This is a genomic window from Micromonospora fluostatini (assembly GCF_050410825.1).
Taxonomy (GTDB): domain Bacteria; phylum Actinomycetota; class Actinomycetes; order Mycobacteriales; family Micromonosporaceae; genus Micromonospora; species Micromonospora rosaria.
Genome location: NZ_CP191251.1, coordinates 6,459,606 through 6,515,857 on the forward strand (window position 1 = coordinate 6,459,606; position 56,252 = coordinate 6,515,857).

The following is a 56,252-nucleotide window of genomic DNA, read 5'->3' on the forward strand; positions in this document are numbered from 1 at the left end:
TCGACGCAGAGCGCGACGATCGCCTGGAGTTCCGGGGTGAGCCGCGCGACCGGGTCGACGCCCCAGGTCGTGCCCGGCGCGCGGGCGGTCACCTGGGTCTCCAGCCCGATCGCCGGGTCGGCCCCGGTGACCCGCCCGGCGGTGAGCACGAAGGGGCGCAGCTCGGCCGGCCGGGCCGGCTCGCTCTCCGGCGCGGGCGCCGGTGTCTGGTCGGGGAGCGGGGACGGGGCCCGCAGGTACGGCCGGATCCGGAACGTCGGTTCGGCGTCCGTCTCCTCGCCGGCGGGATCCACGGTCACTGCTGGACGGCGTTCTTCAACTCGGCGATCAGGCGCGGGCTGAGCGCGCTGCCGGCCCGGCCGGCGAAGAGCGTCATCTCGTACGCCACGGTGCCGAGGTTCGCCGACCGGTCGGCGACCACGCCGAGCACCGAGCCGCTGCTGATCGCGCTGATCAGCAGGTACCCCTCGGCCATGTCCACGATGACCCGGTTCAGCCCGCCCAGCGCGTACCAGCTCGCCGCGCCGCCGGCGAGGCTGGTCATGCCGGAGACCACGGCGGCGAGGCGTTCGGCGTTGGAGCGGTCCTTGATGGCCGACATGGCCATCAGCAACCCGTCGGAGGAGACCGCGATCGCCTCCAGCACCCCGGCCGTGCTGGAGGTGAAGGAGTCCAGCAGCCAGTTGAAGGTGCGCGCCTCAGGGCTCAGGTCGCCGGCGGGATGACTCTGGTGGTCGACGTTCTCGTGTACGTGCGGGCTGGTCACCGTGTCGTTCCTTCTTCAGTGCGGCGGTCGGGACGGACTTCGCGCAGAGCCCGGGCGACGCCGGTCTCGAACGCGTTGATGAGATCGCGGACCTCGGCCGGGTCGCCGGGGTGCTGGGCGGGGGGTTGCCGGGGCGGCGGGACGGTCAGGTTGGCCCCCGGCACCCGCCGGGTCAGCTTCGTCCGCCCGGCCGCCGGCACCACCGTGACGGGACGCGGGGCGGCCTCCGGCTGGCCGGCCGCCGGCACCATCGTGACGGGACGGGGGGCGGCCTCCGGCCGGACGGCGGGGGTCGCCGCCGGCAGGGGCGGGGCGTCCTCCGGCCGGACCTGCTCCGCCCGGCGTACCCCGGACTCGAACTGCTCGACGAGCGCGCGGGCGGCGGCCGGGTCCGCGCCGGTGGCGTCCACCGGGGCGACCACCGGGGCGGTCCGGGGCAGGCTGGCCCCGGGGACCCGCTGCCGGATCCCGGGCATCCGGCCGGGCCGGCTCCCCGGCGCCGGGGCGATCTGGAGCACCTTCGCCCGCACCGGCTCGGCGACGGCCGGGGCGGTACCGGGCGTCGGGGGCGTGCCCGGCGGGGCGGCGGGGTCGGTGGCCGGCGCGGCGCCGAAGGCGTCCCAGGAGTCGCCGGTCTCCATGCTCTCGGTCGCCCGGGTGAGCAGCGTCGGGTCGAAGTCGGGCAGCGCCGCCGGGTCCAGCACCGGCCGGGCCGGGCCCGCGCCGACCACGGCCAACGCCCGACCGGTCCGGGGCGGGGTGTCGGGCCGCCGGCGGGAGGGGCCACTCGGCCCGGGGCGGTCCCGGCTGGGCAGGGCGGCCCGCGCGACCACGGCGTCGGTCCGCTCCGCCGGGCCGACCACCAGGCAGGACCGGGGGATCCGGATGGTGGCGGTGACCCCGCCCGCGGCGGTCCCGGCCAGCGAGACCAGCCAGCCGTGCCGGCGGGCCAGCCGACCCACCACGAAGAGGCCGAGCACCTCGGTCGGGGCGAGGTCGAGCCGCTCCCGGCGGGTGAGTCGGGCGTTCTCCTCGGCCAGCCGATCCTCGCTCATGCCGATGCCGTGGTCCACCACGGACAGCGTGGCGCCGTCCTCGGTGAGCACCCCGGTGACCACCACCCGGGTGTGCGGCGGGGAGAAGACGGTGGCGTTCTCCATCAGCTCGGCGAGGGTCAGCACCAGGTCGCCGATGACCGCCGGCGCGGCCGAGACGCCGGCCGGCACCTGCACGTCGACCCGGGTGTAGTCCTCGATCTCACCGAGCGCGAGGCGGACCGCGTCGGCCAGTGGCACCGGTGCCACGTGCGCGTCGTCGCCCTTGGCCCCGGAGAGCACCACCAGGCTGCCCGCGTTACGGCGCAACCGGCTGGAGATGTGGTCGAGCCGGTACATCTGCTCCAGCCGGCCCGGGTCGGTCTCCTGCCGTTCCAGCCGGTCGATCAGGGCGAGTTGCCGGCCCACCAGGTTCTGCGTACGCCGGCCGACGTGGCCGAACATCTGGGCCACGTTGCGTCGGCTGGCCACCTGCCGTTCCACCAGCCCGGCGGCGGTGTTCTGGACCCGTTCGAAGGCGCGGGCCAGGTCACCGATCTCGTCGCGGGCCCGGATGTCGACCGGGTCGAGGCGTACCGGCTGGGCGGTGTCGGACTCGTCGTCGGCGACCCGGACCAGCTCGGACTCGGCGACCCGGGCGACCCGGTCGGCGGAGCGGGTGAGCCGGGTCAGCGGCCGGGCCACCGCCCGGCCCACCGCGAGGGCGAGCAGCACGACGACGACCAGGATGGTGACCACCAGGGCGCTCACCCAGTACGCGGCGGACAGGGCCGCGGTGCGGTCGGCGCGCACCTCGGCGGTGACGTCGGCGACCAGCTTCTTCTCGACGAACTGGCCCAGGGTGATCATCGAGGAGACGGCCGGGTAGAGCGACTCCACCTCCAGCCCGGCGGTCGCCGCCACCGGGTCGAGGCCCGACTGCACGAGGAAGTCCGGGTTGGTCCGGGCGGTCACCGCGGCGGCCTCCAGGTCCACCAGGGCGAGCTGCTCGGGCGTGATCAGACTGCTGAACCGCACGCTCTCCGTGTTCAGGGTGGCCATGTTCGCCACGTAGGCGGTGGCGAGCTGGTCGGTGGGCTGGGCGGCGACCAGCACGATCAGGGTGGCCCCGGCGCTCATCCCCTCACCGGTCCGCAGCATGCCGTCCAGCGCCAGCACCTGCCGTCCGGCGGAGGTACGGGTGTCCACGTCGAAGCGCAGCCGCAGCGAGTCGATCAGGGCGGTGTGCACCGGCCCGTACCCGCCCAGGATCTGCTCCGGGGCGGCCTGCCCGGCCAGGACCGCCGTGCGCAGCTCGGCCAGCGTCCGGGTGCCGTCGAGGGCGGTGCCGACCTGGGCCGGCAGGTCGGTGCCGAGGTCGGCGCGCAGGTCGGCGATCCGGTCGTCCACCTCGGCGATCTGCTGCACCAGGTCGGTGCGCTCGACCTGACCGAGCAGCAGGCCGACGGCGAGCAGCCGCTCCCGCTGGAGGTGTTGCAGCAGCGTGCCGACCCGGCCGGCGACGTGGACGGTACGGGCGATCTCGTCGGCCCGCTGCGCCACCGAGGCCCGTTCCCAGACCACCGGCACGGTGAGCCCGGCCATGCAGAGCAGCGGGATGGTCACCAGCAGGGCGAGCTTGCCCCGGATCCGGAGCCTACCGAGCAGCATCGAAGGGCCTCCACCGGTCGGGTTCCCGCCCCGGGCCCACCGGCTGGAGCACCGGTGCCGGCGCGGCGGGCGCGCGGCCGGGCTGCGGCACGGTCGGCGGCTCCCACCGGCCGGCCCCGGCCGCCCCGTCCGGCCCGACGAGTTCGGCGTCCCCGCCGGTCGGGGTGTCTCGCCGACGGGACACCCAGCCGCTCCCGGCGAGGACCAGCAGGAGCAGCCCGGCGACCCCGCCGGCCGCGACGTTCAGGGCGACGTCCCGGTCGAACTGCTCGACCCGGTCCCGCAGCAGCCGGTCGAGTTCGTCGAGGATGACCGGCTGGAGCAGGTTGGCGGCGTTCTGCGCCTGGGACCGGACGGCGGCGAGCCGGACCGCGTCCACGGTCTGCGCCCGCCCGGCCGGCTGGGAGACCGCCGCCATCGCCTCGACGGCCCGCTGGTACGTGTCGAGCGGGGTGAGCACGCTCGCGCCGAGGTCGGTGCTCTCCGAGCTGTCCACCGCCGACTGGAGGTTGCTGACCAGGTCGTTCGCGGGCTGGAGGGCGGCGAAGCGGAGGGTGGCCAGCTCACCCAGGGAACGGACCCGCTCGGCGGCCGGCCGCTGCTCCATCAGTACCGCCAGGTCGGTGAGGCGGCCGGCGGCCACCATCGCCTCCGGCATCTCCTCACCGACGCCGTCCTGGAGGAAGTACGAGTCGGAGCCGGGGTCCCGGATCAGGCCGGAGGTCTCCCGGATCTTGCCGTGCAGCGCCAGCAGCAGGTCGGTGGCCTCGCCGTACGCGGTGAAGGCGGCCTCCGGTTCGGTCAGCGACCGGTCGGGCAGCCCCTCCAGCTTGGCGCGCAGCCCGGCCCACCGCTCGGTGCTGCGCAGTTCGGCGCCGATCCGGGCGTCGACGGCCGCGGCCTCCTCCACCGCCCGGTCCAGGGCGTCCCGGGACGTCGGCCGTCCGGCGACCGCGGCCGTCTGCGCCTCCACCAGTGCGTCGGTGACCGGGCCGAGGGCGCGCAGGTACTCGACGCCGAGGCGCTCCCGTTCGGCCATCGAACGGTCGGCGTCGACCAGCCGGTGGGCCCGTACGACGAGGAACGCCACCGGCAGGAGCAGCGCGGTGGCGAGTAGCAGCGGCAACAGGCGGCCCGGTGTCCGGGGCCGGGGACGGACCCGCGGAGCGGGAACGGTCATGGTGGTCTCCATCCGGCGTCGGCGCTCGGGTACGGGGGACGGTGTGACAGCTTCGGTCCCGTGCGCCGGACCGGAAACCTAATCGACGGGAGATGCCCTGGTAGGGGTCTGCCACGGTCAGTTTTGCGTCACTTCGAGTGATGTCACGCGAAGAGGGTGCACCGGACACGGTGCGTACTGTTGTCGGGGTGACATGACATGATCAGGTCGGTTATTAACCCCAAGGCGTGAATTCACGTGATCCGAATTCACGCGAGGCAACGCCGGCCGACGTTGTGCGGACGACCTCTTGCGGCTGACGATCGGCCGATCAGGACGGACGTACGGCGGATCTCAGCCAATGCTCAGGATCCGGGCCGTACCGTGTGCCGAATGAGATCGCCGCTTCCGGCTGCGCGGATCCGCCGTGCCCTGCCCACCGGCCGCCGGGCCGTCGCCGCGTCGGTGGCCGTCGTCCTGCTGGCGGGGCTGGTGGTCTGGGCGGTCTGGCCCGACCGGCCGGGCTTCCGCACCGAGTCCGCGATGCTCACCGTGCGCTCCGGGCCGAACGGCGACGAGCCGGTCGACCTGGACACCACGTTCTACCTGCCGGACGGCGCCTCGGCCGACCGGAAGGTCCCCGCCGTGCTGCTCGCGCACGGCTTCGGCGGCACCAAGGAGTCGGTCCGGGCCGACGCCGAGGACCTGGCCGGGCGCGGGTACGCCGTGCTGGCCTGGACCGCCCGGGGCTTCGGCCGCAGCGGCGGCCAGATCCACCTGGACGACCCCGACTACGAGGTCCGCGACGGCCAGCGGCTGCTGGACTGGCTGGCCGCCCGGCCGGAGATCCGGACCGACGCCGAGGGCGATCCCCGGGTCGGCGTGGTCGGCGGCTCGTACGGCGGCGGCCTGGCTCTCCTGCTCGCCGCCCAGGACCAGCGGGTCGACGCGATCGTCCCCATGATCACCTGGAACGACCTGGCCCGCTCCTTCCTGCCCGAGAGCACCGGCGGGGAGGCCACCCGGGGCGTCTTCAAGTCCGGCTGGGCCGGCATCTTCTTCGGCGGCGGCGGGAACACCGGCTCCGGCCCGGCCGGGCTCTCCGGCAACACCGCCGCCGAGCAGCCCGAGGGGGCGCCGGCCTCGGCCGGCCCGCCCAGCCCCGCGCCCGGCCAGGGGCCGGGCACCGCACCGGGCGCGCCGACCACCGGGGCCATCGGTGACCCGTCCTGCGGCCGGTTCGCCGCCGACGTCTGCGCCGCGTACCTGCGGATCGCCGCCACCGGCCGGGCCGACCAGGCCGCCGTCGACCTGCTGCGCCGGTCCAGCCCGGCCGGGGTGCTGGACCGGATCGCGGCGCCCACCCTGCTGGTGCAGGGCGCGGCGGACACCCTCTTCCCGCTCGCCGAGGCGGACGCCAACGCCCGGGGGATCGCCGCGAACGGCACCCCGGTCCGGGTCGCCTGGTTCACCGGCGGGCACGACGGCGGATCGGGGCCGCGCTCCGACTCCGACCGGGTGAAGTTCCTGACCGCGCAGTGGCTCGACCACTACGTCGCGGGCGAGGGGGCCGCGCCGGGCGACGACTTCACCTTCTCCCGGATCGCCGGCTTCGACGCGATGGACCGGGGCCTGGTGGCGACCGGGTACCGCCGCACCGACTACCCCGGCCTGGCCGGGGACGCCCGGCGCGAGGTCGCGCTGGCCGGGCCGCCCCAGCCGGTCGCCAACCCGCCCGGCGGCAACCCGGCCGCGATCTCCGCACTGCCCTTCGCCGGCTCGCTGAGTTCCCTGCTCGGCGGGGTGGCCGGGGACATCCCCGGGCAGCACGCCCGGTTCGAGTCCGAGCCGCTGACCGAGGCCGTCGACGTGGTCGGGTCGCCGACGGTGCGGATCCGGGCCGCGTCGGCCACCGGCGAGGCGGTCGTCTTCGTCAAGCTCTACGACGTCGACCCGGAGGGCGGGGCCACCCTGCCCAGCGGGCTGGTCGCCCCGGTCCGGCTGACCGGCCTGCCGGCGACGGTCGACGCGGCCCAGCCGGTCACCGTCACCCTGCCGGCGATCGTGCACCGGGTGGAGGCCGGGCACCGGCTCCGGCTGGTGGTCGCCACCTCCGACCAGGCGTACACCACGCCGATCGCGCCGACCGTGTACACCGTGGCGGCCGGCGACGCGCCGGTGAGCCTGCCCACGGTCACCGCGGACCCGATCCCGACCGAGGCCGCCCTGTGGCGCTGGGTCCTGGTCGGGCTGCTCGCCGCGATCGTGGTCGGGCTCGTCGTGGTCGTCGCCGTGGTCCGCCGCCGGCACCGTCGCCAGGACAGCTCGATCCATCCCGGGTACGCCGGCACCCCGCTGGCCGTACGCAACCTGCGCAAGGAGTACGCCGACGGCTTCGTCGCCGTGTCGAACGTCGACTTCGAGGTGCACCCCGGGCAGGTGGTCGGCCTGCTCGGGCCGAACGGGGCGGGCAAGACCACCACGTTGCGGGTGCTGATGGGGCTGACCCAACCCACCGCCGGGGAGATCTACGTCTTCGGGCACCGGCTGGTGCCCGGTTCCCCGGTGCTGTCCCGGATCGGTTCCCTCGTGGAGGGACCCGGCTTCCTGCCGCACCTGTCCGGGCTGGACAACCTCAGGGCGTACTGGCGGGCGACCGGGCGGCCGTGGGAGGACGCGCACTTCGACCAGGCGCTGGAGATCGCCGGACTGGGCGACTCGGTGCACCGCAGGACCCGCAAGTACAGCCACGGGATGCGGCAGCGGCTCGCCATCGCCCAGGCCATGCTGGGGCTGCCGGAGCTGCTGGTGCTCGACGAACCGACCGACGGGCTGGACCCGCCGCAGATCGCCGAGATGCGCCGGGTGCTCCAGCGGTACGCCACCGACGGGCGGGCGGTGCTGGTCTCCAGCCACCTGCTCGCCGAGGTGGAGCAGACCTGCACCCACGCGGTGGTGGTCAACAAGGGACGGATCGTCGCCTCCGGGCCGGTCGAGGAGATCGTCGGCGAGTCGCCGAGCGTGCTGTTCGAGGTGAGCGACCCGGACGCCGCCCGGGAGGTGCTGGACCGCCTGGAGGGGGTCCGGGTGCTGCCCGACGGTGAGGGCGGCCTGGTGGTGGACACCAACGGCACCGCCCGCAGCGAGGTGGTGGCCGAACTGGTCCGGGCCGGGGTCGGGGTGGACCGGGTGGTGCCGAGGCGCCGCCTGGAGGACGCGTTCCTCGCCCTGGTCGGCGAGAACTCTCGGGGAAGCGGAGACCGGTGATGGGTGAGTCGTCGTCGAGCGCCGGTACGCGCCCCGCCGCAGCGGGTACGGCCGGGTCGCCGGTCGGGGCGGCGGCGGGCTACCGGCCGTCGGCCACCCTGCCGTTCTGGGCGGAGTTCCGCCGGCAGGCGTCGCGGCGGCGGACCCAGCTCGCGCTGGGGTTCATGGTCCTGCTGCCGTTGATCATCCTGATCGCGTTCCAGTTCGAGACGAACAACGAGGAGGAGAACGGCGGGGGTGAGTTCGGCAGCCTGATCGACCTGGCCACCACCGGCGGGCTGAACTTCACCCTCTTCTCGATCTTCGTGTCGGCGTCGTTCCTGCTGGTCGTGGTGGTGGCGCTGTTCTGCGGGGACACCGTGGCCAGCGAGGCGAGCTGGGGGAGCCTGCGCTACCTGCTGGCGGTCCCGGTGCCCCGGGCCCGGCTGCTGGCGGTCAAGCTGCTGGTGGCGCTCAGCTACTCGGCGCTGGCCCTGCTGTTGCTCGCCGGCACCGCGCTGCTCGCCGGCACCCTGCGCTACGGCTGGTCGCCGCTGCGCAGCACGGTCGCCGCCCAGATCGAGCCGGGCGAGGGGGTGCTGCGGCTGCTCGGCGTGCTCGGGTACCTGGCGATCGTCCTGCTGGCGGTGGCCGGGCTGGCGTTCCTGCTCTCCGTGGTCACCGACGCCGCGCTCGGCGCGGTCGGCGGCGCGGTGCTGCTCTGGATCCTGTCCAGCATCCTGGACCAGATCACCGCGCTCGGCGTGGTACGCGACTTCCTGCCGACCCACTACAGCACCGCCTGGCTGGGGCTGCTCTCCACTCCGGTGCAGACCGACGACCTGGTCCGGGGCGCCATCTCGGCGATCAGCTACGCCACCCTCTTCTGGGGTCTCGCCTTCTGGCGCTTCACCCGCAAGGACATCACCAGCTAGGTGCAAGGAAGGGCCCCCTGTTAACCCATCCGGTAGAGCAGGGGCCCCTTCTTAACCACGCAGGCCCGTCCCAGCCTGCCGTGGGAGCGTTCCCACGAAGAGGGATTGAATCGACGGTGTTAAATCAGTGAGGCATTCTGTCAACTCCAGGTCAAATCCCTGTCATGGAGGTGTCAGATGAACCTCGACCGGTTCGGCCAACCGGCGCTGTCCCTGTTCCGCATGGTCGTCGGCCTGCTCTTCCTCTTCCACGGCACCGCGTCGCTGTTCGGCGTCTTCGGCGGCAACCGGGGCGCCGGCACCTCGGTGCCGATCGGCGAGTGGCCAGGCTGGTGGGCGGCGTTGATCCAGTTCGCCTGCGGGGTGCTGGTGCTCGTCGGTCTCTTCACCCGCCCCGCCGCGCTGCTCGCGTCCGGCTCGATGGCGTACGCGTACTTCGTGGTGCACCAGCCCGAGGCGCTGCTGCCGCTGCGCAACGGCGGCGAGCTGGCCGCCCTCTTCTGCTGGTCGTTCGTCCTGATCGCCGTCCTCGGGCCGGGCCGGTGGGCGCTGGACACCCTGTTGTGGCCGCGCCGCGCCGGGGCCCGGGTCGACGGCGTGGAGGAACGGCGACCGGTGGCTGCCTGAGTTCCGGCTGCCGCCGGCCGGCTCCGACGCCGCGGAGCCGGCCCGGTCCCCTACCCGCCCGGCAGCGCGGTCGTGATGTCGGTACACGCCTCTGCTGCCGCCTCAGCTCACTGGCTGCACACCTTCCAGGCGCCGTTCTCCTTCACCACCTGGAAGACCCGGTTGTCGCCTCCGGTGCTGACCGTCACCTCACCGGTGGAGGTGCCGTTCACGGTGCGTACCGAGGTGTTGGTGATCCGGTACTCGCCCAGCGGCTCGGCCGACCGCTGCCGGGTGAACTGCTCCTCGGTCATCTCGCCGCGCAGCCGCTCGCAGAGCCGCTCGTAGGCGGCGGGGTAGTCACCCGACCGGGTGTCCTCCAGGTACCCCGAGACCACGTCCCGGGCCGGCGCGGTGCTGGTCTGGACGGTACGGAAGATCCAGAAGCCGCCGCCGGCCACCCCGCCGCAGCAGAGCAGCGTCACCACGGCGGCCACGATGATCAGGGTTCGGGTCGTCTTGTTGAGTCCACGGGGCTTCGGCGGCGGGCCGGGCATCCCGTAATTCGGGGGGTAGGTCACGCCGGCAGCATAGAAACCCCAGGCCAGCCCGATGCCGGGTTCATCGGTCCGGACATCGGCCGGGGTGGTTCGTCCGGAGCGCACATCGTCGGTCGCCGCCGAGCGGAGCGTCACACCAGACCCGCCGCCGGGTCGACTGGTCGTCCTCCGTGGAGATCGTCAGCTCGCCGAAGTCGAGCGCCGAGACGTGTCGCAGCGAGTCGCGCAACGCCTGGGCCAGCCGGTGGACACCCTCGGCCGAGGTGGCCGTCGTGGGCAGGTGCAGCACCCACCGCGCCGTGCTCACCGGTACCGCCGTCGGTTGTCCCCGCGCCGTCGCGGCTCCGGTCCGCGCCAGCACCCGAGGCCGTGCGCGGTGGCCGACGCGCGCAGCGCCCGGGTGATCCGGTTGGTCTCGGTGCGGGCGGTGACGACCTCGCGGGTCAGTCGTTCGATCTCGTCGGCGAGCAGATCGAGGTACGCGTACACCTCGTCGGGGTCGAGGCCGCGCCACCGCCGGCCGAAGCGCGCCGCGCGGACCCGGCCGGCGTGCAGGTCGCCGCGCGCAATCCGCTCAGGCGGTCGCGGTGCCGGCACCGGACACACCCCTGGTGTACGTGGCCAGCGTGCCCGCCGCCGCCGACAGGCTGGCGGTCATCAGGCTCAGCTCGCCCGCCGCCTGCTCCCACTTCTCGACCACCCCGGCGGTGACCTCCTCGGGATGCCCGGCCTCGGCGAGCTGCTGACCGGCGGCGACGATCCGGGCCGGGAACGTCCGGACCCGACCGGCCGCCGCGTCGAACTGCTTGCTGGTGCTGTCGAGCACGTCGACCAGCGCGCCGATCCCGGCCGGCGGCTCGTAGCCGGCGTGGGCGCGCAGTCGGTGCACCCCGTCGGAGAGCATCCGTTCGGCCTCGCCGGCCAGGTCGAGGGCGTCCTCGGCGCAGCGCGTGGCCTGCCGGATCGCCGGGTGGGCGCACCCGTGGCCGGTCCGCTCCAGCAGCGCCCCGGTCGCCGCCACCGTCAGGACCGCCTCCCGCAGTTCCCCGGCCACCTGCTCGACCGCTGTCAACGCCGTACCCGCTGTCGGTGTGTTCTCCGTCGATGTCTCTGGGGTCATGTTCCCCTCCTTGTGGCTCGTCGCGACGCTGCTGTGGCCGGTGTCGGGGCGGTGTCAGCCGGTGCTCAGGCTGGTCGACTGAACACCGGCACACCGCCCCGACACGTTCCGGGTGGGGGCACCCGGGGCGAGGTCACCCTGTTTTGCCGACGAGGGCCGCCTCTCGCTCAACATATGATGCCTAGTGTCACTAGTGCAACCCTTGGTATCCCAAGAACTTGATGTCTCAAGGTGGGGGTGGTCAGATGGTGGTGCCGACGAGGGAGCACCACCATGTCAGTCACGCCGTTCTACGAGCGCATCGCCAACGACGTCCGCGACCAGATCAGGTCCGGTGAGCTGAAGCCCGGCGACAAGCTGCCGTCCATCTCCGAGCTGTGCAAGCAGTACGGGGTGTCGACCCAGGTCATCCGGTCGGCCATGCTGGTCCTGCGAGCCGAGGGGCTGGTGGAGGGTCACCAGGGCCGGGGCGTCTACGTCCGGGGCGACAGTGGCGGCGGACAGTCCTGACCCGTTCCTCAGATGGTGCGGAGGTAGCCGCGTAGCTGGTCCCGGGAGCCCCGGAGCAGGGTGCAGGCCTCCTCGATCGCCCGACGGGCTCCGGTCACCCGGCCGTCCACCACGCGCAGCAACGTCGGATTGCCGCCGGCCAGCGTCGTCATGAGGGTCGCGTGGTCGCGGGCCAGCCGGTCGATGATCCCCACGAGGTGGTGGTGGTTGCGCTCGATCAGCTCGATGACCGACTCCAGGTCCGCCGTCAGGCCGGCGATGGTGACGCCCCCGTCGGCGCGGTGACGGCCGGCGTACGTCCGCCGGCTCGACCGCCGTCGCCCGGCGGAGCGTGGTCGGGGTACGTCCGTCGCGAGCCGGACCGGTGGCTGGCCCAGGGTCTCCGCCCGGCCCACGGTCCGGGGCCCGGTCACGCCCGGTGAACGGGGAGCGGGGACCTCCGCCGCCGCCGCCGATGACGAATCGCCCGGGGTTGTGGTCCGGGCCCGAATGGTGTCGAACGCGGTCGCGAGAGCCGACTTGGCCACCGCGCCCAGAGTGAAGCCGAATGCGACGCCCGCGAACGTCACCTTGGCCGGGTCGAGCGGTACGCCGTGCTTGTTCACCGCCGCTGCGGCATAGACGCCGGCCGTTGTCCCGGCCAATTCGACGAGCTTGCCCAGGAACTCCTTGGGGCCCTCGAACCGCCACGTGTGGAGAAAGGAGTTCTCTTGGGCCTGCCGTCGATTTCGCCGGTGGCGATGGTTCACAACTCGACGACGGGATCGAGGAAGGCGCACTGGGTGGCGATCATCATCGGCAGGTTCGCCGCCACCTCCTGCGCGATCTCCTGCGCGCTGCCCCGGTCGGCGTCGGCCTGGTCCTCCTCCTCGTCCTCGGCCGCCAGGTACTCGCAGGCCGCCCAGAGGTTCGGGTGCAGGAAGGAGAAGGCCCACATGACGTACGCCGTGTTGTGCACCGCCACCCGGGGCTGCCCGTGGTGCCCCATCCGGTGGTACTCCGGCTCCTCCGGCGTGGTGCCCAGCCCCTCGGCGGTGGGGAAGAGGCGGTACCGCCGGAACACCTGCTCCAACGGCCCGTCCGGGTCGAACTCCAGCAGCAGGCCCCGCCGGATCAGGGCGGTGACCAGCGCCTCGGCGTCCGGTGGCGAGTTCGGGGCGGCGGTCAGGCTCCGGACCAGCTCCCGCCGGTTCACCTGGAGCTTGGCGTGGCCCCGCACGTCCACGTAGGCGAAGCCGTACGCGCCGAGCTCGGCCTCGGTGAGGTCCACCACGTCGCCGCCGAGGTGGACCTCCCAGGTCTCCGGCACCGGGTCGGGCGGGTGGACGTACCGGTGCTGTGGCCCGAGGCTGAAACCCACGGGGACGATCACGCGGGGCACGCTGCCTCCCTCCCTGCCGTGGTGGTCGACCGTCCGGCTCGGTGGGTCAACGAGTGACCAGGGGTGGGCGCTGCGGTCACCCGAGCACGCTCATGTAGTTGCGGGTGGCCTCGGAGCTGCCCTGGATGAGGGTCATCGCCTCGACGAGGCGCTGCTTGCTCTGCTCGGCGCGGGCGATCGCCTCGGTGATCGCCGGGTGCCCGCTGCCGGCGGCGACGGCGCGGAGGCGCACCAGGGCCTGCTCGGTCTGGTCGAGGCTGGCCCGGATCTGGCTGACCACCACGTCACCCTGCTCGGTGGCCTGGATCAGCGCGGCCTTGACCTGTTCGATGCTCGCCATGCCAGCCCTTCCCGGTCGGCGGCTGTTTCAGGTGGGGGAGGCGGTGATCGTCGCTGTGCCGAGCCGAACACTATCGAAAGGAGTGGATCGTTGTCTCACTTTGAGTCGCCAGATTGACACTGCCGGTGTTGTTGTGGTCAGGTCGCTCCACGCGGCGTGGCTCACACCCTGGGAAGTCCGGGTGCCGGTCGCGGCGACGCGCCGTAGACTCGGCGGCACAACTGCATACCTCATCCAGAGGGGCTGAGGGATACGGCCCGACGACGCCCCGGCAACCACCCGCACGCTCGACGACGAGCGATCTGCGGGCAGGTGCCAATTCCGTCCCCGCCGCAGGGTGCGATGTGGGGAAAGATGAGAGGAACTCCTCGACATGACGTCGACCCTCCCCGCCGGTATCGACACCGCCACCAGCCCCGCCCGTGCCCTGGTCTGTCGGGCCTGTCAGGCCCGCTACCCGCTCGCCGGCCAGCACGCCTGTTACGAGTGTTTCGGCCCGCTGGAGGTCGACTACGACCTCGCCGCGCTGGCCACCGTCACCCGGGAGCAGATCGAGGCCGGGCCGCGCAACATCTGGCGGTACGCCGCCCTGCTGCCCGCCGGGCAGGACCCGGCCACCCGGGTCACCCTGGACCCGGGCTTCACCCCGCTGGTCGCCGCCGGGAACCTCGCCGCCGAGCTGGGCATCACCGCGCCGCTCTGGATCAAGGACGACAGCGCGAACCCCACCCACTCGTTCAAGGACCGGGTGGTCTCGGTGGCGCTGACCGCCGCCCGCTCGCTCGGCTACACCCGGTTCGCCTGCGCCTCCACCGGCAACCTGGCGAACTCGGTGGCCGCCCACGCCGCCCGCGCCGGGGCGCCGTCGGTCGTCTTCATCCCCAGCGACCTGGAGCCGGGCAAGGTCGTGACCACCGCCGTGTACGGCGGCGAGCTGGTCGCCATCGACGGCTCGTACGACGACGTGAACCGGCTCTGCGGCGAGCTGGTGGAGACCGACGAGTTCGAGGACACCGCGTTCGTCAACGTGAACGTGCGGCCGTACTACGCCGAGGGCTCCAAGACCCTCGGGTACGAGGTGGCCGAGCAGCTCGGCTGGCGGATCCCGGCCCAGGTGGTCATCCCGATGGCCAGCGGCGAGCTGCTCACCAAGGTCGACAAGGCGTTCACCGAGCTGGTCGAGATCGGCCTGGTCGAGGCGCCGGCAGGCGGCTGGAAGGTCTTCGGCGCCCAGTCGGCCGGCTGCAACCCGATCGCCACCGCCCTGCACGCCGACACCGACACCATCACCCCGGTCAAGCCGACCGGCATCGCCAAGTCGCTCAACATCGGCGACCCGGCTGCCGGCCTGTACGCGCTGGAGGCGGTCCGCCGCACCGGCGGCTGGATGGAGTACGTCGACGACGACGAGATCCGTGCCGGCATCCAGCTCCTGGCCCGCACCACCGGGGTCTTCGCCGAGACCGCGGGTGGGGTGACCGTCGCCGTGCTGCGCAAGCTCGTCGAGTCCGGCCGGCTGGACCCGGCCGCCGAGACGGTCGTGTTCAACACCGGTGAGGGGCTGAAGACCATCGACGCGGTCGCCGGGCAGGTCGGCCCGACCCACCGGATCAAGCCCTCGCTGCGCGCCGCCCGGGAGGCCGGCCTGCTGGGCTGAGCCCTCAGCCGGAACCGCGCCGGGCGGCCCCGACCTCACCAGGGCGCCCGGCGGGCGATCGGCCCACCGGCCGCGACACGGAGGGTGACCGGCCGGTCGGTGCCGGTTCGGATGTCCGGGTCGGTGGCGCGGGCCGGCGGACGTGGGATGGCGAATCACCCGATCGGAGGATATGGCCGATCCGGCGGGTAACCAGCGTTTTGCCCTCTGTATGAGAAACCTGCCGTCGAGGACTTGACGTCCCGAATCAGACGGCGCAAGATGCTCCGTGCGGGAGGGCGTTTCGCCGAAGACTTTCTAAGTTCTTACGACCCAACGCCGGAGGCGTTGTGCGATCGTCCCTCCCGACCAACCTCCCTTCGGGCCAGCGGTGAAAATCGCTGGCCCGAAGTTCGTTCCGGGCGCACGCTCGCGGGCATGGCCATCACCATCACCCCGATCCGGGCCGACGACCCGGCGACGATCGACGAGGCGTACCGGATCGCCGTGGCCGCCGTCGCGGCGGACATCCCGGACTTCCCGCCGCTGTGCCGGATGCGGTTCACCGGGAACCTCTGCCATCCGATGCCGGGTCGACTGCCGGTCTGGGCGCTGGCCCGGCTCGACGGCGTGCCCGCCGGGTACCTCGCCCTCAACCTGTACCAGCTCGACAACACCGACAACGCCGGCCTGGACCTGATGGTCCATCCGGAGTACCGGCGGCGCGGCGTCGGGCGGGCGCTGCACGAGCACGCCGTGCGGGTGCTGCGCGAGCGGGGCCGCAAGCGGTCGTTGTCCTCGGTCGTGAGCACGTTGCCGGGTGGGGCGCCCCGGCCGGAGGCCGGAACCGCCTTCGCCACCGCGATGGGGGCGGTCGCGGCGCTGCCCGAGGTGCGGCGCCGGCTCGACGTCACCCGGCTCGACCAGGGGGCGCTCGACGCCGCCCTGGCCGAGGCCCGGGACCGGGCGACCGGGTACCGGGTCGTCCGCTGGCAGCAGCACACCCCTCAGGAGTACCTGGCGGACATCGCGTACCTGGACGGGCGGCTGCTGATGGACGCGCCCCACGGCGACCTGGTCCTGGAGCCGGAGGTGGTGGACGCCGAGCGGATCCGGGGCACCGAGCGGGCGCTGGACGCCCGGGGCCGCCGGCGGTACCACCACGCCGCGCTGCACGTCGACAGCGGCCGGGTGGTCGCCTGGACGACGCTGGACGTCGGCGCCTCCCCGTCCTGGCACGCCTTCCAACAGATCACCATCGTGGACCCGGAGCACCGGGGCCGCCGGCTCGGGCTCCTCCTCAAGGTCGAGAACCTGCGGTACACGCTCGCGCACGAACCCGGGGTCCGTGCCATCGACACCTTCAACGCCGCGGCCAACGAGTACATGATCGCGGTCAACGAGCGGTTGGGCTTCCGCCCGGTCGACGCCTGGGCCGACTGGCAGCAGAGCATCTGAGTTGTGACACGGCCCTACTGAAAGCGCCACCATCTGTTGCATGATGGCGGGCATGACGGAGACCCCGCACCCCCTGTACGACCGGCACGCCGAGACCCTCAACCGGGCGCTGACCGCGATCACCGAGCGTGGTTACTGGTCCGCGTACCCCGAGTCGCCCAGCCCCCGGGTGTACGGCGAGACCGCCGCCGCCGACGGGAAGGCGGCCTTCGAGGCGTACCTCGACGGCGACTTCCCGCTCGACCAGCCCGGCACCGGCGACCGGGTCGCCACCGAGGCGAGCCCGTTCGGCCTGAAGCTCGGGGTGCGGTACCCGCACGCCGGGGCCGACGCCCTGGTCGCCGCCGCCTCGGCCGCGCTGCCCGCCTGGCGCGACGCCGGCCCGCAGGCCCGGGTGGGGGTCTGCCTGGAGATCCTCGACCGGCTGCACAAGCACGTCTTCGAGCTGGCCAACGCGGTGCAGTTCACCACCGGCCAGGCCTTCGTGATGGCCTTCCAGGCCGGCGGGGCGCACGCCCTGGACCGGGCGCTGGAGGCGCTGGCCTACGGGTACGCCGAGATGACCCGGCACCCGGGGACGGCCGGCTGGGAGAAGGCCGCCGGCAAGGGCGAGCCGCTGCGGATGACCAAGACGTTCCACGTGGTGCCGCGCGGGGTGGCCCTGGTGGTCGGCTGCAACACCTTCCCGACCTGGAACTCGTACCCCGGTCTCTTCGCCTCGCTGGTCACCGGCAACCCGGTGGTCGTCAAGCCGCACCCCCGCGCGGTGCTGCCGCTGGCCATCACGGTGCGCTACGCCCGCGAGGTCCTCGCCGAGGCCGGCTTCGACCCCGACCTGATCCTGCTCGCCCCGGAGGCCCCCGGCGAGAAGCTCGCCTCCACGCTGGCCCTGCACCCGGCCGTGAAGATCGTCGACTTCACCGGCTCCACCGAGTACGGCGACTGGCTGGAGGCGAACGCCCGGCAGGCGGCCGTCTACACCGAGAAGGCCGGGCTGAACACGGTCGTGGTCGACTCCACCGACGACTTCGCCGGGATGTGCCGCAACCTCGGCTTCACGCTGAGCCTGTACAGCGGGCAGATGTGCACCACCTCGCAGAACATCCTCATCCCGGCCGACGGCATCGCCACCGACCAGGGGCACAAGAGCTTCGACGAAGTGGCCGCCGGCATCGCCGCAGCCGTCGGCAAGCTGACCGCCGACCCGGCCCGGGGGGTCGAGTTCACCGGCGCGATCGTCAACGACGGGGTGCTGGCCCGCCTCGCCGAGGTGACCGGCGTCGGCGAGACGGTGCTGGAGTCCCGTACCGTCGAGCACCCGGCCTTCCCCGACGCGGTGGTACGGACGCCGACCATCGTCAAACTCCCCGCCGACGCCACCGGGACGTACTCGCAGGAGTGGTTCGGGCCGATCTCGTTCGTGATCGCCACCGACTCCACCGCGCACAGCCTGGAGATCCTGAAGTCCACGGTGGGGGAGAAGGGCGCGCTGACCGCCGCCGTCTACGCCACCGACGAGGCCGTGCTGGACGCCGCCGAGGCCGCCGCGATCGAGGTCGGGGTGCACCTGTCCGCCAACCTGACCGGCGGCGTCTTCGTCAACCAGTCGGCGGCCTTCTCCGACTTCCACGGCAGCGGCGCCAACCCGGCCGCCAACGCCGCCCTCACCGACGGCGCGTACGTCGCCAACCGCTTCCGCATCGTCCAGAGCCGCCGCCCCGCCTGAGGTGTAAGGAAGGGCCCCTTGTTAACGCTTTCGGTAGAGGAAGGGGCCCTTCCTAACACCCGCGGGGGCGGGCGCGGGCGAGGCGAGGGGCACCGGGTCAGGCGGTACGGCGCAACTGCATCTCGGTCAGCGCCGGGATCGTCGGGTGGGGCACCCGTACCCCGGTGTCGGTGAAGCCCAGCCGCCGGTAGGCCCGCACCGCCCGGTCGTTGCCGACCACCACCTCCAGCATCAGCTCCGGTCGGCCGCACTCGCGCGACCAGGCCGCCACCTCCCCGATCAGGTCGGCGAGCACACCGGTGCCGCGCCAGGCCGGCGTGACGTAGACGGCGAAGACCACCGTCACGTCGGGCTCGCCCGGCAGTACCGTGCCACCGGCGTGACCGACGAGCCGTCCGCCCTCCGGGCGACAAACGAGGGCGGGCCCTCCCCGGTGGCCGAGAGGGGTGGGCTCGGCCTGGGGGGTGACCGGGGTGGACGCGGCCGGAGGGTCGGCGGGGGTGGCGATGAACTGGGCGGTACCCCAGCCGGTCGAGCAGGCCGCCACCCGGGCCGCGTACTCGTCGTGGGGGCGGGCCGCCGCATCGGCCAGCGTCTCCAGGAAGGCCAACGGTGAGTCGGCGAGCATCTCCAGGCGCAACGCCCGCATCCGGGCCGCGTCGGGTGGACGGATCCGGCGGACGGTGGCCCGGCGCGGGCCGTCAGTGGCCGGGAGGCTCTTCATGTCGGCATACATACCGTAGCGACGTGGGCCGATGCGATTCGGGTTGATGATCGACCCAATGCGCCCGTTTTGTGGTCGTGCGCCATCGTCACGCCTCGTGTACCGTGCGATTTCGGTCGCCTATTTCGACGGTCGTTATCGGCCCCGGGAAACGGTGGTCCGGACGCTCGGCCGTGTCCGGCGTCCGAGGTTGTTGAGCGCCGCGCAGAGTGAGGAAGTGCACCGTGGCACAGGGCACCGTGAAGTGGTTCAACGCCGAGAAGGGCTACGGCTTCATCGCCGTCGACGGCGGTCAGGACGTCTTCGTTCACTTCTCCGCCATCGAGATGGACGGTTACAAGGCGTTGGACGACGGCCAGCGGGTGGAGTTCGAGATCGCCCAAGGGCAGAAAGGTCCGCAGGCCGAGCGGGTACGCGTCGTCGCCTGAGTGCCGCCGTCGGCGTCGCCGGCACGCCCTCCGTCGGCGGTGGACGGGGATCCGTCACCCTGCGGGGGATGCGTGTCCGGCGCTCGCCGGGGAGGATCATGAGCCGTTCCAGCCGTTGTCGCTGAGGAGGACTCATGACCGACCGACCACCATCGGGCCCACCCGCACCCGACTCCGGTGACCCGGCCGCGCCCGGTCCGGACCCACAGCGGCAGCAGCCGGCTGCGGACCAGCCCGGCTCAGGCTCGGCGGATCTGCCTCCATCCGACGGTCCGCCCGAGGGGCCGGCCACGCCAGGCTCACCGGGCGCACCGGCTCCACCAGGAGCGGCGGAGGCCGCACCGGGTACCGCGCCGGGGGCCGGGGGTGCTGCCGCCGCACCGGGTGCCGAGAGCGGTCCGGGGGCGGCGAGCGGTCCGGAGACCGGGGGCGGTCCGAGGGGCGAGAGCGGTTCGGGGGGTACGGCCTCCTGGGGCAACCCCTACGCCGCCGGGTCCTGGGGCGGCCAGTCCGCCGCGGGCGCGTGGGGTGGGCAGCCCGGCGCGGGCGCCGGGGGCGAGCAGGCGGGCCGGGGTTCCTGGGGCGGTCAGTCCGGGACGGACCCGGCCGGTGCGGCTCAGCCGGGCTGGGGACCGGGCGGGCAGCCACCCGCCTACCCAGGCCAGCCGTATCCCGGTCAGCCCTACCCGGGCCAGCCGTATCCCGGCCAGCCCTACCCAGGCCAGCCCTACCCCGGCCAGCCCTATCCCGGTCAGCCGTATCCGGGGCAGGCGTACCCGGGGTACCCGGGGTACCCGGGGCAGGCGTACCCGGGGGCGGGCGGGGGTTGGAACCCGGCGGACCCGTTGGTCAACCCGCCCGGGGGCGGGCGTGGGCGCGTGGTGGGCGCGCTGTCTCGGGGCGCTCCGCCGGGGCTGGCAGGTGCTGGTACCCCTGATGGTGCTCACCCAGGTCCTGCCGGCGCTGCTCGTCACGGTGCTGTCGCTGGTGCTCGGCCCGTACTTCGGGTTGGAGGAGCCGCCGATCGACAGCGACCCGACCGCGTTCCCGGAGGACTTCTTCGCCGGGCTGTTCCTCTTCGTCACCACGATCTTCGCGGTCACCGTGCTCGTCGGGCTGGTCCAGGGCGTGGGCTGGGCGGGTGGTAGCTGGGTGATCGCCCGGCAGGCGGCCGGCGAGCCGGTGAGCCTCGCCGAGGCGATGCGGTACGGCCTGCGCCGGGCCCTCGGGGTCTGGGGGTGGAGCCTGCTGGTCGGCCTGCTGGTCATGATCGGGATCTGCTTCTGCATCCTGCCCGGGATCTACCTCGCCGCCGCGCTGAGCATGGCCGGGCCGGTGTACGTCTTCGAGCGCCACAACCCGATCGGCCGCTCGTTCCGGATGTTCCACGACCGGCTGGGCCTGCTTCTCAGCCGGCTGGCGCTGGTTGTGGTGATCATCATCGGGGTCGGGCTGGTGGCCGACGTGCTGGAGACGGTGGCGCTGCTGCCCTTCGGTGACGCGCCGCTGGCCGCGCCGGGTACCGCTCTGGGTGCCCTGCTGGCGGTGACCGTGCTGTCGGTGCTGAGCCTGCCCGGCTACCTCGCCCAACTGGTCGGCCTCGTCGTGACGTACGCGGAACAGCGGATCCACGAGGGCCCGGTGGACAGCGCCCGACTGGCTGCGGAACTGGGCTGACCGACGGCATCGTGCTTGCACTCGGCATGGGAGAGTGCTAAACAAGGTATTGGCACTCGCGGTACGCGAGTGCCAATGGTCGGGGCGGTGGGGTCACGATCGTGCGCCGTTGGAGACGGTGGACGGGCGTGACCGGTCGTCGCGGGCTATCCGGCCCGGCCGACGGATGTCGCTGTCACGCGGCGGCGACGTCCCAAGGTGCGTACACCAGACGGCCCATCCGGGACACACACTCGGGTGGCCCGTGAGTGTCCAGGAGGACAACGCCGTATGGCCAAGATTATCGCGTTCGACGAGGAGGCTCGCCGCGGTCTCGAGCGGGGCATGAACCAGCTCGCCGACGCCGTCAAGGTGACCCTCGGCCCCAAGGGCCGCAACGTCGTGCTCGAGAAGAAGTGGGGCGCCCCCACCATCACCAACGATGGTGTGAGCATCGCCAAGGAGATCGAGCTCGAGGACCCCTACGAGAAGATCGGCGCCGAGCTGGTCAAGGAGGTCGCGAAGAAGACCGACGACGTCGCCGGTGACGGCACGACGACGGCGACCGTCCTGGCCCAGGCCCTGGTCCGCGAGGGCCTGCGGAACGTGGCCGCTGGCGCGAACCCGATGGCCCTGAAGCGGGGCATCGAGGCCGCGGTCGCGAACGTCTCGGAGGAGCTGTCCAAGCTCGCCAAGGACGTCGAGACCAAGGAGCAGATCGCCTCCACCGCCTCCATCTCCGCCGGTGACACCAGCGTCGGCGAGATCATCGCCGAGGCGATGGACAAGGTCGGCAAGGAAGGCGTCATCACCGTCGAGGAGAGCAACACCTTCGGGCTGGAGCTGGAGCTCACCGAGGGTATGCGCTTCGACAAGGGCTACATCTCGGCCTACTTCATGACCGACCCGGAGCGTATGGAGGCCGTCTTCGACGACCCGTACATCCTGATCGCGAACAGCAAGATCTCCTCGGTCAAGGACCTGCTCCCGATCCTGGAGAAGGTCATGCAGTCGGGCAAGCCGCTGCTGATCATCGCCGAGGACCTGGAGGGCGAGGCCCTGGCCACCCTGGTGGTCAACAAGGTCCGGGGCACCTTCAAGTCGGTCGCCGTCAAGGCGCCGGGCTTCGGTGACCGCCGTAAGGCCATGCTGACCGACATCGCCATCCTCACCGGTGGCCAGGTCATCAGCGAGGAGGTCGGCCTCAAGCTGGACGCTGTCGGCCTGGAGATGCTGGGCCGTGCCCGCAAGGTCGTGGTGACCAAGGACGAGACCACCATCGTCGACGGTGCCGGCGACGCCGAGCAGATCCAGGGCCGGGTGAACCAGATCCGGGCCGAGATCGACAAGAGCGACTCCGACTACGACCGGGAGAAGCTGCAGGAGCGGCTGGCCAAGCTGGCCGGTGGCGTTGCGGTGATCAAGGTCGGCGCGGCCACCGAGGTCGAGCTGAAGGAGCGCAAGCACCGCATCGAGGACGCCGTCCGCAACGCGAAGGCCGCCGTCGAGGAGGGCATCGTCCCGGGTGGTGGCGTCGCGCTGGTGCAGGCCGGCAAGACCGCCTTCGACAAGCTGGACCTGGCCGGCGACGAGGCGACCGGCGCGCAGATCGTCAAGATCGCGCTGGACGCCCCGCTGCGGCAGATCGCCGTCAACGCCGGCCTGGAGGGCGGTGTGGTCGTCGAGCGCGTCCGTAACCTGGACGCCGGTCACGGCCTCAACGCCGCCTCCGGCGAGTACGTCGACCTGCTGGCCGCGGGCATCATCGACCCGGCCAAGGTGACCCGCTCGGCGCTGCAGAACGCCTCGTCGATCGCGGCGCTGTTCCTCACCACCGAGGCCGTCGTGGCGGACAAGCCGGAGAAGGCCCCGGCCGCCCCGGCCGCCCCGGGCGGCGGGGAGATGGACTTCTGAGTCCGGTTCCCATCGAACGCTGAAAGGGCGGGCCGCGTCAGCGGTCCGCCCTTTCGGTTGTCTGTCCGACGGTCGGCGCCGGCCCGGCGGCTCCGATCCGCACGGCCCGTGGCGGCCCGCCCCGGCACCGTGTTCGGGTCCGCCGGGGCGGCTCAGGTGGGCAGGGGCCGTTGGTTGCGTCGCTTCTGCTGCCGGCCGTACGGCGGGTGGATCCGGATCGGCTCGTCCACCAGTTCCAGCGGTTCCTCGGCCGGGGAGTCCCCGGTACCGGTCATCTCGACCAGTTGCTCGGCGTCACCGGGGTCGAGCCGGTCGAACGGCAGTGGGCCGGGGAGATCGCCGACCGGTACCCAGGCGACAGGCTGGACATCCTCGGTCTGTTCGTCGTCCGTGGTCATCGCTGCCTCCTCTACCGAAACGGTAGGGGGCGCCGATGGTCACCGCCGGTGAACGGTGCTATGAGGATCTATGTCCCATTCGTGCCCGTCCGGCCCGCGCTGCCGCTGGCGTCCCGCGCGTCGACGGTGAGCCCCGCGCGTCGACGGGGAACCCTGGGCGTCGACGGTCAGCCCTGGGCGGCCCGGACCGCCGCGTACGCGTCGACCAGGCCGGCGCCGCTGACGGCGGCGTCGCCCCCGCAGGCGTCGGAGGTCGGTCGAGCCGGGGTGGCCGTGTCGCGCAGGATCCGCCGGGTCCGGTCGAGGTCACCGACCAGGGCGGGGTTCGCCGACCACATCAGCGCCACCACGCCGGCCACCTGCGGGGTGGCCATCGAGGTACCGTCCAGGGTGGCGTACCCGCCGCCGGGCATCGCGGAGAGGATCCCCGCCCCCGGCGCGACCAGGTCCGGCTTGGCCACGCCGCGTGGCACCGACCCCCGGCTGGAGAAGTCCGTCACCTGACGTCGCCGGTCCACCGCCCCGACGGTCAGCACGTCCGGGTACGTCGCCGGCGGGTCCTGGATCGAGTCGCAGTACGGGCCGGTGTTGCCGGCGGCGGCGACCACGAAGATGCCGGCCGCCTCCAGGGCCGCGGTGGCCGGCCGGAGCGCCCCCGGATCGCAGCCCTCGACGGGCGGGCAGCCCCACGAGTTGGTCAGCACCTGCGGGGCGCGTGCCGGCCGGCCGTCGGTGAACGGGTCACCCCCGACCGGGAACGGGGCCAGCATGAACTGGAGGCAGTCCAGGTACCGGGCCGGGTTGCCCAGGTTCCGGTCGAGGTTGACGCAGCCGGTCCACTGGGCACCCGGGGCCACCCCGATGCCGCCTCCGCCGACCGCGCTGCCGAGCGTGTGGGTACCGTGCCCGCTCCGGTCGCCGGGCGTGCGGGACTGCTCCCACGGGTCGTACCAGGAGTCCGCGCCGCCCCGGAACCCGCCCGCGAGCGCCGGATGGGCACCGTCCACTCCGGAGTCGGAGGTACCCACCACCACGCCGGAGCCGGTCACGCCGAGTTCGGACCAGACCCGGTCGGCACCGATCAGCGAGATGTTCCAGGCCGGCCCGGTGGGCGGGGGCTGGTCGCCGTGGCTGACCGGCGGCGGGGCGGGCAACGGCCGGAGCCGCTGGCTGACCAGTACCCGCGCCACCTCGGGCCGGCGGGACAACCAGGCGCGCACCCCCGGCCCGCCGTCCGTCTCGATCGCGTTGACCAGGTAGTACGGGGTGTGGTCCAGCCGCAGCCGGGTCAGGTCCCGGCGCAGCCCGGCCTGGGTCCGGTCGGCGGTGGCGACCAGCCGCCGGTGCACCTCGGCGACGCGGGCGTCCCGCCCGGCGAGGCCGGGCGCGCCGGCCGGGATCCCGGTCAGGTCCGCCTGCTCGCGCAGCACCACGAAGAGCCGTTCACCGTGCAGCCCGGGTTGCCCCGCGCCGATGCCGACCAGCGTGACGGCGGCCAGCACGACGAGCGCGGTCACCCCGGCCACCCGCCGGGAGGGCGCCGGCCCGCGCGACCGGCCGAGCCCGACGCCGTACCCGATGGCGAGCAGCACCGCGACGGCGAGCCCGGCGGCGGTCGCCACCGCCACCCAGAACGGCAGGTCGCGGGTGCCGACCAGGAGCAGGGTGATCTCCTCCGGGTCGGTCAGGGCCAGCGGCCCGAGCGCGCCGAGCCCGACCAGCCAGCGCACCGGGGCCCGGCCGGCGGGCCGGCCGGTGCGCAGCGCCGCCGCGTGCAGCGCGGCCAGCACGAAGCCGACCGGAGGGAGCGTCCACAGTGCCGGTAGCTGGCTGCCGCCCTGCCCGGTGCCGGCGGCGACCAGGAGCAGCGTCACCCCGGCGACCAGCCCGCCGACCAGCACCAGCCGGGCCGGCCGGGGCGGAGCGCCGACGGTGAACCGGGCCCAGAACGTGGCGTCGAGCAGCACCCCGGCCAGTGCGCCGACAGCGGCGGCGGCCAGCCCGGCGAGCACCGTCTCCAGCAGCCCGCCGAGTGCCCCCACCCAGACCCACGGCGCGAGCAGGAGCAGCCCCGCCGTCACCGCGAGCAGGGTGACCGCCGGGGGACGCCGCCACCCCGCGCCGCCCACCCCCTCGGGCCGGCCCACCTCGTCGGGCCCGCTCACCCCGGCAGGGCCGGCAGCGGCGTCGGGTCCGGTACCGGTGGTCTCGGCCGGGTCGATGGGCGGACGGGCGCGGCGCAGCAGTCGCCCCGCGACGAGCGCGAGCAGCGCGGCGGTGCCGGCCAGGGCGGCCAGGTACGCCTCTTGGTGCACCGGTGGCAGGGCCCGGAGCAGGAGCAACGTGCCGAGGGCGAGGAGGCCGGCGAGCCAGGTCCGCCCGGTGGTCCGGACCGCCGCCGAGCGGGGCAGCAGAGCGATCAGCAGGGTGGGTGTACCGAGGAGGACGAGGGTGCCCAGGGCGAGGCCCGGCCAGAGCCCGGCCACCCGGTGCAGCCCGGTGGCCAGCAGCACCTGGTCGACGAGCCACCCGGCGCCCTGACTGACCACCACGAACCCGACGATCCAGACGCCGACCAGCGCGGCGGCCACCACCGGCCACGGGCCGGGCCGCTGCGGCCCGGGGCCGGGATACAGGGGCGGCCCGGAGAAACCGGGCGGCCCGGAGAAACCGGGCGGCCCGGGGAAGCCGGGCTGGCCGGGGAAGCCGGGGTGCCCGGCGAATCCGGGCGGCGGCCCGGGGAAACCGGACCCGCCGGGAGGCGGGCCGGACGTCCCGGGAGGCGGGCCGGGTGGCCCGGCGGGGGGCTCGGCGGGCCCGGTGAGCCCGGGTGGTCCCGGTACGGGGTCGCCTGCGGGAGGTGGAGAGCCGGCCGCCATGCCCCGACAGTACGGGCCCGGTGGCACATGCCGCCGGCCGGCCACGGCGTTACCGTGGACGGGTGCGTGACCCCAATGTCTCCCGCGCCCTCGCCGGTCAACTCTCCCCGCAGCGCCGCGCCGCAGACCTGCGCCGGCTGCGGGCCGAGCGCTTCGACGTGCTGGTCATCGGCGGTGGCGTCACCGGGGCGGGCGCGGCGCTGGACGCCGCCTCCCGGGGGCTCAAGGTCGCCCTGGTCGAGGCCCGGGACCACGCCGCCGGCACCTCCAGCCGGTCCAGCAAACTGATCCACGGTGGCCTGCGCTACCTGGAGCAACTGGAGTTCCACCTGGTGCACGAGGCGCTGACCGAGCGCGGGCTGCTCGCCACCCGGCTCGCCCCGCACCTGGTCCGCCCGGTGCCGATCCTGGTCCCGCTCCCCGCCGGGCAGGGCCCGCGCAGCCTGCCCGCCCGCGCCGGGCGGCGGGCCTACTACGGCGTCGGCGTGGCCGCGTACGACGCGTTCGCCGGGATCTTCGGCGGGGGCCGGGGGATGCCGCTGCACCGGCACCTGACCCGGGAGGGGGCGCGGCGGGTCTTCCCCAGCCTCCGGGCCGACGTCCTGGCCGGCGCGATCCGGTACCACGACGGGCAGGTCGACGACGCCCGGCTGGTGGTGACCCTGGCCCGGACGGCGGCCAGCATGGGCGCCACCGTGGTCACCAGCGCCCGCGCGGTCGGGCTGATCCGGCAGGCCCGGGAGGTGACCGGGGTCCGGGTCCGCGACCTGGAGGCGCCGGCCGGCTCACCCGAGGCCGAGTTCGAGGTACGTGCCCGGACCGTCATCGCCGCCACCGGCGTGTGGAGCGACGACATGTCGCGGATGCTCAACGACGTCGGGCTGCGCCCCGGCATCCGGGTCCGGGCGTCGAAGGGGGTGCACCTGGTGGTGCCCCGCTCGGCGATCACCGGGGAGGCGGGGCTGATCCTGCGGACGCCGACCTCGGTGCTCTTCGTCATCCCGTGGGGCGGGCACTGGATCATCGGCACCACCGACACCGACTGGCGGCTGGACCGCTCCCACCCGGCCGCCTCCGCCCGGGACATCGCGTACCTGCTCGACCAGGTGAACACCGTGCTGGAACGGCCACTGACCACGGACGACATCGAGGGCGTCTACGCCGGGCTGCGGCCGTTGCTGGCCGGCGAGGCGGACTCCACCTCCAAGCTGTCCCGGGAGCACGCCGTCTTCGAGCCGATGCTCGGGCTGCTGCTGGTCGCCGGGGGCAAGTACACGACGTACCGGGTGATGGCCGCCGACGTGGTGGACTGGGCCGCCCGCCGCCTCGGCGGGGTACGCCCGTCGCGCACCGCCGACCTGCCGCTGCTCGGCGCGGACGGGTACGCGGCGATGTGGCGGGACCGGGCCGACCTGGCCCGCCGGCACGGCGTACCGGTCGGGGTGCTGGAGCACCTGCTGGAGCGGTACGGCACCCTCACCCTGGAACTGCTCGCCCTGGTCGAGGCCGATCCGCTGCTGGCCTCCCCGCTGGCCGGCGCCCCGGAGTACCTCGCCGCCGAGGTGACGTACGCCGCCCGCGCCGAGGGGGCGCTGCACCTGGAGGACGTGCTGACCCGGCGTACCCGGATCTCCTTCGAGACCACGCACCGCGGCCTGGAGTCGGCCGAGCACGCCGCCGAACTGATGGGCGCGGTGCTGGGCTGGGACGCGGCGACCCGGGCCCGCGAGGTGGCCCACTACCGGGCCCGGGTGGAGGCGGAGCGGCAGTCGCAGACGATGCCGGACGACGCCACCGCCGACGCGGCCCGGCTCGGCGCGCCGGACGTGCGGGGCTTCGCCGCCGACCGGGGCGGCGACGGGGACCACGCCGGGGTTCCCTCCCCGTCCCGCTGACCGGTCCGGCGCGACACCCGGCCCGCCGGTTGCGGGTCAGAGGACCTTGCCGGGATTGAGCAGGTTCGCCGGGTCCAGGGCGGACTTGATCGCCTGGTGCACCCGGACCCCGACCGGGCCGATCTCCCGGGCCAGCCACTCCCGCTTGAGCAGGCCGACCCCGTGCTCGCCGGTGCAGGTGCCGCCCAGCGCCAGCCCCAGCCGCATGATCTCGTCGAAGGCCCGCCGCCCGCGTGCCACGCTCGCCGGGTCGGCCCGGTCCACCACCATGATCGGGTGCAGGTTGCCGTCCCCGGCGTGCCCGACCACCCCGATCGGCACGTCGCACTCGACGGCGATCCGGGCCACCCCGTCCAGCATCCGGGCCAGCGCCCCGCGCGGGACCGCCACGTCGTCGAGGATCAGGCCGCCGGCGCCGTCCGGGTACGTCCGCGCGGCGAGCTGCTCCATCGCCGGGTACGCCAGCCGCCGGGCCTGGAGCAGGGCCGCCGCCTCGACCGCGTCGGTGGCCGTGTACACCTCCTCGGCGCCGGCGGCGGTGCAGAGCCCGGCCAGCCGGGCCAGGTCGTCGGCGGCCCGGGGACCGGTGTCGGCGGCGGCCAGCAGCAGCGCCTCGGCGTCGGTGCGCAGCCCCATCGGCCGGTACGCCTCGATGGCCCGCAGGTGGGTCCGGTCGAGCAGTTCCAGCAGGCTCGGGGTGAGCCCCTGGGCGGCGATCCGCGCCACCGCCGTACCCGCCGCCGTGGTGGAGCCGAAGACGGCGACCAGGGTCAACGACTCCTCCGGGGCGGGGCGCAGCGCCACGGTCACCTCGGTGATCACCCCGAGGGTCCCCTCCGAGCCGACGAAGAGCCGGGTCAGGTCGTACCCGGCGACGCCCTTGGCGGTCCGCCGGCCGGTGCGCAGCACCTCCCCGGAGGCGAGCACCACCTCCAGGCCGAGGACGTACTCGCTGGTCACGCCGTACTTGACGCAGCACATCCCACCGGCGTTGGTGGCCACGTTGCCGCCGATCGTGGACGACTCCCAGGAGCCGGGGTCGGGCGGGTAGTACAGCCCCTGCTCCGCCACCGCCCCGGCCAGCGTGGCGTTGACCACGCCGGGCTGCACCACGGCGATCCGGGCCACCGGGTCGATCTCGCGGATCCCGGTCATGGCGACGGTGCTCAGCACCAGCGCGCCGTCGACCGCGTTGGCCGCGCCGGCCAGCCCGGTCCGTGCGCCCTGCGGCACCACCGGTACGCCGTGCCGGGCGGCGGCCCGGACTGCCGCCACCACCTCCCCGGTGTCCCGGGGGCGGACCACCACCAGGGGCGTCCCGGCGGCGCAGAGGTCCGCCTCGTCCCGCTGGTGCATCCGGAGCAGGTCCGGGTCGGTCAGCACGGCGCTCTCACCGAGGGCGGCGCGCAGCTCGTCCAGGAGCGGGGTCGCGGCCATGCGGGGAAGGCTAGCCGTCGCCTAGATTGGCCGCCATGCTCTACCTCGACCGCCCGGCCTGGCCCGGGCGTGGCCGGCTCTGGTCACATCTGATCAGCGACGTCTCCCCGGCCGAACTGCACGCCTTCGCCGAGGCGCTCGGCGCGCCCCGGCGTGCCTTCGACCGCGACCACTACGACATCCCGGCCGAGCGCTTCGCCGTGGCGGTCTGGCTCGGCGCCCGGGTGGTGCCCAGCCGGGAACTGGTCCGGCTGCTCCGCGCCGCCGGGCTGCGCCGCCCGAAGCACCTGGTGACCCCGCGCCGCCCGAGCGCCCCGGTCCACCCGCCCGCCTCAGTCCACCCGGTCACCTCGGCTCAGCCGGTCGGTTCGGTGCGCCCGGCGGCGGTCAGTCCGGTCGCCGTCGGGGAGGGGCACCGGTGAGGGCGGCGAGTTCCCGGGTCAGGTTGGCGCGGGCGGCCGGCTCCCACCGGTCGGCCGGTTCCGGTAACCGGTAGAGGGCGGGGAGGGCCAGCAGACCGTCGAGCACCCGGGCCCGGCCCTGCCGGAAGGCCGACTCCGGGACGTGGGCGTACTCCCGCCGGACCGCGGCGGCGTACCGGTCGTACGCCGGGGGTGGTGCCGCCAGGATCGCCAGGTCGGCGTCGCAGAGCAGGGCGCCGTCGGGATCCCCGGGGCGTACCGCGTGCCCGGCGGTGAGCAGGACCAGCCGGTGCACCCCGGCGGCGACGGCGGCCGGCAGCCCGACCCCGGTGAGCAGGGCGGCGGTCAGGTCGGCGCTGGCCCGCTCGTTGGCGTCCCCGGCGGCCCGGGGGTCGTACACCGCGTCGTGGCCCCAGGCGGCGAGCCGGACCAGGTCGGGCCGCGCCGCCTGGTCGGCGTACCGGTCCACGACGTCGAGCACGGCGGTCAGGTGCGCGACGGTGTGGTAGTGCCGGTGCGGCTCCCGCCAGCGGTCCAGCAGCCGCTGCCCGGCGTCGGCCAGCCCGGCGGTGTCGACGGCACCCGCGCCGCACGCCGCCGCCCGCCACCGCAGAATCAGGTCACCCATCCGGTCGAGTCTGCCGGGTCGGACCGCCCGAACAGGATTCACCCCGGACAGCACGGGTAGTACCCGCCGTGGCCCGGGACCGACGACCTCCGTTGCTGCGGCGTGCGCCGCTGCGGGAGGGCGCGGTGGACGTGGACGGGGCGCGGATCGCCGAGGCGATGGCGCACCTGAAACACCACGGGCGGGCCACCCTGCGCGATCGCTTGCACCGGCTGCGCTCCACCGCGACCCTCGCCCTCCAGGCCGGCCTGGCCGCCGCGCTCTCCTGGCTGGTCGCGCACGAGTTCCTGGGCAACCCGGAGCCGGTCTTCGCGCCCATCTCGGCGGTCGGCACCCTGGCCGCCTCGGTCGGGCAGCGGTTCCGCCGCACCGTGGAGCTGATCCTCGGGGTGGGGGTCGGGGTGGCCGTCGGTGACCTGCTGGTCTACCTGCTCGGCACCGGGCCCTGGCAGCTCGGCCTGATCGTCACCCTGTCCATCGTGGTGACCATCTTCTTCGGTGGCTCGGTGGCGGTGGTCATCCAGGCCGCCGCGACGGCGGTGCTGATCGTCACGCTCAGCCCGACGGTGAAGGACCTGGAGCTGCCCAGGTTCATCGACGCGCTCGTCGGCGGCGGCATCGCGCTCGTGGTGACCGCGGTGCTGCTTCCGCTCAACCCCCTCCGGGTGATCAACCGGGCCGCCCGGCCGGCGCTCGACCTGCTCGCCGAGCAGCTCGACCGGACCGCCGACGCGCTGCGCGACCGGGACCGGGACGCCGCCCAGGCCGCCCTGGAACGGCTCCGGGACAACAAGGCGGAGCTGACCGACTTCGTCGAGGCGATCGAGGGGGCCAAGGAGACCATCACCATCTCGCCGGCGCGTTGGCACCGGCGCAGCGAGCTGACCCACTACGCCGAGGCCGCCGACCCGATCGACCGGGCGATGCGCAACAGCGGCACGCTGATCCGGCGGTCGGTGACCCTGATCGAGGACGAGGAGGCGATCCCCGAGCCGATGCCGGACGCGGTCGCGCACCTCGCCGAGTCGGTCCGCCTGCTGCGGCACGAGTTCGCCGTGGGGGAGGAGCCGCAGCAGGCCCGGGAACGCGCGCTGCGCGCGGTCAGCGAGGTCGGCCGGGCGTACGCCGAGGGGGTCGGCTTCTCCGGCAGCGTGGTCGTCGCCCAGGTCCGGACCACCGCCAGCGACCTGATGGTCGCCTCCGGCATCGAGCAGGAGGAGGCGAACCGGCTCATCCGGGAGGCGTTCGGGGAATCCGAGCCGGCCCGCACGCCGGCCGAGGGCCCCGCCCAGACCCCGAAGCCCCCCGCCACCCCGCCGCTGGGTTGAACCGGCGTCACTCCGGCGCGGTGCCGGCTGGGCTACGGGGTGGTGGGGTGGTCGGCCGGGGCCCGGCGGGCGGCAGCGTGTGGGGTGCCTCAGGCCAGCCCGGCCAGGGCGGCGAGCAGCCGGTCGACCTGCTCCGGGGTGCTGCCCAGGCCGAGGCTGGCGCGGACCGCCGTCGGCGGCAGGTCGCGTCGGCCGCTGCGGGCCGCCGCCTCGGCGAGCAGCCGCCGGGCCAGCGGATGGGCGCAGAACAACCCGTCCCGTACCCCGATGGCGTGGTCCCGGGCCAGGTCGGCGGCGACGCTGGCGGAGTCCCGGCCGGCGACCACGAAGGAGACGATCCCGACGCGGGGCACGTCCGCACCGAACGTGCGCAGCTCCACCACCTGCGGCAGGGCGGCGAGCCCGGACCGCAGCCGGGCCAGCAGGGCCTGTTCCCGGTCGTGCAGCACGCTCCGGTCGGCGGCGTCGAACGCGGCGCAGACGGCGGCCAGGGCCACCGCGCCGAGCAGATTGGGGGTACCGGCCTCGTGCCGGGCCGGCCCGGTGGTCCACCGCACGTCGTGGGTGGCCGCTCCGACGTGCTCGGTCGCCCCGCCCCCGGCCAGGTACGGCGGGGCGGAGTCCAGCCAGTCCGCCCGGCCGACGAGCACTCCCGTGCCGAACGGCGCGTACAGCTTGTGCCCGGACAGGGCCAGGTAGTCGACGTCGAGCGCGGCGAGGTCCACCGGCGCGTGCGGGGCGAGCTGGGCGGCGTCGACCACGATCCGGGCCCCGTGCCGGCGGGCCACCCGGGCCAGTGCGGCCACCGGCCAGACCTCCCCGGTCACGTTGCTCGCCCCGGTCACCGCGACCAGCACCGGTCGCCCGGCCGCCGACCCCACCGCCGCCGGGTCGGCCGTGGGGCGGAGGGCCGCCGGCCGGCGCAGCTCGGTCAGGGCGGCGTCCAGCGCGCGGACCGCCTGGTCCGGGCCGTTGGGCACCGGGAGCCGGACCGTCCCGGCCGGCCAGGGCAGCAGGTTGGCGTGGTGCTCACCGGCGAAGGTCACCACCGTGGTACCGGCGGGCACCGCCCGCGCCAGCAGGTTGAGCGCGTCGGTGGTGTTGCGGGTGAAGACCACGTGGTCGTCGGCGCGGGCGCCGACGAAGTCGGCCACGGTCTGCCGGGCCTGCTCGTAGGCGAGGGTGCAGCGCCGGGAGAGCGCCCCCGCGCCCCGGTGCACGCTCGCGTACCAGGGCAGCAGCGCGGTCACCGCGTCGGCCGCCGCCCGTGCGCACGGCGCGCTGGCCGCGTGGTCGAAGTTGGTCTGACCGGGTACGCCCAGCACGTCGAGCGGCCCACCGGGCGCGGTCGGTGCCGTGGGGACGGCTGGTGCCGGGCGGGCGGTGGGAGCGGTGGACGCGTGGATGACGGGCACGGCGAACCTCCAGGGTCCGGGGACCCCGGGCTGCACGCCGGGAACGGGGTCCGCGCTTGCCCGGCACGCGGCTGCGGTCGGGCCCGGTCATCACCCGGGGCACCCCACCGCGAACCTCGACGAGGGTTGCCGGCCAGCAAGCCGGGGCTTGACGCTGGCGCTCGTGACCTGCGGACAGGATAGCCGCCGTGAATGCGTCCGGCCGGGGCGGTCCGGGATGGCTACGCTGGCCGCATGGCCGTCACCCCGCCCGGTGGGTCCCCGCCGCCGCCGTCCACCCCGCCCGGCGGGCCGTTCCCGAGTTCGTCGCCGCCCTGGCCCGGTACGGCCCCACCCACGTCCCCGCCCGCCTCCGGGGGGCCGGCGCAGCTTCCCCGGCGTCGGCTGGGCTGGCGGCGGTTCCTGATCCTGGCCGGGGTCGTCCTGGTGATCGCCGCGTGCGCGCTGTTCATGGTCGTCCGGCTGGGGGCCAGTCTCGGTCCCCAGGCGCTGCTGATCGGGTTGGTCGCGGCGATCCTGCCGGTACCGGTGCTGGTGGCCTGCTTCCTCTGGCTCGACCGGTACGAACCGGAGCCGCTCAAGTACCTGGTCTTCTGTTTCGCCTGGGGCGCCTTCGTCTCCACCGCCGCGTCGCTGACGGTGAACAACTTCTTCGCCGGCCGTTTCGAGGCGTGGGACCTGCCGGTCGCGCTCACCGCCGTGCTGGTCGCGCCCTTCATCGAGGAGTTGACCAAGACGCTCGGGCCGGTCCTGCTGCTGATCTTCCGGCGTCGGGAGTGGTCCGGGATCACCGACGGACTGGTCTACTGCGGCCTCTCCGCGGTCGGGTTCGCCATGGTGGAGAACATCCTCTACCTCGGCGGCCACGGCTACGCCTCGGGGGCCAACGAGTACGGGCCGGCCACCGGCGCGCAGCAGGTGATCGCCATCTTCATCGTCCGGATCCTGCTGTTCGGCTTCGCCCACCCGCTGTTCACCTCGATGGCCGGTGTCGGACTGGGCATCGCCGCCCGGACGGCCGACAAGCGGGTCCGGTTCCTCGCTCCGGCGGCCGGTCTGCTGCTGGCGATGATGCTGCACGGCGCCTGGAACCTGCTGCCCACCCTGGGGGCCGCGATCGGCCAGCCGGTGATCGCGCTGTTCGGCTTCGTGGGCGTGATGTTCCCGATCTTCTTCGGCATGGTCGGCCTGGCGGCCTGGGTGCGCGCCTGGGAGGGGCGGCTCACCGAGCGGATCCTGCCCGAGTACGTCCGGGCCGGCTGGCTCACCCCGCCCGAGGTGGCGGCGCTGGGCAGTCTGGGCCGCCGGCACGCGGCCCGCACCTGGGCCCGCCGGGTGGCCGGGGAGAGCGGCGCGCGGGCCATGCGGGGGTACCAGTTCGCGGCGACCCGGCTGGCGCTGCTGCGCGACGGGATGCGGCGTGGGCTGGACCAGAAGCCGGCGGACCGGGCCCGGACCGCCCACGAGGAGCGGGAACTCCTCGACGCCATCGCCCGGTACCGGTCGTTCTTCGCCGGCCGGGACCCCCAGGCGCCGCTCGGCGTCTGGGACGGGGACCGGTACCACCTGCGGTTCCCGGACGGCTCGCAGCGGGACGTGCCCGCCCCGGACGAGCCGGTGGTGCCGATCCCGGTGGTGCTGACCGGGCCGCCCCCGGCTCACCCTGCCGGCTACGGCCACCCCGGCGGCCAGGGCCAGCACGGTGGCTACGGCCACCCCGGCGGGTACGGGCCGCCGCCCGGGTGGTCCGGCCCGCCGCCCGGCCCCTGGTCACACTGAGGGCAGGCTCAGGTCATCAGACTGGTGAGGAAGTCGCCGAGACCCTGGGCCATCGCGACCAGGGCTGCCCCGATCGCCTTGAACATCCGCGCCGCCGACTCCGGTCGGAAGGCCATGAAGTAGATCAGGAACGCGAGGAAACTCCAGGCCAGGACCTTCTTCACGACTACCGGCATCGTCCCTCCCCAGGGCCGGCGGATGTGCCTGGCTTCCCATCGGGAGACGACGCAAACGGCACCCGCAGCGGCGGACGGGTCGGGTACCGGGCAGTGCGGGCCACCGGCCCCGGCCGTCACGGGCCGGCCGGGGCCGGGCGGCCCGGTCGGAAGGCGGGAGTCGTGCCGGTCAGAGGTACAGGCCGGTGGAGTCGGGCTCGACCCGCTCGGCGGCGACGGCGTGCACGTCACGCTCGCGCAGCAGGACGTACCCCCGGCCGTGCAGCTCGACCTCCGAGCGGTCGTCCGGGTCGAAGAGCACCCGGTCGCCGGAGACGATCGAGCGTACGTGCGGGCCGACGCCGACCGCCGTGGCCCAGGCCAGGCGCTTGCCGACGGCGGCGGTCGCCGGGATCACGATGCCGGCGGTGGACCGGCGCTCACCGTCGCTGCCCTCCATCTTCACCAGCACGCGGTCGTGCAGCAGACGGATGGGCAGGCCGGTGTCGAGGTTATGGTCCGCGGTCACGTCGCAGACGGTACCGTCGCCGCCCGGCGGGCGGCCTGCGGGGTTGCGGCGGAGGTCGCGCTGGGCACAGGGTGGCGGAACTGCCGTACGGTGGCTCTGGCGGGCGTACCCTGTCCGCCAGCCGTCCGGGCCGGCCGGCCCGCATGCCAGGAGGTGCGCTTGAGCCGCTTCGAGCGGGTACGCGAACGCCTGCGTCGCGCGTACGAGTCGGGTCGGGATTCGGTTCGGTCCAGGCGTACCCGACCTGCCGAGCTGCCCGTGGAGGCCGAGGTGGCCTCGCCGACCTCGCCCGGCCCGGTGGCCCCGCCGGCCGCGACGGTGGTCGGCGCGCCGCCCCCGACCGAGGTGCACGCCTCGACGGTCAGCCGCGACGACGCGGACGTGCCGCACGCGCTGCGGATCGCCGCCGCCTGGTCCTGGCGGCTGATCGTGGTCGGTGTGGTCTTCTGGGCGCTGATCAGGGTCGTCGGCCAGGTCCGGATCGTGGTCATCCCGTTGGCGGTGTCGCTGCTCTTCGCGGCGCTGCTCGCGCCGGCCGTCGGTTGGCTGCTGCGGCTCCGGCTGCCCCGGTCGGCGGCGACCGCGGTGGTGCTGGTCGGTGGCCTGGCCGCGGTGGTCGCCACGCTGACCCTGGTGGTCAGCGAGTTCATCAAGGGCGTGCCGGAGCTGAGCGCGAACGCGACCGAGGGGGTCCGGCAGATCCAGGACTGGCTCCGGAACGGGCCGCTGCACCTGTCGGACACCCAGCTCAACCGGTACATCGACGAGGGCACGAGGTGGATCAACGAGAACACCAGCTCGCTGACGAGCGGCGCGCTCTCCACCGCCGCCACCGTGGCGGAGCTGCTGACCGGCATGCTGCTGGTGGTCTTCGCCACCTTCTTCTTCCTGCGTGACGGCAACCGGATCTGGCGGTTCCTGGTCCGGCTGCTGCCGGTGGCGGCCCGGTGGAAGGTCGACGACGCGGGCCGGGCCTCCTGGGAGACGCTGGGCGCCTACGTCCGGGCGACCGTCCTGGTGGCCTTCATCGACGCGGTCGGCATCGGCATCTTCCTCGTCGCCTTCGATGTCCCGTTCGCCTTCCCGCTGATCGCGCTGGTCTTCCTGGGCGCGTTCATCCCGATCGTCGGGGCCACCCTCTCCGGGGCGGTCGCGGCACTGGTCGCGCTGGTCGACAGCGGTCTGGTCACCGCGCTGATCATCCTCGCCGCGGTGATCGGGGTGCAGCAGGTCGAGGGGAACATCCTCCAGCCGCTGATCATGGGCCGGGCGGTCGCCATCCACCCGCTCGCGGTGGTCATCGGGGTCGCCGCCGGGGTGGTGCTCGCCGGGATCACCGGCGCGGTGATCGCGGTGCCGCTGATCGCCGTGATCAACACCGCCGTCCGCCGGCTCGCCGCCCGCCGGGTGCCGGACACCCCGCCGGACGCCGTGGTAGTCACCCCCCAGGCGCCCTGAGGGAGCCGACCGTCCGGGCCGGCCGGGCGGCCCCGGCGGGCGCTCAGCTCTTCGCGAGCCGTTCCAGCGCCCCCCGGGCCACCTCGGACCGGGTCGTGTACCAGAACGGGGGCAGCGACCGGCGCAGGAAGGCGCCGTAGCCGCGCGCCGTCTCCAGCCGTGAGTCGAGCACCGCGACCACCCCCTTGTCGCCGGTCGCCCGGATCAGCCGACCCACGCCCTGGGCCAGCCGGACCGCCGCGATCGGCACGCTCACCGAGGCGAAGCCGGACCCGCCGCCGGCGTCGACGGCGGCGGCGCGGGCCGCCGCCAGCGGCTCGTCGGGGCGGGGGAAGGGCAGCCGGTCGATCACCACCAACTGGCAGGAGTCGCCGGGCACGTCCACCCCCTGCCACAGCGACATCACCCCGAACAGGCAGCTCTCACGTTCCTCCCGGAACCGGCGGACCAGCAGCGGCAGCGCCTCCTCGCCCTGGAGCAGCACCGGCAGGTCGGTCCGCGCACGCAGCAGCTCCGCCGCCTGCTGCGCGGCCCGTCGGGAGGAGAAGAGCCCGAGGGTACGCCCGCCGAGCGCCTGCACCAGCGCGAGCAACTCCTCCCCGGCCGCGTCGGGCAGCCCCGAGACGCTGGGCCGGGGCAGGTGCGCGGCGACGTAGAGGATGCCCTGCCGGGCGTAGTCGAAGGGGGAGCCGACGTCGAGCGAGCGCCAGCCCGGCCCCTCGGTGACCGGGCCGGTCGGCGGTGCCGGCGGGGCCGGTGCGGGCGAGCCGTCGGAGCGGCGCCGGTCGGTGGTGCGGGCCAGGGCGGTGGCCGCCGGGGAGGGCGGTTCCGCCGCGGGCGTCTCCAGCCCCAGCGACCGGGCCACCGTGTCGAACCGGCCGCCCAGCGCCAGGGTGGCGGAGGTGGCGACCACCGTGCGCTCCTCGTACAGGTGGGTGGCGAGGGTGCCGGCGACGGAGAGCGGGGCGACCACCAACGCCCGCCGGCTGCCCTGCTCGTGCTTCTCCACCCAGGCCACGTCGTGGTCGGCCTCCTCCAGCAGCCGCTGCGCGGTCGTGGAGAGGTCGTCGAGCACCGCCTTGACCTGCTGCTTGCGCACCGGGTCCGGGTCGTCGGACTTGACCTCGCCGAGCGCGTCCAGGGCGGCCCGGGTGGCCGAGTCGAGCAGGGTGCAGGCCTCGCGGAGCGGGGTCGGCAACCCACCGGTCAGCCGCCCGGCGGGGGTCTCGCCGAGGCCGACCGCCAGGGCGTCGCCCGCCTCGGTCAGCCCCTCCGCCGTCTCCGGCTTGAGCAGCGGTCGGGCCCGCCGCGCCGAGCGGTCGACGAGGTCCGGTGTCAGCTCGGCCTGCGCCGCCGAGGAGACCCGGTCGGCCAGCTCGTGCGCCTCGTCCACGATGAGCAGCTTGTGCGGCGGGACGATGTGCCGGCCGGCCAGCATGTCCACCGCGAGCAGGCTGTGGTTGGTCACCACGACGTCGGCCTCCCGGGCCCGCGCCCGGGACGCCTCGGCGAAACACTCGTCGCCGAACGGGCACCGCCCGGCCCCGACGCACTCCCGGGCCGGCATCGACACCAACCGCCAGGCCTGGTCGTCGACGCCCGGGTCCAGCTCGTCCCGGTCGCCGGTGTCGGTCTCCATGGCCCAGTCCCGCAGCCGCTGGATCTGCTTGCCGAGCCGGCCGGCCTCACCGAGCCACTTCGTGCCGCCCCCGGGCCGGGGGTCGTCGAAGAGGGTGTCCCCGGGGTCGTCCTCGGTGGAGTTGTCCAGCCGGGCCAGGCAGAGGTAGTGGTGCCGCCCCTTGAGCACCGCGAAGGTGGGCCGGCGACCGAGCAGCGGGGTGACCGCGTCGGCGAGCCGGGGCAGGTCGTGGTCGACGAGCTGGGACTGCAACGCCAGGGTGGCCGTGGAGACCACCACCGGGCCGTCCACGGTCAGCGCCGGGGCGAGGTATCCCAAAGACTTGCCGGTGCCGGTGCCGGCCTGCACCAGCAGGTGCTCGCCGGACTCGACGCTGGCCGCGATCGCCTCGGTCATCTGCTGCTGGCCGGGCCGGGCCGCCCCGCCGGGCACCGCGCCGACGGCGGCGGCGAGCAGGTCGGGGCCGGTCGGTCGGGCACCCCGGCGGCGACCGCTGCGGGCCGGCGCGGAGGCGGAACCGGTGGCGGTACGGGGCGGAGTCACCGTGGCACCGTACCCGCCGGGGCCGACACCGGTCGCGTCCGTCCGGCCCGTGGCGGGTCTCCGTACGGCACCATCGACGCCGGTGTCCGGTTGTTTCCGCACAGCGACGCGTGGGTGGTTATCGGCTAGGGTGGGGACTCATGCCGAGCGACGTGGTCCGTGTGATCTACCGCAAGTACGACGGCAACGCGCACCGCGACTACCCAGCCCGCCGGCTGGCCGAGGACGACCTCGGGGTCTGGCTCGGGGTGACCGCCGGCACCGAGTCGATCTACCACGGCCGGCCCTCCGTCGAGCAGATCCCGTTCGTGCTGCTGGTGCCCCACCACGCCTGGTGGACCTGCATGTTCAACCCGGAGCCACGCACCAGCGAGGTCTACTGCGACATCGCCACCCCGGCCCGCTGGGAGGCCGACCACACGGTCCACCTGGTCGACCTGGACCTCGACGTGGTGCGCCGCCGGGCCACCGGTCTGGTCGAGCTGCGCGACGAGGACGAGTTCGCCGACCACCGGGTCCGCTTCGGGTACCCCGACGACCTGGTGGTGGAGGCCGAGGCGGCGGCGCGGTGGCTGCTCGGCACGTTGGGTGACGGCACCGAGCCGTTCGCCACGTCGTACCGGAAGTGGCTCGCACTGGTGGTCTGACCGCCGCGCGCCGGGCACCGGTCGGGGGCAGCGGTCGCCGGCATCGTTCGCCGGAGGGATCCGGACCGGTCATGATCGCAGGATGAACGCACCCTCGGACGTCCTGGCCCCTGTCGGCGCGAGCCTGCGTGACCTGCTCCGGGTCGCGCCGGCCGGTGCCCCGGTCGACCTCGCCGCGATCGATCCCCGGTCCACGCCGGGGTTGCCCGGTGTCGAACTCACCGGCGTGGACCGCAAGGACTGGGCGCGGGCGCAGGTCCGGCTGATCGGCGCCGAGTTGGCCCAGCAGCAGGAGATGCTCTTCGCCTCGGCCAAGGTCGCCGGGGCCGTGCCGGCCGACGCCACGGTCGACGGCAGTGGCGCGGTGGGCCGTGGCGGTGCAACCGGCGCGGGCGGCGGGACCGGCGCGGGGGACGGCGGCGGTGCGGCGCGGCGGGTGCTGCTGGTGCTCCAGGCGATGGACTGCGGCGGCAAGGACGGCACGATCAAGCGGGTCGCGGGCGCGATGAACCCGTTGGGCCTGCACATCCGCTCGTTCGGCCCACCCACCGCCGAGGAGTTGCGGCACGACTTCCTGTGGCGGATCGAGCGGGCCCTGCCGCCGGCCGGGTACGTCGGGGTGTTCAATCGCTCACACTACGAGGACGTGCTGATCGCCCGGGTCGACGGGCTGATCGAGGAGGCCACCTGGCGGGCCCGGTACGACCGGATCAACGCCTTCGAGCGGGACCTGGCCGACGAGGGCGTGGCGGTGGTGAAGGTCATGCTGCACATCTCCCACGCCGAGCAGGGCACGCGGCTGCTGGAGCGGCTCACCGACCCGCGCAAGCACTGGAAGTACCAGCCGGCGGACGTCGACGCCCGCGCCCGGTGGGCCGAGTACCAGGCCGCGTACGCCGAGGCGTTGACCCGGTGCGGGACGGACGCCGCGCCCTGGTACGTGGTCCCGGCGGACCGCAAGTGGTACCGGGACTGGGCGGTCGCGCACCTGCTCCGGGAGACGTTCGCCGGCCTGCGGCTGGGGTACCCACCGGCCGGCTTCGACGTGGCCGCCGAACGGGAGCGGCTGCTGCGGGAGCTGGGACGGGCGAGGTGAACGTCAGGTGAACGACCGATGAATGGCATCTGATCAGGGGTGGGCCGCCGGAAAGCCGGTTCGGGAGCCTCCTAGCATTCCCAGTTGCGGGCAACCCACAGCGGACGCCGGCCACCCCTACCACCCGATACGACGAGGTCCGTGCTGTGAAGTTTTCCTTCCGCCCGAACGAGGGCGCCTTCTACGAGCTCTTCACCAGGGCGGCCCAGAACCTGGTGCGGGGTACCGAGCTGCTGAACGAGCTGGCCCTGCCCGGCGTCGAGGTCCAGTCGGTCAGCGAGCGGCTCACCGAGGTCGAGCACGACAGCGACCAGATCACCCACGACCTCTACAAGAAGATCAACTCCACCTTCATCACCCCCTTCGACCGCGAGGACATCTACCGTCTCGGGTCGCTGCTGGACGACGTGATGGACCACCTGGAGGCGGTCGGCAACCTGCTCTACCTGTACGGGCTCACCCAGCTCCCCTCGCTGCCCCGCGAGATGCACGAGCTGGTCAACGTCCTCGACCAGCAGGCCCGGCTCACCGCCGAGGCGATGCCCCGGCTCAAGGGGCTCAAGGACCTCGAGGACTACTGGATCGAGTGCAACCGCCTGGAGAACGACGGTGACCAGGCGTACCGGATGCTGCTGGTGCGGCTCTTCTCCGGCGAGTACGACGCGCTGACCGTGCTCAAGATGAAGGAGGTCGCCGACGAGCTGGAGGCCGCCTGCGACGCCTTCGAGCACGTGGCGAACACCGTCGAGACCATCGCGGTCAAGGAGTCCTGAGCCCAGTGAGTCCGGAACTCATCGCCGTCCTGGCGGTGATCGGGATCGCCCTGGTGTTCGACTACACCAACGGCTTCCACGACGCCGCCAACGCGATCGCGACAAGCATCTCCACCCGGGCGCTGACCCCCCGGGTCGCCCTGGGCATGGCCGCGATCGGCAACTTCATCGGCGCGCACTTCGGCGCCGAGGTCGCCAAGACCGTCGGCAGCGGGCTGGTCAGCCTGCCCACCGGCCGGGCCAGCCTCGGCATCGTCTTCGCCGGGGTGATCGGCGCGATCACCTGGAACATCATCACCTGGTACTTCGGGCTCCCCTCGTCCTCGTCGCACGCCCTGATCGGTGGCCTGGTCGGCTCCACCCTCGCGGCCTCCGGCACGGTGCTCTGGGGCGGCATCGGCAAGGACGTCGTGATCCCGATGATCCTCTCGCCGATGGTCGGCTTCGTGCTCGGCTACATCGCGATGATCGCCGTGCTGTGGATCTTCCGGAAGGGGCACCCGGGCAAGCTCAACCGGGGCTTCCGCTGGGCGCAGACCGCCTCCGCCGCCGCCATGTCGGTCGGCCACGGCATGCAGGACGCCGCCAAGACCATCGGCATCGTGGTGCTCGCCCTCTACGTCGGCGGGTACCAGGACGACCCCGCCTACATCCCGGAGTGGGCCTTCTGGACCTCGGCGGCGGTGCTGGCGGCCGGCACGTACGCCGGTGGCTGGCGGATCATCCGTACCCTCGGTCGCAAGATCATCGACCTGCGGCCGCCGGAGGGCTTCGCGGCGGAGACCGTGGCCAGCGGCGTGCTCTACTTCAACGCCCTGGTGCTCGGCGCCCCGATCTCCACCACCCACACCATCACCTCGGCGATCATGGGCGTGGGCGCCACCAAGCGGCTCTCCGCCGTGCGGTGGGGCGTGGCCGGCAACATCGTCGGCGCCTGGATCCTCACCTTCCCGGCCGCCGGCAGCATCGGTGCCCTGATGTACTTCCTGGTCCGCCCGCTCTTCTAGCTAGGTGTAAGGAAGGGCCCCTTATTAACAGACGTCTGTTAATAAGGGGCCCTTCCTTACACCCTCAGCGGTAGGTGACGCCGATCTGGGCGCGGATGGTGTCCAGTAGGGACATCACCTCCAGGGTGGTCGAGTGCGGGACGAGCGGGCTCTCGGTCAGCCCCTCGGCGAGGCAGCGCTGCACCTCGATCGCCTCGTACTGGTACCCCGACCCGACCGGCTCGACGACGATGGTCTCCGGCTCCGCGCCGGCCCGGTGCACGGTCGCCTCGTACGGGCGGAAGAACGGGTCGGCGAGTTCGATCCGGCCGGTGGTGCCGCCGAGCACCGCCCGTACCGGGGTCTGCCCGACGATGCCGCAGCTCAGCGTGGCGACCGCGCCCGAGTCGTAGCCGAAGACGATACCGGTGTTCTCGTCCACCCCCTCCGGGCTGATCTTCGCCCAGGACCGGACGTGCTGCGGGACGCCGAGCAGCAGGTGCGCCAGGCTCACCGGGTACACCCCCAGGTCGAGCAGGGCCCCGCCGCCGAGGGCCTTGGCCCGCATCCGGCTCTCCGGCGGGAACGGCCCGCCCAGCCCGAAGTCCGCCTGCACGGTGGTGAGCGTGCCGATCGCGCCGTCGGCGACCATGTCGCAGATGCGACGGATCAGCGGGTTGCACCGCATCCACATCGCCTCCATGAGGAAGGTCCCCCGGGTGCGGGCGGCCTCGACCAGCGTGGTGCTGTCGGCGAGGTCGAGCGTGAACGGCTTCTCCACGAGCACCGCCCGACCGGCGTCGAGGCAGGTCCTCGTCGCCTCGAAGTGGGCGGAGTGCGGGGTCGCGACGTACACCACGTCCAGGTCGCTGTCCGCGGCCAGCTCGGCCCAGGAGCCGTACGCCCGCTCGACGCCGTGCCGGGCGGCGAAGGCCTCGGCGCCGGCGAGGGTACGCGAGCCCACCGCGACCAGTTCCGCGCCCGGCACCAGGCGGAGATCCTCGGCGAACTGTGCGGCGATGTTTCCGGTGGCGAGAATGCCCCAACGTGTCATGCCGCGACGCTAGCCCAGGTCGCGGTAGCGCTCCCACCGAAGATCCACTGATCGGGAACTAGGCTCGCGTCATGACCACGCAGCCCGAGCGCATCGCCGCCCCCGCCGCCCTGGTGGCGCACGCCCGCCGGTTCCACGCCGAGGGCGGCGTCCCGGCGGTGCCCCGGGTCGCCGCGACCGTGCTGCTGCTGCGCCCGGCCGGGCCCGGTTTCGAGGTGTACCTGATCCGTCGGGTCGCCGCGATGACCTTCGGCGGGATGTACGCCTTCCCCGGTGGCGGGGTCGACCCGTCGGACTCGCGGACCCACCCGGGCTGGGCCGGGCCGGACCCGCAGGTGTGGGGCGACCGGCTGGCGCTCGACCCGGCGGCGGCCCGCGCGGTGGTCTGCGCCGCCGCCCGGGAGGTCTTCGAGGAGGCGGGTGTCCTGCTCGCCGGCCCGGACCCGGCGAGCGTGGTCGGTGACGTCAGCTCCGACGACTGGGAGGCGGCCCGGCAGGACCTGGAGCAGCGGCGGACCCACTTCGCCGAGTTCCTGGCCGGGCGCGGGCTCACCCTCCGGTCGGACCTGCTGCTGCCGTGGAGCCGGTGGGTCACCCCGGAGTTCGAGCCGCGCCGCTTCGACACGTACTTCTTCGTCGCCCTGCTGCCGCAGGGGCAGCGGACCCGGGACGTCTCCGGCGAGGCCGACCACACCCTGTGGCTGCCCCCGGCGGAGGCGGTCCGCCGCGCGCACAGCGGGGAGCTGACCATGCTCCCGCCGACCCGGGTGACGTTGGAGCAGGTCGCGGCGGCCGGCGACCTGGCCGGGGTGGTCCAGGCGGCGGCCGCCCGGGACGCCGCGACCCCGGTCATGCCCCGCCTGGTCGACCTCGACAGCGACGACCCCCGCTTCATCCTCGCCTGACCGGGAGCGACGCGGTCGGATTCCCCGGGTGACGGCGGGCTTCCCGGTCCGGCCCTCGGGGGTCTCGTCGGGTTGTCCCCGGCCTCCTTTCGAGCTGCCCCCAGGGCCGGGGCAGGGCGTCCGGGCGGGACGCGGTGGGCCAGCCGGGCGTGGCACCTGGTCGCACAGACGGGGCAGCTCGAAAGGAGGCCCGTGGCGATGTCCCGGCCGCACCGGCGCCGGCGGGGTGGGAAGCGGAAACCGGATGTTCTCGATCTCGGCCTACCCTGGCTGGATGAACCGGTACACGCACCTGGCGGACTTCGACCAGTTGGCCGGGATGCTCGCCGTCGCCAGCCGTGACCTCTGTCCGGTGATCCGGCGGGCGAGCGTCGCCCTGCTGGAGGTCGACGCGGAGGCGGGCCGGACGGTGCGGGCCGAGGTGGCCGTCGCCCGGGACCTGCACGACCGGATCGACGGGTCGGTGCCGGCGGTGCTGGCCCGGCGCCAGCCGGTCGCCTCCGACCTGCGGCTGATCGTCGCCGGGCTGCGGATGAACGGGGACATGCGCCGGATGGGGGCGCTCGCCGGGCACATCGCCGGTGTGGCGCTGGCCCGGTACCCGGAGCCGGCGCTGCCGGCCCAGGTCCGGCCCACCTTCGTGGCGATGGCCGACGCGGCGGCCCGGCTGGCCGACAAGGCCGCGCTGGTGCTGGCGACCCGGGACCGGGTCGACGCGATGCAGGCCGGGCTGGACGACGACGTGCTGGACGCGCTGCAACGCTCGTTGTTCACCAAGCTCACCGACGACTGGCCGTACGGGATTCCCGCCGCCGTGGACGTGGCGATGCTCGGCCGGTACTACGAGCGCTTCGCCGACCACGCGGTCGGTGTCGCCCGCCAGGTCGCCTACCTGGTCCTCGGCAGCCGCTGAGCGGCAACCCGAGGCAGACACACGTGTCAGTGCGTTCATCTTTCGGACATTCCAGCCTCAGTTTGCGGCAATCTTCTTTCCGGAACCTGTTCACCTGTGGTTCACCAAGTGCCGGGAAGCCGGCTACCTGCCACTCCTAGCGTCGGCGTCGTCAGGTCGGGATGGCCGGACAACCCCTAGAGAGAGGCAATTCTGAGGTGAACCGCAACGTGCTCTCGCGGCGCGTCCTCGCCGGCGTAGCGCTTGCCGCGCTCGCACTTACTGGCTGTGGCACCAGCGACAGCGACAGCGACACCCCGGGCTCCGGCAACAACGCCGGCGGCGAGTACGCCAGCCTTTCCGGTGAGCTGAAGGCTTCCGGCGCAAGCTTCCCCGACGCGTACTACCAGGAGGTCATCACGGCCTTCAAGGAAGTCGCGCCCAACGTGACCATCAACTACAACGCCACCGGCTCCGGCACCGGCAAGAAGCAGTTCGGCGAGGGCCTGACCGACTTCGCCGGCACGGACAGCCTGGTGAAGGACACCGACGGGGTCGCCGCCGGCTCCTACCTGTACGTGCCGACCGTCGCCGCCCCGATCACGGTCAGCTACAACCTCCAGGGCGTGGACAAGCTCCAGCTCAGCGCGGACACCCTGGCCAAGATCTTCCAGGCCGAGATCAAGACCTGGAACGACCCGGCCATCGCGGCCGACAACCCGGGCGTGACCCTGCCGGCCACCCCGATCACCGTGGCGCACCGGTCCGACGGTTCCGGCACCACCAACAACTTCACCAAGTACCTCGCCGCCGCCGCTCCGAACACCTGGAAGCTGGGCAGCGGTGACACCGTGAACTGGCCCTCGAACACCCAGGGCGGCGAGAAGAACACCGGCGTGGCGCAGATCGTCAAGCAGGCCGACGGTGGCATCGGCTACGTCGACCTGAGCGACGCCAAGGCGAGCGAGCTGAAGTTCGCCGCCATCAAGAACAAGGACGGCCAGTTCGTCGAGCCGTCGATCGAGGGCACCACCTCCGGCCTGGAGGGCGCCGAGGTCGCCGAGGACCTGAGCTACAACCCCCTCGACGCCGCCGGGGCCAGCGCGTACCCGATCACCGCCCCGACCTTCCTGCTGGTGAAGACCAGCTACGACGACCCGGCCAAGGCCGAGCTGGTCAAGGGCTTCGTGAAGTACCTGCTCAACGACGGCCAGGACCTGGCCAAGGACATCGACTTCGCGCCGCTGCCGGCGTCGCTGAAGGAGAAGGCGCTCGCCCAGGTCGACAAGATCCAGGGCTGATCAGGACCGAGATCGCGTTGGCGACACCGCACGGGGACGGGATCGAGGAGATCCCGTCCCCGCACGGGTAGCCGGAGCCGCTGGAGACAAGGTGACCCTGACAGAGAACAAACCCGAGACCCGGCCCAGCCTGGCTCCCCAGAAGGGCGGCCTGCTGGCCGATCGCGCCTTCTCGTGGTGGACCCTCGGCACCGGCCTGCTGGTGCTGGGGATCCTCGCCCTCATCCTGATCACCACCGTGCGGGAGGCCTGGCCGGCCTTCGTGGAGATGGGCTTCCGGTACGTCACCGAACGCACCTGGGACCCGAACCCCGCCGAGGGCGCCCCGATCTTCGGAGCCCTCTCCTTCATGTACGGCACCGCGGTCACCTCGCTGATCGCGCTGCTCATCGCGGTCCCGGTCTCCATCGGGATCGCCCTGTTCATCACCGAGCTGGCCCCGCGCCGGCTGCGCGGCTCGGCGATCACGGTGATCGACCTGCTCGCCGCCGTACCCTCGGTGGTCTTCGGGCTCTGGGGGGTGTTGGTGCTCGCCCCGATCCTGGTCGACTTCTACCGGGGGGTGCACAACGTCTTCTCCGGCGTTCCGGTGCTCGGCACCATCTTCGGGGAGGCGGCCAGCGGCCGGAACTTCATGACCGCCGGGCTGATCCTGGCCATCATGGTCACCCCGATCATCACCTCCATCTGCCGGGAGGTCTTCGGGACCGTGCCGCAGGCGGACAAGGACGCCGCCCTGGCGCTGGGGGCCACCCGCTGGGAGATGATCCGGGGGGCCGTCTTCCCGCACAGCTTCGGCGGGATCACCGGGGCCGTGATGCTCGGCCTCGGCCGGGCGATGGGGGAGACGATCGCCGTCGCGCTGGTCGTCGGCGGCTCCACCAACCTCTCCGCCAATTTGTTCGAGCCCGGTAACACCATGGCCGCCGTCATCGTCCAGCAGTTCGGCGAGTCGACCGGCACCTACACCGCGGCCCTGATCGGGCTCGGCGTGGTGCTCTTCGGGATGACCGTACTGATCAACCTGGCCGCCCAGCGGATCGTCCGCCGGGCGGAGGCCAGGATGAGGGGAGGGGTGGCGTGACCACCACCGCGACTCCGCCCGCCACCGGTCGTGGCCAGGGCGCACCGGACCTGAGCCGGGGCGCCCTGTCGATGCGTCGGCGGGTGGTCAACCACGTCGCCTCCGGCAGCATCCACCTGGCCCTGCTCCTGGCGGTGATCCCGCTGGGGCTGGTCATCTGGACGGTGCTCAACCGGGGAGCCGGGGTGATGAGCCTGGACTTCCTCAACGCCGACATCCCCAACTCGTACCGCCGGGAGGGGCCGGGCATGGGCCCGGCGATCGTCGGCACCCTGCTGATCACCGGCATGGCCTCCCTGATGGCCATCCCGCTCGGGGTCTTCGGCGCGATCTACCTCAACGAGTACGGCAAGCAGAAGCCGCTGGCCCGGACCATCCGGCTGATGGCGGACGTGATGACCGGCGTGCCCTCGATCGTGATGGGCCTGTTCATCTACATCTCCTGGGTGCTGGTGGTCGGCCGGTTCACCGGTTTCGCCGGGTCGCTGGCGCTGGCCTGCCTGATGCTCCCGGTGGTGATCCGCAGCAGCGAGGAGATGCTCCGCCTGGTCCCCGACGAGCTGCGCCAGGCGAGCCTGGCCCTGGGGGCCCGCAAGTGGCGGACCATCCTGACCGTGGTGCTGCCCGCCGCCATCTCCGGCATCACCAGTGGCGCCCTGCTGGCGGTGGCCCGCGCGGCCGGGGAGACCGCCCCGATCGTCATCGTGACCGGCATCGTCTTCTCCACCAACACGAACCTCTTCGACGGCTCGAACACGGCGCTGCCGGCGCAGATCTTCCGCAACGCCAGCCAGCCCTTCGTCGGCGCCCAGGACCGGGCCTGGGGAGCGGCCCTGACCCTGATCGTGATCGTGGTCCTCTTCACGATCGTCTCCCGCATCATCGCCAACCGCTTCGCCCTGAAGGAGCGCTGAACCATGCCCACTGCGAACACCCCCGCCGGCACCGTGACCTCGCACCCCTCGGTCTCCGTCAGCGCACCCTCCGCAGGCTGGAACGACGCCGGGGTGGACACCCCGGACGGGGCCGCCACCACGGTGATGAACCTGGCGGACGTCAGCGTCCACTACGGCAGCTACGAGGCCGTCCGGGGCACCTCCATGCCGATCCGGCAGAACCAGATCACCGCCATGATCGGCCCCTCGGGCTGCGGCAAGTCCACCATCCTGCGGTCGCTGAACCGGATGAACGACCTGATCGCCGGGGCCCGGGTCACCGGCTCGGTCACGTACCACGGGCAGGACATCTACGCCAAGGACGTGGACCCGATCCAGGTCCGTCGCCGGATCGGCATGGTCTTCCAGAAGCCGAACCCGTTCCCCAAGTCGATCTACGACAACGTGGCGTACGGGCTGCGGATCAACGGGATCAAGGGCAAGCTCGACGACCACGTCGAGGAGGCCCTGACCGGCGCCGCCCTCTGGGACGAGGTCAAGGACAAGCTGAAGACCAGCGGCCTGGCCCTCTCCGGTGGCCAGCAGCAGCGGCTCTGCATCGCCCGGACGATCGCGGTGAAGCCGGACGTGATCCTGATGGACGAGCCCTGCTCGGCCCTCGACCCGATCGCCACCAGCAAGATCGAGGACCTGATGTACGAGCTGTCGAAGTCGTACACCATCGTCATCGTCACGCACAACATGCAGCAGGCCGCCCGGGTGAGCCACTACACCGCGTTCTTCACCGCCGAGGTGGACGAGAAGCAGGTGCGGCACGGCCGGCTGGTCGAGTTCGACCAGACCTCGCGCATCTTCACCAACCCGGGGGACAAGCGGACCGAGGACTACATCACCGGCCGATTCGGCTGACCGATCCGATCCACCCCCGCGACGGGGGCGAACACCAGGATGGGCCGGTCCGGCCGGGAGGCCGTCTGCCGAGGGAAGGCGATGTGTCCGTCGACGATGCGGATTCCGAGCTGGTGCACATCGCCGTGCCGGCGGCGTACGTGCCGCACGTCGCCGCGCTCCTGGCCGAGCTGGACGGCTGGGGTGGCGAGGCGCGGCCGGCGCCCCGGCAACCACGCCCCCGGCCGCCGGAGGCCGTGGAGTGGCCGACGCCGGAGCTGAGCCGGTTCGCCCGGGGGCGCTCCAAGAGCCACGACACCGTGCTGCGGATGCTCGACCTGCTGGCGACCCGGCCCGGCGAGTGGTTCTCGGCGGAGGAGGTCTGCGCGGCCATCGCGGTGCCCCGGCACCGGCTCGGCGGGGCGCTGGCCGGGGTGAGCAGGATGCTGCGGTCCCACCCGGCCTACCGCGACCTGGGGCTGCCGCTCAACCGGTACGTGCCCAGCTCGCTGGACGGCGAGACCGGCACCTTCTACTGGGTGAGCCCGGAGCAGGCCCGACGCTGGCGGCAGGTACGCGGCGACCGGGGGTCGACCCCGCCCCGCCCCGGCTGACCGGGCCGGGCCGCCGGGCCACCCCGTCAGCCGAGGTGGTAGTTGACGTGCGCCGCCCAGCGGGCGAAACCGAGCCGCTCGTACAGGGCCACGGCGGCGGTGTTCGACTCGTCGACGTAGAGCATCACCCGGTCCAGGCCGCGCCGGTCCCGCAGGTACGCCAGGCCGGCGCTGGTCAGTGCCCGGCCGAGCCCGCCGCCGTGCGCCGCCGGGTCGACGCCGACCACGTACACCTCGCCGGTGCGGGCCGAGCCGGGGCGCTCGTGCACCTTGGTCCAGTGGAAGCCGAGCAGCCGGCCGGTGGTGTCGACGGCGAGCAGGAAACCGGCCGCGTCGAACCACGGCTCGGCGAGCCGTGCCCGCAGGTCCGCCTCGGTCCAGCGGCCCTGCTCGGGGTGGTCGGCGAAGGCCCGCGCGTTGACCGCCAGCCAGGCGGCGTCGTCCTGACCGGGGCGGAACGCGCGCAGCGCCACCCCGTCCGGCAGGCGCGGCGGGTCCACCGGCGTGGTCAGGGGCCGGCGCAGTTGCCAGAGCACCCGTGCCCGGGTGAAGCCGAGGTCGACGGCGAGCGCGGCGGCGGAGGGGTGGTCCCCGTGCGCCCAGGCCCGCAGCGGCCCGGTCGCCGCCGCCAGCACCCCCCGGGCCAGCGCCCGGCCGGTGCCCCGCCGCCGGTACCCCGGGTGGACGGCCAGTTCCACCCCGGTGCCGGTGGCGACGTCCGTGGTGTCCAGGTGGGCGTACCCGGTCAGGGTGCCGTCGGGGGCGCGGGCGGTGAGGTGCACGGCCGGCGCGTCGGCGTCCCGCAGCCGGAGCAGGACGTGTTCGTCCAGCGGGTCCGCGCCGTCGCTGTCGCCGGCGGCCCGCGCCAGCGCGAGCACCTCGGTGGTCTCGGTGGCGGAGAGCCGGTCGGCCCGGGTCACCTGGTCTGCGGTCGGCGCGGTGCTGCTCACCCCGCCACGGTAGTCCTCAGGTGGCCCCGGTGGGGAGCGCGTCGAAGTGGTACCGGCCGGTGAGCTCGGGCAGCACGTACCGGAGGGCGTCGATGGTGCCCTGCCGGTTGCCCCCGGCGTCGTGCAGCAGCACGACCGCGCCGGGCCCGACGTAGGTGCTGAGGACGGTGGCGATCCGTTGCGCGCCCGGGGCCCGCCAGTCCGACGGGTCGACGTTCCAGTGCAGCGGGGTCATGCCGAGTTCCCGGGCCACCGACACCACCGGGTACGTCCAGGCCCCGCCGGGCTGCCGGAACCAGACGACCGGGGCGTCCGGCGCCGCCGCCCGGATCGCCTGGCTGGTCCGGATCAGGTCGGCCCGGATGACGTCCGGCGAGCGCTTGCCGAGCAGGGTGTCGTGGTTCCAGGAGTGGTTGCACAGGGTGTGCCCGTCGGCCACGATGGCCCGGATCAGCTCCGGATGGTTGCGCGCGTTCTGCCCGACCACGCAGAAGGTGGCCTTGATCTGGTGCTCGCGGAGCACGGCGAGCGCCTGCGGGGTGTAGCGCGGGTCGGGCCCGTCGTCGAAGGTGAGGGCCACCTCGGTGGTACCGGTGGTGATCTGGGTGCCGTACGGGCCGTCGCCGGCGGGCTGCTGCGGGTCGGCGTCCTGGGTCGACTCGCTCGGCGCGCTGGGGGAGGGGCCGCCGGTGCCGGGGAGCGGGGCCTGGTCGGCGTACTGGGGGCCGGTGAGCGAGGTGCCCAGCCCGGTTGGGGGGTGCCCGGCCGGGTCGCTGACCAGGCTGCGACCGAGCGCGTACGCGGAGCCCAGCAGTGCGACCACGACCAGGGTGACCAGGACGGCGGTCCGCCCGGCCAGGGCGGGGCGCATCAGCGGTTCCGTCCCGGGCGCCCGGTCGGTGCGACGCGCCCGGCGGCCGGGGCGGCCGGGCTGGCCACCCCGGCCGACGTGACGTACGCCGTTGTCGTGTCCCCCGTCGACGCAGCCACCGTCGCCCCCTCCTGCCGAATCCGGCACTCAGGATATGACCGACTAAGGGGGCGAAAAGGGCGAATCGGAATAACGGTAGGAGTGGTGGATCAGACGGGGACGGGGGTGCTCTCCGTGTCCGGCAGCGACCGCGACGGCGGCACGACGAACTTGTACCCCACCTGGCGGACCGTGCCGATCATCGACTCGTACTCCGAGCCGAGCTTGGCCCGCAGCCGCCGGACGTGCACGTCGACCGTACGGGTGCCGCCGAAGTAGTCGTAGCCCCAGACCTCGCGCAGGAGCTGGTCGCGGGTGAAGACCCGGCCCGGGTGCTGGGCGAGGAACTTCAGCAGCTCGAACTCCTTGTAGGTGAGGTCGAGCGGGCGGCCCTTGAGCCGCGCGGCGTAGGTGTCCGGGTCGATGGTCAGCTCGCCGGCCCGGATCGAGCCGCCGGCACCCGAGGTGGCGTTGCTCAGCCGGCCGACCGCCAGTCGCAGCCGGGCCTCCACCTCGGCCGGGCCGGCGGAGGCGAGGATGACGTCGTCGACGCCCCAGTCCGCGTTGAGCGCGATCAGCCCGGCCTCGGTGACCACCGCGACCAGCGGCACCCCGAGCCCGGTGGCGTGCAGCATCCGACAGGTCGCGCGGGCCTCGCTCAGCTCGGAGCGGGCGTCGACCAGGACGGCGTCCGGGCTCGGCCCGGCGACCAGGGTGCGCACGTCGCGGGGCGCGGTGCGCACCGAGTGTGGCAGCAGGTCCAGCGCGGGCAGCACCGCGGATGGTTCGCCTGCGCGTGCGGTCACCAGCAGCAGGATCTCCACACGATCACCTCCGTCCCGGCGGCCACTAGCCGCGCGCGACCAGCGGCGTCCGGTGGGATGCACCGCTGAGAACTGACGTTGGCCCGGCGTCAGGATCTGACGTCTGGTCCCGGCGTCGCTGGCGGGCGGGTAAGTGCTGTCGAGCCTAACCGATGACCTCTGCCCGGCCATCCCTGCTTATCCCGTTCGTCACCCTTACCCCAAATTGCGGATCAGGTTTTAACCTGGCCGAAACCGTGTTCCCCGGATCTGCCGCCCGGTCTGGCACGATCGGGGCGTGTATCCCTCCACCCCGCCCGAGACCGGACGTGACCCGTGGACCGACGACGACGCGGACCGGTCCGGCCGGGCCCCCGCCCCACGGACCGGACCCGACGACACCGGGGAGCGGCGGGGGCGGGGCCGGCCCCGCCGGTTCCGCAAGAGCGGTGAGCCCGCGCGCCGCCCGGACGACGAGGTGGAGGCGGTCGAGGACGAGGAGGACGAGCCCCCGGTCGAGGTGCGCCGGCCGCTCTCGCTCGCCGTCGCCGGCTTCGCCGCGCTGCTCTGCCTCGGGCTGGTGCTCGGCGCGCAGACCGCCGGTCCCGGGCACCGGTTGCCCTTCGCGGTCATCGTGCTCGGCGTGCAGATCCTGTTCATCCTGGCCTGGACGATGGCGGCCCGCCCGCCCGCGCTGCTGGTGGTCGCCGTGGTCAGCGCCGGGGCCGGGGTGGTCGCCGACGTCGCCGCCGTCCACTCCGCCGAGGCCGGCGCGGGCCCCCTGGGGTACGCCGCCGTCGGGGGGTTCGTCCTCGCCGTGCTCGGTCAACTCGTCCGCCGGGTGGACCGGCGGCGGGTCACCGACTCGCTCGGGGTGACCCTGCTGACCGTACTCGGCGTGGTGGCCTTCGCCGGCCTGCTCGTCCTCGGCCGGATCCCGGCCGGTACCCAGGCGGTCACCGTCTGCCTGGCCGCCGCCGGCGTGGCGCTCACCGTGGCCCGGCTGACCGACGCGGTGCTGCCCTGGCCCCGGCTGGCCCCGCAGGTGCCCCGGGGTGCGGCCGGCGTGGTCGCCGGCGCGATGGTCGGCACGCTGGCCAGCGCGGTCTTCGGCAGCTACCTGGTCACCCCGTTCACGCCCACCCGGGCCGCCCTGATCGGGCTGCTCGCGGCGGTCAGCGCCGTGCTGACCGACCTCGCCGTCGGGTACGCCGAGGCGGGTCGGCTGATGGCGGGGGAGCCGCCCACCATGTGGATCGCCCGGCACCTCCAGGGGCCGCTCGGTGGCTTCGCCATGGCGGCGGCGGCCGCGTACCCGATGTGTCTGTTGTTGCTCTGAGGCGCGGATTGAGATTTCCTCGCACCGGGTAATCCCGGCGGCGACCCGGGGCCGCCGGCGGAGCGGGCTCCCGGGACGGGCGTTCCCAGGACGAGCAGCGGACAGGAGGCGGCGTGGCGGAGAGCTACCCGGCGAACGAGGGACGGCCCCGGCGACGCGGACGCAAGGTGCTCGTCACCCTCGTCGTCCTGCTGCTGGTCCTCGGCGGGCTGGCGGTGGTCGCCGACCGGGTGGCGGTCGCCGTGGCCGAGCGTGCCATCGCCGACCAGGTCCGCCAGGAGGTGGCCCGGCAGCAGGTCGAGTCGGCGCCGCCGGAGGTGCAGGTCGGCGGCTTCCCCTTCCTCAACCAGGTGGTCGCCGGGCGGTACGACCGGATCACCATCCGGCTGCGCGACGTGCGCGGCTCGGTCCAGGGCAACGCGGTCAACCTGCCCTCCCTCGACATCGACGCGCGCAACGTCCGGGCGTCGCTGGACACGCTGCGCTCCGGGCAGGGCGACGTGGTCGCCGAGACCGTCGACGGCACCGGCACGATCAGCTACGACAGCCTCGCCGCGCTGCTCGACCGGCCGGGCCTCACGCTCGGCGAGCGGGACGGCCGGCTCGCCGTCACCGCCCCGGTGGACATCCTCGGCCAGCAGCTCACCGTCAACGGCACCGCCGAGGTGACGGTGAGCGAGCAGGGGCAGGTCGCGCTCAAGGTCGACGAGGTGGACGCCGAGGGGCTGCCCGCCGTGCCGCTGGCCCGCACCCTGCTCAACAACTGGGCCCAGGGGATCTCCATCGACGTGCCGCTGCCCGAACTGCCGTTCCAGTTGACCATCCGCGAGGTCCGGCCGCTGCCCGGCGGGCTGGCCGTCACCGCCGACGCGCGGGACGTGCCGATCAACCAGGCGGCCGGCTGAGGGCCCGACCGGTGGACCGGTCGGCCTCGGCCGACCGTCTCGGATGCTGGTCGGTCACCTGGCGTTCGGTCCGGTGGCTGGTAGGCTCCCTGCCCATGGGGACGCTCCTCACCAAACGGCGCGCGGTCGACCTGTGCCGCGTGGCCACCTGCCTGTGTCGCCCCGCCATCTGACGGCGGGGCTGTCCCTGGTCGCCTAGTGACCATCCGGCACGCAGGGTCCGCGTACCCTCTGATGCCTCCCAATACGCCCGGCAGCGGCGCCGTCGCACGAACCCGTGATCCGTCCGTCCCATGGGTCCCGCGCGTGGTGCGACCACAACACCCGATGCCCTCCGCGCGCTGGCTCACCATCCATCCTCACCAGGGAGTGATCTGATGAGTCGCGACACCGCACTCGTCTCGGCCGAGTGGGCCGAGAAGAACCTCGACGCCCCGGGCGTCGTCTTCGTCGAGGTCGACGAGGACACCTCGGCCTACGACACCGGCCACATCGCCGGGGCCATCAAGCTGGACTGGAAGACCGACCTGCAGGACCCGGTGCGTCGGGACTTCGTCAACAAGGAGCAGTTCGAGGCGCTCCTGTCCGCCCGGGGCATCGGCAACGACGACACCGTCGTGCTCTACGGCGGCAACAACAACTGGTTCGCCGCGTACGCGTACTGGTACTTCAAGCTCTACGGCCACCAGGACGTCAAGCTGCTCGACGGCGGTCGCAAGAAGTGGGAGCTGGACGCCCGGCCCCTGGTCACCGACGCGGTGACCCGCCCGGCCA

At 73.6% G+C, this 56,252-nt stretch carries 53 protein-coding genes, 1 pseudogene and 2 riboswitches (2 of these 56 cut by a window edge); of the genes and pseudogenes, 30 read left to right on the forward strand and 24 right to left on the reverse strand.

The features are described from left to right. The 4 genes in view from ACQUFX_RS28780 to ACQUFX_RS28795 are tightly spaced (each overlapping or abutting the next) and all read right to left on the reverse strand, a layout consistent with a single transcriptional unit that may run on beyond the window. A protein-coding gene (locus ACQUFX_RS28780; RefSeq protein WP_428963332.1) for a DUF742 domain-containing protein crosses the window boundary here: on the reverse strand, positions 1-299 show its 5' portion. It extends 178 nt beyond the left edge of the window; 299 of the gene's 477 nt are visible here — the first part of the coding sequence; it begins with the start codon at positions 297-299; the stop codon falls past the left edge of the window. Continuing rightward, positions 296-766, reverse strand: coding sequence for a roadblock/LC7 domain-containing protein (locus ACQUFX_RS28785; protein WP_067362866.1), 471 nt, complete (start codon positions 764-766; stop codon positions 296-298). Before ACQUFX_RS28785 ends, ACQUFX_RS28780 begins: the two co-directional genes overlap by 4 nt. After that, entirely contained in the window at positions 763-3,471 is a 2,709-nt protein-coding gene (locus tag ACQUFX_RS28790; RefSeq protein ID WP_428963333.1) for a sensor histidine kinase, read from the reverse strand. Before ACQUFX_RS28790 ends, ACQUFX_RS28785 begins: the two co-directional genes overlap by 4 nt. Further along, on the reverse strand, positions 3,458-4,651 hold the full coding sequence (locus ACQUFX_RS28795; RefSeq protein WP_428963334.1) for a hypothetical protein: 1,194 nt from the start codon (positions 4,649-4,651) through the stop codon (positions 3,458-3,460). The genes ACQUFX_RS28790 and ACQUFX_RS28795 overlap by 14 nt, the downstream gene beginning before the upstream one ends. 372 nt (positions 4,652-5,023) lie before the next feature. Between ACQUFX_RS28795 and ACQUFX_RS28800 the strand changes: the two genes are divergently transcribed. The 3 genes from ACQUFX_RS28800 (at position 5,024) to ACQUFX_RS28810 (ending at position 9,438) form a co-directional block, all read left to right on the forward strand. Next, complete coding sequence (locus ACQUFX_RS28800) at positions 5,024-7,897, forward strand: alpha/beta fold hydrolase (protein WP_428963335.1); 2,874 nt, start codon at positions 5,024-5,026, stop codon at positions 7,895-7,897. Continuing rightward, positions 7,897-8,811 (forward strand): ABC transporter permease, encoded by a 915-nt coding sequence (locus tag ACQUFX_RS28805; protein WP_428963336.1) that lies wholly within the window; start codon positions 7,897-7,899, stop codon positions 8,809-8,811. Before ACQUFX_RS28800 ends, ACQUFX_RS28805 begins: the two co-directional genes overlap by 1 nt. A gap of 177 nt (positions 8,812-8,988) precedes the next feature. Continuing rightward, positions 8,989-9,438, forward strand: a complete 450-nt coding sequence (locus tag ACQUFX_RS28810; protein ID WP_428963337.1) for a DoxX family protein — start codon at positions 8,989-8,991, stop codon at positions 9,436-9,438. 107 nt (positions 9,439-9,545) lie between these two features. Here ACQUFX_RS28810 and ACQUFX_RS28815 read toward each other — a convergent pair whose 3' ends face one another. Genes ACQUFX_RS28815 through ACQUFX_RS28830 form a run of 4 tightly spaced genes read right to left on the reverse strand, consistent with a single transcriptional unit; the run spans position 9,546 to position 11,097 of the window. Next, on the reverse strand, positions 9,546-9,998 hold the full coding sequence (locus ACQUFX_RS28815; protein ID WP_428963338.1) for an Rv0361 family membrane protein: 453 nt from the start codon (positions 9,996-9,998) through the stop codon (positions 9,546-9,548). A 40-nt stretch (positions 9,999-10,038) separates the two neighbouring features. Beyond that, positions 10,039-10,284, reverse strand: a complete 246-nt coding sequence (locus ACQUFX_RS28820) for a hypothetical protein (RefSeq protein WP_428963339.1) — start codon at positions 10,282-10,284, stop codon at positions 10,039-10,041. Further along, complete coding sequence (locus ACQUFX_RS28825; RefSeq protein ID WP_428963340.1) at positions 10,281-10,574, reverse strand: DivIVA domain-containing protein; 294 nt, start codon at positions 10,572-10,574, stop codon at positions 10,281-10,283. The genes ACQUFX_RS28820 and ACQUFX_RS28825 overlap by 4 nt, the downstream gene beginning before the upstream one ends. Further along, the gene (locus tag ACQUFX_RS28830; RefSeq protein ID WP_428963341.1) at positions 10,552-11,097 is read right to left on the reverse strand and encodes a hypothetical protein; all 546 of its coding nucleotides are present in this window, start codon (positions 11,095-11,097) and stop codon (positions 10,552-10,554) included. The genes ACQUFX_RS28825 and ACQUFX_RS28830 overlap by 23 nt, the downstream gene beginning before the upstream one ends. A 273-nt stretch (positions 11,098-11,370) precedes the next feature. On the opposite strand from ACQUFX_RS28830, the gene ACQUFX_RS28835 reads away from it, so the two are divergent. After that, on the forward strand, positions 11,371-11,607 hold the full coding sequence (locus tag ACQUFX_RS28835; RefSeq protein WP_428963342.1) for a winged helix-turn-helix domain-containing protein: 237 nt from the start codon (positions 11,371-11,373) through the stop codon (positions 11,605-11,607). A gap of 8 nt (positions 11,608-11,615) precedes the next feature. Here the strand turns inward: ACQUFX_RS28835 and ACQUFX_RS28840 are convergent, their stop codons facing one another. The 3 genes from ACQUFX_RS28840 to ACQUFX_RS28850 form a co-directional block, all read right to left on the reverse strand. Further along, positions 11,616-12,020, reverse strand: a complete 405-nt coding sequence (locus tag ACQUFX_RS28840; protein ID WP_428963343.1) for a hypothetical protein — start codon at positions 12,018-12,020, stop codon at positions 11,616-11,618. A 332-nt stretch (positions 12,021-12,352) separates the two neighbouring features. Further along, positions 12,353-12,988 carry a hypothetical protein gene (locus ACQUFX_RS28845; protein ID WP_428963344.1) on the reverse strand — a complete coding sequence of 212 codons (636 nt, stop codon included), beginning with the start codon at positions 12,986-12,988 and terminating at the stop codon, positions 12,353-12,355. A 76-nt stretch (positions 12,989-13,064) separates the two neighbouring features. Next, the gene (locus ACQUFX_RS28850) at positions 13,065-13,328 is read right to left on the reverse strand and encodes a hypothetical protein (RefSeq protein WP_428963345.1); all 264 of its coding nucleotides are present in this window, start codon (positions 13,326-13,328) and stop codon (positions 13,065-13,067) included. Positions 13,329-13,555: 227 nt separating this feature from the next. Beyond that, positions 13,556-13,689: riboswitch (SAM riboswitch) on the forward strand. A 12-nt stretch (positions 13,690-13,701) separates the two neighbouring features. On the opposite strand from ACQUFX_RS28850, the gene thrC reads away from it, so the two are divergent. The 3 genes and pseudogenes from thrC (at position 13,702) to paaN (ending at position 18,148) form a co-directional block, all read left to right on the forward strand. Then, positions 13,702-14,985: a threonine synthase gene (thrC, locus tag ACQUFX_RS28855; protein ID WP_428963346.1), complete on the forward strand. Its 1,284-nt coding sequence runs from the start codon at positions 13,702-13,704 to the stop codon at positions 14,983-14,985. A gap of 411 nt (positions 14,986-15,396) precedes the next feature. Further along, positions 15,397-16,422, forward strand: a pseudogene (locus ACQUFX_RS28860) (GNAT family N-acetyltransferase); the annotation flags it as partial. Between the two features lie 52 nt (positions 16,423-16,474). After that, positions 16,475-18,148, forward strand: coding sequence for a phenylacetic acid degradation protein PaaN (gene paaN, locus ACQUFX_RS28865; RefSeq protein ID WP_428963347.1), 1,674 nt, complete (start codon positions 16,475-16,477; stop codon positions 18,146-18,148). Between the two features lie 97 nt (positions 18,149-18,245). Here paaN and ACQUFX_RS28870 read toward each other — a convergent pair whose 3' ends face one another. Then, on the reverse strand, positions 18,246-18,872 hold the full coding sequence (locus ACQUFX_RS28870) for a GNAT family N-acetyltransferase (RefSeq protein WP_428963348.1): 627 nt from the start codon (positions 18,870-18,872) through the stop codon (positions 18,246-18,248). Between the two features lie 224 nt (positions 18,873-19,096). On the opposite strand from ACQUFX_RS28870, the gene ACQUFX_RS28875 reads away from it, so the two are divergent. From ACQUFX_RS28875 to groL, 3 genes are all read left to right on the forward strand, one after another. Further along, on the forward strand, positions 19,097-19,300 hold the full coding sequence (locus tag ACQUFX_RS28875) for a cold-shock protein (RefSeq protein ID WP_007073263.1): 204 nt from the start codon (positions 19,097-19,099) through the stop codon (positions 19,298-19,300). An 870-nt stretch (positions 19,301-20,170) separates the two neighbouring features. After that, complete coding sequence (locus ACQUFX_RS28880) at positions 20,171-20,977, forward strand: hypothetical protein (RefSeq protein WP_428963349.1); 807 nt, start codon at positions 20,171-20,173, stop codon at positions 20,975-20,977. Positions 20,978-21,247: 270 nt separating this feature from the next. Further along, positions 21,248-22,870, forward strand: coding sequence for a chaperonin GroEL (groL, locus tag ACQUFX_RS28885; RefSeq protein ID WP_428963350.1), 1,623 nt, complete (start codon positions 21,248-21,250; stop codon positions 22,868-22,870). A 152-nt stretch (positions 22,871-23,022) separates the two neighbouring features. On the opposite strand, the gene ACQUFX_RS28890 is transcribed toward groL, so the two are convergent. Both ACQUFX_RS28890 and ACQUFX_RS28895 read right to left on the reverse strand, forming a co-directional pair. Continuing rightward, entirely contained in the window at positions 23,023-23,268 is a 246-nt protein-coding gene (locus ACQUFX_RS28890) for a hypothetical protein (RefSeq protein WP_428963351.1), read from the reverse strand. Positions 23,269-23,435: 167 nt separating this feature from the next. Next, positions 23,436-25,904 carry a S8 family serine peptidase gene (locus ACQUFX_RS28895; protein ID WP_428967111.1) on the reverse strand — a complete coding sequence of 823 codons (2,469 nt, stop codon included), beginning with the start codon at positions 25,902-25,904 and terminating at the stop codon, positions 23,436-23,438. 305 nt (positions 25,905-26,209) lie between these two features. On the opposite strand from ACQUFX_RS28895, the gene ACQUFX_RS28900 reads away from it, so the two are divergent. Beyond that, positions 26,210-28,042, forward strand: coding sequence for a glycerol-3-phosphate dehydrogenase/oxidase (locus ACQUFX_RS28900; RefSeq protein WP_428963352.1), 1,833 nt, complete (start codon positions 26,210-26,212; stop codon positions 28,040-28,042). A 36-nt stretch (positions 28,043-28,078) separates the two neighbouring features. Here ACQUFX_RS28900 and ACQUFX_RS28905 read toward each other — a convergent pair whose 3' ends face one another. After that, a complete protein-coding gene (locus ACQUFX_RS28905) occupies positions 28,079-29,479 on the reverse strand; it encodes an FAD-binding oxidoreductase (RefSeq protein WP_428963353.1) in 1,401 nt (466 codons plus the stop codon). 35 nt (positions 29,480-29,514) lie between these two features. Here ACQUFX_RS28905 and ACQUFX_RS28910 point away from each other — a divergent pair, with 35 nt between their 5' ends. Then, entirely contained in the window at positions 29,515-29,901 is a 387-nt protein-coding gene (locus tag ACQUFX_RS28910; RefSeq protein ID WP_428963354.1) for a DUF4031 domain-containing protein, read from the forward strand. On the opposite strand, the gene ACQUFX_RS28915 is transcribed toward ACQUFX_RS28910, so the two are convergent. Then, positions 29,867-30,529 carry an HD domain-containing protein gene (locus tag ACQUFX_RS28915; protein WP_428963355.1) on the reverse strand — a complete coding sequence of 221 codons (663 nt, stop codon included), beginning with the start codon at positions 30,527-30,529 and terminating at the stop codon, positions 29,867-29,869. The two genes, ACQUFX_RS28910 and ACQUFX_RS28915, sit on opposite strands and share 35 nt — an antisense overlap. Before the next feature lie 125 nt (positions 30,530-30,654). On the opposite strand from ACQUFX_RS28915, the gene ACQUFX_RS28920 reads away from it, so the two are divergent. Further along, on the forward strand, positions 30,655-31,857 hold the full coding sequence (locus tag ACQUFX_RS28920) for an FUSC family protein (RefSeq protein WP_428967112.1): 1,203 nt from the start codon (positions 30,655-30,657) through the stop codon (positions 31,855-31,857). An 89-nt stretch (positions 31,858-31,946) separates the two neighbouring features. Here ACQUFX_RS28920 and ACQUFX_RS28925 read toward each other — a convergent pair whose 3' ends face one another. After that, positions 31,947-33,263, reverse strand: a complete 1,317-nt coding sequence (locus tag ACQUFX_RS28925) for an aminotransferase class V-fold PLP-dependent enzyme (protein ID WP_428967113.1) — start codon at positions 33,261-33,263, stop codon at positions 31,947-31,949. 56 nt (positions 33,264-33,319) lie between these two features. Next, a riboswitch (SAM riboswitch) is annotated at positions 33,320-33,441 on the reverse strand. A gap of 23 nt (positions 33,442-33,464) precedes the next feature. Here ACQUFX_RS28925 and ACQUFX_RS28930 point away from each other — a divergent pair. Next, positions 33,465-35,051 (forward strand): PrsW family intramembrane metalloprotease, encoded by a 1,587-nt coding sequence (locus ACQUFX_RS28930; protein WP_428963356.1) that lies wholly within the window; start codon positions 33,465-33,467, stop codon positions 35,049-35,051. Between the two features lie 8 nt (positions 35,052-35,059). Here the strand turns inward: ACQUFX_RS28930 and ACQUFX_RS28935 are convergent, their stop codons facing one another. Next, positions 35,060-35,227, reverse strand: coding sequence for a hypothetical protein (locus ACQUFX_RS28935; protein ID WP_169807083.1), 168 nt, complete (start codon positions 35,225-35,227; stop codon positions 35,060-35,062). Between the two features lie 169 nt (positions 35,228-35,396). Beyond that, positions 35,397-35,735 carry a GroES family chaperonin gene (locus ACQUFX_RS28940; protein WP_428963357.1) on the reverse strand — a complete coding sequence of 113 codons (339 nt, stop codon included), beginning with the start codon at positions 35,733-35,735 and terminating at the stop codon, positions 35,397-35,399. Between the two features lie 159 nt (positions 35,736-35,894). On the opposite strand from ACQUFX_RS28940, the gene ACQUFX_RS28945 reads away from it, so the two are divergent. Next, positions 35,895-37,193, forward strand: coding sequence for an AI-2E family transporter (locus tag ACQUFX_RS28945; protein WP_428963358.1), 1,299 nt, complete (start codon positions 35,895-35,897; stop codon positions 37,191-37,193). Between the two features lie 43 nt (positions 37,194-37,236). Here ACQUFX_RS28945 and ACQUFX_RS28950 read toward each other — a convergent pair whose 3' ends face one another. After that, the gene (locus ACQUFX_RS28950; protein ID WP_428963359.1) at positions 37,237-39,375 is read right to left on the reverse strand and encodes an ATP-dependent DNA helicase; all 2,139 of its coding nucleotides are present in this window, start codon (positions 39,373-39,375) and stop codon (positions 37,237-37,239) included. Positions 39,376-39,515: 140 nt separating this feature from the next. On the opposite strand from ACQUFX_RS28950, the gene ACQUFX_RS28955 reads away from it, so the two are divergent. The 4 genes from ACQUFX_RS28955 (at position 39,516) to ACQUFX_RS28970 (ending at position 42,898) form a co-directional block, all read left to right on the forward strand. Then, entirely contained in the window at positions 39,516-40,022 is a 507-nt protein-coding gene (locus tag ACQUFX_RS28955) for a DUF402 domain-containing protein (protein ID WP_428963360.1), read from the forward strand. Positions 40,023-40,104: 82 nt separating this feature from the next. Next, complete coding sequence (locus ACQUFX_RS28960; RefSeq protein ID WP_428963361.1) at positions 40,105-41,118, forward strand: PPK2 family polyphosphate kinase; 1,014 nt, start codon at positions 40,105-40,107, stop codon at positions 41,116-41,118. Between the two features lie 146 nt (positions 41,119-41,264). Then, positions 41,265-41,891, forward strand: coding sequence for a DUF47 domain-containing protein (locus ACQUFX_RS28965; protein WP_428963363.1), 627 nt, complete (start codon positions 41,265-41,267; stop codon positions 41,889-41,891). Positions 41,892-41,896: 5 nt separating this feature from the next. Continuing rightward, positions 41,897-42,898: an inorganic phosphate transporter gene (locus tag ACQUFX_RS28970; protein ID WP_428963364.1), complete on the forward strand. Its 1,002-nt coding sequence runs from the start codon at positions 41,897-41,899 to the stop codon at positions 42,896-42,898. A gap of 64 nt (positions 42,899-42,962) precedes the next feature. Here ACQUFX_RS28970 and ACQUFX_RS28975 read toward each other — a convergent pair whose 3' ends face one another. After that, positions 42,963-43,931, reverse strand: a complete 969-nt coding sequence (locus tag ACQUFX_RS28975) for a Gfo/Idh/MocA family protein (protein ID WP_428963365.1) — start codon at positions 43,929-43,931, stop codon at positions 42,963-42,965. Positions 43,932-44,002: 71 nt separating this feature from the next. On the opposite strand from ACQUFX_RS28975, the gene ACQUFX_RS28980 reads away from it, so the two are divergent. The 7 genes from ACQUFX_RS28980 to ACQUFX_RS29010 all read left to right on the forward strand — a co-directional run bounded on the left by ACQUFX_RS28980 (position 44,003) and on the right by ACQUFX_RS29010 (position 50,511). Then, on the forward strand, positions 44,003-44,836 hold the full coding sequence (locus ACQUFX_RS28980; RefSeq protein WP_428963366.1) for an NUDIX hydrolase: 834 nt from the start codon (positions 44,003-44,005) through the stop codon (positions 44,834-44,836). Between the two features lie 274 nt (positions 44,837-45,110). Further along, positions 45,111-45,749: a phosphate signaling complex PhoU family protein gene (locus tag ACQUFX_RS28985; RefSeq protein WP_428963367.1), complete on the forward strand. Its 639-nt coding sequence runs from the start codon at positions 45,111-45,113 to the stop codon at positions 45,747-45,749. A gap of 197 nt (positions 45,750-45,946) precedes the next feature. Further along, positions 45,947-47,029: a phosphate ABC transporter substrate-binding protein PstS gene (pstS, locus tag ACQUFX_RS28990; protein ID WP_428963368.1), complete on the forward strand. Its 1,083-nt coding sequence runs from the start codon at positions 45,947-45,949 to the stop codon at positions 47,027-47,029. 91 nt (positions 47,030-47,120) lie between these two features. Further along, positions 47,121-48,113: a phosphate ABC transporter permease subunit PstC gene (gene pstC / locus ACQUFX_RS28995; protein ID WP_428963369.1), complete on the forward strand. Its 993-nt coding sequence runs from the start codon at positions 47,121-47,123 to the stop codon at positions 48,111-48,113. Further along, positions 48,110-49,027 (forward strand): phosphate ABC transporter permease PstA, encoded by a 918-nt coding sequence (gene pstA, locus ACQUFX_RS29000; protein WP_428963370.1) that lies wholly within the window; start codon positions 48,110-48,112, stop codon positions 49,025-49,027. Before pstC ends, pstA begins: the two co-directional genes overlap by 4 nt. Before the next feature lie 3 nt (positions 49,028-49,030). Beyond that, on the forward strand, positions 49,031-49,918 hold the full coding sequence (pstB, locus tag ACQUFX_RS29005; RefSeq protein ID WP_067362773.1) for a phosphate ABC transporter ATP-binding protein PstB: 888 nt from the start codon (positions 49,031-49,033) through the stop codon (positions 49,916-49,918). 83 nt (positions 49,919-50,001) lie between these two features. Then, entirely contained in the window at positions 50,002-50,511 is a 510-nt protein-coding gene (locus tag ACQUFX_RS29010; protein WP_067362770.1) for a hypothetical protein, read from the forward strand. 26 nt (positions 50,512-50,537) lie between these two features. On the opposite strand, the gene mshD is transcribed toward ACQUFX_RS29010, so the two are convergent. The 3 genes from mshD to ACQUFX_RS29025 all read right to left on the reverse strand — a co-directional run bounded on the left by mshD (position 50,538) and on the right by ACQUFX_RS29025 (position 53,255). Further along, a complete protein-coding gene (mshD, locus tag ACQUFX_RS29015; RefSeq protein WP_428963371.1) occupies positions 50,538-51,461 on the reverse strand; it encodes a mycothiol synthase in 924 nt (307 codons plus the stop codon). Between the two features lie 16 nt (positions 51,462-51,477). Then, positions 51,478-52,332, reverse strand: coding sequence for a polysaccharide deacetylase family protein (locus tag ACQUFX_RS29020; RefSeq protein WP_428963372.1), 855 nt, complete (start codon positions 52,330-52,332; stop codon positions 51,478-51,480). Between the two features lie 209 nt (positions 52,333-52,541). Next, on the reverse strand, positions 52,542-53,255 hold the full coding sequence (locus tag ACQUFX_RS29025) for a winged helix-turn-helix transcriptional regulator (protein WP_428963373.1): 714 nt from the start codon (positions 53,253-53,255) through the stop codon (positions 52,542-52,544). 277 nt (positions 53,256-53,532) lie between these two features. Between ACQUFX_RS29025 and ACQUFX_RS29030 the strand changes: the two genes are divergently transcribed. The 4 genes from ACQUFX_RS29030 to ACQUFX_RS29045 form a co-directional block, all read left to right on the forward strand. Beyond that, entirely contained in the window at positions 53,533-54,573 is a 1,041-nt protein-coding gene (locus ACQUFX_RS29030) for a hypothetical protein (RefSeq protein ID WP_428963374.1), read from the forward strand. A gap of 113 nt (positions 54,574-54,686) precedes the next feature. Continuing rightward, positions 54,687-55,478 carry an LmeA family phospholipid-binding protein gene (locus ACQUFX_RS29035; protein WP_428963375.1) on the forward strand — a complete coding sequence of 264 codons (792 nt, stop codon included), beginning with the start codon at positions 54,687-54,689 and terminating at the stop codon, positions 55,476-55,478. Between the two features lie 95 nt (positions 55,479-55,573). Beyond that, positions 55,574-55,651 (forward strand): Ms5788A family Cys-rich leader peptide, encoded by a 78-nt coding sequence (locus tag ACQUFX_RS29040; protein ID WP_325050676.1) that lies wholly within the window; start codon positions 55,574-55,576, stop codon positions 55,649-55,651. Positions 55,652-55,855: 204 nt separating this feature from the next. Further along, positions 55,856-56,252, forward strand: the 5' portion of a protein-coding gene (locus tag ACQUFX_RS29045; protein ID WP_067362753.1) for a sulfurtransferase. Its footprint extends 452 nt past the window's final position; only the first 397 of its 849 coding nucleotides appear in the window; it begins with the start codon at positions 55,856-55,858; the stop codon falls past the right edge of the window.

Coding starts and splice junctions, on each gene's coding strand:
- ACQUFX_RS28790 (WP_428963333.1), bottom strand. CDS start 3,471: ATGCTGCTCGGTAGGCTCCGGATCCGGGGCAAGCTCGCCCTGCTGGTG.
- ACQUFX_RS28795 (WP_428963334.1), bottom strand. CDS start 4,651: ATGACCGTTCCCGCTCCGCGGGTCCGTCCCCGGCCCCGGACACCGGGC.
- ACQUFX_RS28800 (WP_428963335.1), top strand. CDS start 5,024: ATGAGATCGCCGCTTCCGGCTGCGCGGATCCGCCGTGCCCTGCCCACC.
- ACQUFX_RS28805 (WP_428963336.1), top strand. CDS start 7,897: ATGGGTGAGTCGTCGTCGAGCGCCGGTACGCGCCCCGCCGCAGCGGGT.
- ACQUFX_RS28810 (WP_428963337.1), top strand. CDS start 8,989: ATGAACCTCGACCGGTTCGGCCAACCGGCGCTGTCCCTGTTCCGCATG.
- ACQUFX_RS28830 (WP_428963341.1), bottom strand. CDS start 11,097: ATGACCCCAGAGACATCGACGGAGAACACACCGACAGCGGGTACGGCG.
- ACQUFX_RS28835 (WP_428963342.1), top strand. CDS start 11,371: ATGTCAGTCACGCCGTTCTACGAGCGCATCGCCAACGACGTCCGCGAC.
- ACQUFX_RS28850 (WP_428963345.1), bottom strand. CDS start 13,328: ATGGCGAGCATCGAACAGGTCAAGGCCGCGCTGATCCAGGCCACCGAG.
- thrC (WP_428963346.1), top strand. CDS start 13,702: ATGACGTCGACCCTCCCCGCCGGTATCGACACCGCCACCAGCCCCGCC.
- paaN (WP_428963347.1), top strand. CDS start 16,475: ATGACGGAGACCCCGCACCCCCTGTACGACCGGCACGCCGAGACCCTC.
- ACQUFX_RS28870 (WP_428963348.1), bottom strand. CDS start 18,872: ATGAAGAGCCTCCCGGCCACTGACGGCCCGCGCCGGGCCACCGTCCGC.
- groL (WP_428963350.1), top strand. CDS start 21,248: ATGGCCAAGATTATCGCGTTCGACGAGGAGGCTCGCCGCGGTCTCGAG.
- ACQUFX_RS28890 (WP_428963351.1), bottom strand. CDS start 23,268: ATGACCACGGACGACGAACAGACCGAGGATGTCCAGCCTGTCGCCTGG.
- ACQUFX_RS28905 (WP_428963353.1), bottom strand. CDS start 29,479: ATGGCCGCGACCCCGCTCCTGGACGAGCTGCGCGCCGCCCTCGGTGAG.
- ACQUFX_RS28910 (WP_428963354.1), top strand. CDS start 29,515: ATGCTCTACCTCGACCGCCCGGCCTGGCCCGGGCGTGGCCGGCTCTGG.
- ACQUFX_RS28915 (WP_428963355.1), bottom strand. CDS start 30,529: ATGGGTGACCTGATTCTGCGGTGGCGGGCGGCGGCGTGCGGCGCGGGT.
- ACQUFX_RS28930 (WP_428963356.1), top strand. CDS start 33,465: ATGCGTCCGGCCGGGGCGGTCCGGGATGGCTACGCTGGCCGCATGGCC.
- ACQUFX_RS28935 (WP_169807083.1), bottom strand. CDS start 35,227: ATGCCGGTAGTCGTGAAGAAGGTCCTGGCCTGGAGTTTCCTCGCGTTC.
- ACQUFX_RS28955 (WP_428963360.1), top strand. CDS start 39,516: ATGCCGAGCGACGTGGTCCGTGTGATCTACCGCAAGTACGACGGCAAC.
- ACQUFX_RS28960 (WP_428963361.1), top strand. CDS start 40,105: ATGAACGCACCCTCGGACGTCCTGGCCCCTGTCGGCGCGAGCCTGCGT.
- ACQUFX_RS28975 (WP_428963365.1), bottom strand. CDS start 43,931: ATGACACGTTGGGGCATTCTCGCCACCGGAAACATCGCCGCACAGTTC.
- ACQUFX_RS28980 (WP_428963366.1), top strand. CDS start 44,003: ATGACCACGCAGCCCGAGCGCATCGCCGCCCCCGCCGCCCTGGTGGCG.
- ACQUFX_RS28985 (WP_428963367.1), top strand. CDS start 45,111: ATGAACCGGTACACGCACCTGGCGGACTTCGACCAGTTGGCCGGGATG.
- pstB (WP_067362773.1), top strand. CDS start 49,031: ATGCCCACTGCGAACACCCCCGCCGGCACCGTGACCTCGCACCCCTCG.
- ACQUFX_RS29020 (WP_428963372.1), bottom strand. CDS start 52,332: ATGCGCCCCGCCCTGGCCGGGCGGACCGCCGTCCTGGTCACCCTGGTC.
- ACQUFX_RS29040 (WP_325050676.1), top strand. CDS start 55,574: ATGGGGACGCTCCTCACCAAACGGCGCGCGGTCGACCTGTGCCGCGTG.